Genomic DNA, 56481 nt, shown 5'->3' with positions numbered 1-56481 from the left:
ACGGGCTCGAGTCCTTTCCCGAAGCCTGCGAGGCGCTGCACACCTATCGCCAGCGCGGCGGCACCGTCATCCTGATCACCAATGCGCCGCGGCCGGCCGATTCCGTGCAGCGCCAGTTGCGCAAGTTCGGCGTCGCCGACGAAGCCTACGACGCCATCGTCTCTTCCGGCGACCTGACCCGGAATTTCGTTGCCGATCATCCCGGCAAGAAGATGTTCTGGATCGGTCCGGAGCGGGACTCTTCGATCCATCGCGGGCTCGATGCCGTGATGGCGCCGCTGGAGCAGGCCGACTACATCGTCTGCACCGGCCTGTTCGATGACGAAACCGAATCGGCGGAAGACTATCGCGCGATGATGCTGCAGGCGCGCGAGCATAAGCTGCCGCTGATTTGCGCCAACCCCGACATTGTCGTCGAACGCGGCGACCGGTTGATCTATTGCGCGGGCGCGATCGCCGAGCTCTATCGCGAACTCGGCGGCGAGGCGATCTTCTACGGCAAGCCGCACCGGCCGATCTATGAGCGCGCGATGGCACTCGCAGCTGAGCGCCGCGGCCAGCCGACCTCGCTCGACCGCGTGCTGGCGATCGGGGATTCGGTGCGGACCGATCTCACCGGCGCGCACGGCTTCGGAATCGATTGTCTTTTCCTCACCCGCGGCATCCATTCCGAGGAGTTCGAGGGCATCGAGCAGTTCGACCCGGCTTCGGTAAAGGAGCTGTTCGGCCACCCGCCCCGCGCGTTGATGCGCGAGCTGCGATGGTAGGTGCATCGCTGCACCGGACTCAAAATTGCGAAAACAACCCCATGCAAAGTAGCAATGGGCCTTACGTCATCCGAAAACGCAAGACCTGGTAGGGCGTGGACTCATGAGAACGCAGCAATGCCCGGGATTGGGCCGGGCATCACGAGATTTGGAGCGCAATTGGCAGCGCGGAAACTAAGCCAGTCCCAAGCCGCCATCGACGGCGAGAACCTGGCCCGTCAGCCATTGCGAGGCGGGGCCCGCAAGCTGGACAATCCATTCCGCGATGTCGTCGGGAACGCCGCGCCGCCCGAGCGGAATCCGTGCGCGCTCGTCTTCCTTGACGGCTTCTGCCTGTTCCGCAGATAGCCCCATCATCCCGGTCAAGGCGCCGGATTCCGTGGGCCCGGCCGCGACCGCATTCACCCTTATTCCGAGCGGCGCGAGTTCGAGCGCCCAGCAGCGGGTCAGGTGTTCCAGCGCCGCCTTGCTGGCGGCGTAGTGCGATAGTCCCGCCGCCGGCCGGTGACCGAAGGTCGAGGAGATGTTGATGATGGTGCCCTGCGTCGCCTTCAGGTGAGGAAGGGCGGCGCGGGCCAGCAGGCTCGGACCGAGCACATTGACGGAAAAGATGTCTGTGATCCGATCGGCTGTCGCATCCGATAACGGAAGGATGGCGCCCGCGCCGGCGTTGTTGACGAGCGCATCCACTCGGCCCCACTTGTCGACCGCCGTGGCGATGGTCCGCCTGGCGTCTTCAGCAGAGGCGGTATTCGCAACGATGCCCGCGATATTCTTATGCTCCGCCACCGTTTGCTCGACGGGGCCGGCGCGGCGGCCGGTGATGAGCACCTTGTCGCCCTGGTTGGCAAAACGGAGCGCGGCCGCCCGACCGATGCCAGAGCTGCCGCCCGTTATGATCATGACCTTTTCATTCTGCATGTTCGTTCGACTCATCTGTAAAGTTGGAAGTTGGTCAAAGCGGGCATTAAGCGACCGCTTCGGTTTCAGCGGCTCAGTGGTTGCGAGGTATTGAACCAGGGCGCGAACTCATACGCGCCCTGGTTCGGCCTTAACCCAACGAGCGGTCAGTAGTCCCAGAAGACCGGTACGAAACGGAAGGCGTCGCCGTCGGCCGCCACCCGTCCGATGGACGGGAACGGCAGGTGAGTGGCCACCAGCATCTCGCCGCTCTCAGCCAGCTCCCGCAAAAGACTGATACGAACGCGCGCCGCCTCTTCGGGGTCGTGTTCGAAACCGTTGTGCCAGTCGGGCTGCTCGAACCCGACAGTAAACACGGCGTCCCCGGCGAACGTCAGCCCGTCACCGCCGGACGCCACGCGGACCACGCTGTGCCCGGGGGTGTGACCGCCGGTGCGACGGGCGACCACGCCCGGCGCAATCTCGTGCTCCTCATCGAACGTCCGCAGGTTGCTCCCGTACTCGCTCACGAACCGCTTGGCGGCTGACCGAAGCGCGTCCGGGAAACCCTGCGGCATGGAGGTGTGGGAGAAATCGGGCGACTCCCAGAACTTGACCTCGGCGGCCGCCACGTGGATCCGCAGGTCTTTACGCAGTCGCTCCTTCACCCCCTCGACGAGCAGCCCGCCAATGTGGTCCATGTGCATGTGGGTCAGCACCAGGTCGGTCACGGACCCAAGATCGATGCCGGCGGCCTCCAGTCGCTTGATCAACTGGCCGGCCCGCGGCAAGTTCAAGTCCGGATCGGACCCTAGTCCAGCGTCAATGAGGATGGTCTTGCCGCCGCTACGCACCACGACCACGTTCAGCGCCCAGTCGAACGCGTCCTGTGGCAAGAACATGTCTTTCAGCCAGGCCGCGCGGTCGGCCGGGTCGGCGTTGTGTCCCAACATTTGGGTTGGGAGCGGCAGCACCCCATCGCTGACCACCAGCACGTCAATGTCGCCGACCTTCAGCGCGTAGCGCGACGGAACGAGCTCTTCGGGTCCCGATGTAACGGGGTATGAGGTGTTGTGCAGGTTCATGTTCGTCTCCTGTTTCATAGTAAAGGCGCCTGGTTGGTCTTGGTTCTGGCTGGTCTTGGTTGAGCAGGCCGCGCAGCCAGGGGAGCGCGGCCGCCATCGCTTGGGGCGTCTAGAGGTTGGTCACGCGCTCCGGATTGGCCGACGCGAGCGCCGCGGCGCGCTCGGCGCGGGGCGGGTAGATCCAGACAGTATTGATCTCCTGCTTGGTCTTCTTGGCGAGGTCGCCGACCATCTCGACCTTGCGCTCCCAGCCGCGCGTGAACAGAGCGCCGGCTTCGCCGAGGTCGAGGCAGGTGACGTAGGCCTTCTGGTGATACGGCCTGGTCGGAACGCCCAGGAGTTCGGCGACGGCATTGTTGCCGGCAAAGGCGCCCATCCGCGTGGCGTGCTGGCACGACATCAGCGCGTAGTTGCCTTGGTCGTCGCATGCGGCCCGCGCAGCATCGCCGGTGGCGAAGACGCCGGCGACACCCGGCACGCGCAGATCGCGATCCACCAGCAGCCGGCCGAAATTGTCACGCTCGGCAGGAATCTGCTGGGTCAACGGGGCGGCGCGAATGCCGGCCGCCCAGATCACGGTTTCGGCTTCGATGCGTTTGCCGTCGGCAAGCGTGATGCCGGATCCATCGAGCGCCGCAACGCCGGCGCCGAGACGGGTCTCCACACCGAGCTTGCGCAGGGCGTCTTCGATGACAGGACGGGGGCCTTCGCCCATGTCGGGAGCGATCGCACTGTTGCGGTCGACGATGATCACGCGCGTCTTGGCGTCCTTGCCAAGGATTTCGCGCAAGCGCGCGGGCAGCTCGGTTGCTGCCTCGATGCCGGTGAAGCCGCCGCCGGCGACGACGACCGTATCGCGCCCGTTAATGGCCGGCCGGTCGGCCAGGCTGTGTAGATGCTTATCGAGCGCGATTGCGTCATCGAGCGAGTCAACACTGAAGCCGTGCTCGGCAAGGCCCGGAATGTTGGGGCGGAACAGGCGGCTGCCGGTGGCCACCACGAGACGGTCGTAGGACAGAGTCTTTCGCGGGCCCTTTGGAGTCGTGATCTGCACCGTTCGAGCATCGGTGTTGATCGTCTCGGCGCTGCCCTGGATGTAGTCGACGTCGATCGCCTTGAGGACGTCAAGCAGCGGCGCGGTCAGGGTTTCCGGCCTCGGCTCATAGAGCCGCGGGCGGACCACCAGCGTCGGCTCCGGTGCGATCAGTGCGATTTCGAGATCGTCAGGCGAAACGCCGTGAATGTCGCGCAGGCGGGCGGAGGAAAGGGCGGCGTACATGCCGGCGAAGCCGGCGCCGATAATGGCTAGTCGCATGGGTTTGCTCCTTGGTTTGCACTTGTCGAAAGTCTGTGCGCTACCGCCGCTGCTCCGTTGAGGGCAGCGTTCGGCGGCGCTACGAGAGGTGAGGTGAATGCTGGTCTTAAGGCGCGATGCAGCGTGACAGCGAGCTCAGCGGCCGGCCGTATTCAAAAGCAGCCGGCGCAGACCTCTTCGGACTCCAGTCCTGGTAGGGAAGACCGGACCCAGCCCTGGTCATCATCGAAACCAGCGGGTGCGGCGTTTGCATGAAGTGCGGCGCGACTTCCACCTCCTCGCCCGCCGCGGAAGTGAAGCGAACGGCCAGAGAGAGGCCGTAGAAGACGGCAGGGACAACGACCCTACGTCGCGATTTGATTGCAAGTGGGCTGGCGAGGCTCTTCCAGGTCATATTTGTCTCCCGCTGTTCCTGATCGGCGCCGACTAGGCCGAGATGAAGGAGAGAATGTCGGCGTTGATGAAGTCGGCATGTGTCGTGCACAGGCCGTGCGGCAGAAGATCGTAGATTTTTAGTGTGCTGTGCTTCAGTAGCTTCGCTGACAGGGGCGCGGAGTCGTCGACGGGTACGATCTGGTCGTCACCGCCATGCAGGACGAGCGTGGGCTGGGTGATGCTTTTCAGGTCCTCGCTGAAGTCCGTTTCCGAGAAAGCCTTGATGCCATCATAGTGGGCCTTGGCGCTGCCCATCATGCTTTGGCGCCACCAATTCCAGATGACGGCCTGCGATGCTTCTGCGCCCGGGCGGTTATAGCCATAGAATGGACCGCTCGCGAAGTCTCTGTAGAACTGCGCCCTGTTGGCAGAGAGCTGCTGGCGTAGGCCGTCGAACACTTCGATGGGCAAGCCACCCGGATTGGCCTCCGTCTTCAACATCAGCGGTGGCACCGCACCGATCAGGACCAGCTTCGCCACGCGATTTCTGCCATGGCGTGCAACGTAGCGCGTGGCCTCGCCGCCGCCCGTGGAATGACCGATGTGAATGGCATTCCGAAGATCAAGGTGCTCTACGACGGCCGCGACATCGGCTGCGTAGTGATCCATATCGTGGCCATCACTCACCTGCATCGACCGGCCATGACCCCGGCGATCATGGGCGATGACACGGTAACCCCTGCTGACGAAGAACAGCATCTGGTTATCCCAGTCGTCGGCGGTCAGTGGCCAGCCGTGGTGAAAAACGATCGGCTGGGCGGATTTCGGCCCCCAGTCCTTATAGAAAATCTGGACGCCATCGTTGGTGGTGACGGAGGTCATAGGATCGGTCCCTTGAGTTCGTGTGTCGCTCTCTCGCTCTCTCAGCGCGGGCACGACGATCTCTAGCGAACCTGGCGTGCCGCTGCCCCAGAGCGATTGTCGTCGCTATAGAGCGATTGCTGCTAACGCCTGCGCCTCCGCCAATCGCTCGGGTTTCGCAGGTTCTGCGAATAGCTCGGCCAATTATGTGTTCTTCCGCTACGCCGTAGCGGATAGATCACACTATCCGTCAGATAGTTTACGTGAGGAGTGTGCTGAGGTAAGTTCCGCGCCAGCAGGTCAGCGACCGCCCCACCTACTGCTCGCGCCATCGCGGCGAGGGCTCCATCGCCACCGCAACTTTGGTATTGGATCATGAATAAGCCGATCCGGCGCGATCCGTTGCAGGAGCACCCGCCCGTCGTATCTGAAGCCCGTCAGAGCAACTCGCCGATTGCCGATGGGCGTTCTGCCGATGTGGAGATGGCCCGTGTGCTGAAGATCGCACCGGTGCGCATGGCGTCCGATCCCTCAAGCGGCGCGATCGCTCACTGGAAGCATGGCGCCCTGCATGACGTCGTTGAGCCCATGACAGATCACGTCATTATGACTTACCCCACCGGGGTTCAGCGGCTGGAGCGGCGCAGCGGGAAATCAGTCGCGATTGGAACGGCGCGTTCCGGGGTGGTGACGATCATTCCGGCCGGATCGAGCGCGCGTTGGGATATTCCGGGACCTGTCAACGTCGTTCAGCTCTACCTTCCGCACAGAACGCTCGAGCGTGTTGCCATGGGAGCCGGCGCGTCGGCACCGGGCGACCTGCTGGAGCGAACGGGGCATCCCGACCCCGTTACATCCCGCCTGCTCATCAGTGCGGCGGACGTGTTGGAGGGCAACGCAACGCTTGATGCCCTGTTCAGGCAGCAGCTGACAGACCTCCTGGCCACGCGCCTCCTGGCTGCGCACACTGGCTTATCAACGCCGTCCCAGCCGACCATGGGTGGGCTGTCGCCGAAGGTCCTGCTCCGCGCCATCGAACGCCTACGTTCGAACAGCGAAGCGGACGTCTCGCTCGCGGCTCTCGCTTCAGAGGCCGGCCTGTCGCGCTTCCACTTCTGTCGTGCCTTCAAGGAGAGCACCGGGCTTTCGCCGCATGCCTGGCTGCGCCAGCACCGTCTCGAGCAGGCCATGAACATGCTGCGCGACACCGACGAGTCGGTCGTCTCGGTCGCCGCGGCGCTTGGCTATGCCTCCCAGACGGCCTTCGCCGCGGCGTTCAGGAAGCTGACCGGAGAAACACCGAGCGATTGGCGACGGCGCATGCGTTAACAGCAATGCTCCGCGCAGGACGTCATGCTGAACCGACGTACCACTTGGCATATGCCCTATTGCGCGACCTCCGTTTGTGCGATCGCTTCGCAATAAGTCGGCTATCGGGGCATAGCGGACCTCGCAAGCCGCCCGTCCGGCAGATTTATGGGTTCACGGCCTAGCTGGAGACCAGGCGCCTTACGCCGTCGCCATGTCCGGGAAGACAGCCTCGATCTTGGTCTTCAGCGTGGCCGCGTTGAACGGCTTGACGATGTAGTTGTTCACGCCGGCCTTCTTGGCGGCGATCACGTTCTCGGTCTTGGATTCCGCCGTGATCATGATGAAGGGCGTGGTGGCCAAATTGGGGTCGGCACGGACTTCCTTGAGCAGGTCGTAGCCGGTCATCGGCTCCATGTTCCAGTCGGAGATCACGAGCCCGTATTTCTTGCCGCGCATCTTGTTCAGCGCCGCCGAGCCGTCGCTGGCATCGTCGATGTTGTCGAAGCCGAGTTGCTTCAAAAGATTTCGGATGATGCGGATCATGGTGCTGTAGTCATCAACCACCAGAACCGGCATGGACAAATCAACCGCCATCTTTTCCCCCACTCAACGCTCACGCCACAAATATTCGACAGGCCTGCGCGACCCGCAGTCCTCCCCCAACCTCTAGCATCAGCCGTTAAACAGCCCGTTAACCGGGCGGCACCGGATTGCATCCGTTTTGGCCCAACCCGCCCGCTTGACTTCGACGGGGCCACCGCGTCACGGTCCGGCCGCGTTCACCGAGACCCAAAGAATCCGTACAGAATCCGTACAGAATCCGTGCAGAATCCCTGAAATGACAACTGGTTTTACCGTTATCCGAGACACCACCCCTGCCGCCGATATCCCCCGCGGGGCCGTCGTCGCCATGGGCAATTTCGACGGTGTTCACCTGGGCCACCGGGCCGTGATCGACGCCGCCCTGCGGATGGGCCGCGCCCATGGCAAGCCGGCTTTCGCGGTCACTTTCGAGCCGCATCCGCGCACCTTTTTCAGCCCGAACAGCCCCCAGTTCCGCCTCTCGGATGAAACCAACAAGCTGCGGCTGCTGGCTGCGACCGGCCTTGCCGGCGCCGTGGTGATGACGTTCGACAAGGCCCGCGCCGGAACCTCGGCGCAAGATTTCATTCACCATGACCTGATCGAACGCCTCGGGGTCAGCGGGATTGCCGTCGGCTACGACTTTCATTTCGGCAAGGGCCGTGCCGGCTCGCCGAGCCTTCTGGTCAGCGAGGGGCCGCGGCTCGGCATCGAGGTCGACGTCCAGGCCCATGTCGATATCGAGGAACGGCCGGTGTCTTCCAGCGCGATCCGCATGGCGCTGGCGGAGGGCCAGATCGACGATGCCACCGCCATGCTCGGCGGGCCCTGGTTCGTGAGCGGCGAGGTGATCCACGGCGAAAAGCGCGGCCGCGATCTCGGCTATCCGACCGCCAATATCCGCCTCGACAAGAATTGCAGCCTCAAGCACGGCATCTATGCGGTGCGGGTCGGCCTCGGGCAGGGAAAGGATCAGGTGCGGCTGGAGGGGGTCGCAAGCTTCGGCCGCCGGCCGACCTTCGACAACGGCGCGCCGCTATTGGAAGTGTTCCTGTTCGACTTCAAGGACGACCTCTATGGCGCCGTGCTCGATGTTGCCTTCATCGGCTTCATCCGCGATGAACTTAAATTCGACTCGATCGACGCGTTGATCCGGCAGATGGACGACGACAGCGCCCGGGCTCGCGAGCGGCTGGCCGCCGCGCCGGATGCTTTTCCCAAGCTAGGAGCGATCGGTTGAGCAAAACCGAAAAGCAAAAAATGCTGGCGGGCGAACTCTATCGCCCCGGCGACCCCGAACTGCAGGCGGATGCCGCCGCCAACAAAGCCTGGCTCGCGCGCTACAATGCGGCGCTCGCAGCACCCGTGGCCGAGCGTCACGCGCTGCTATCGGCCCATTTCGGCCGCGTCGGCACCGGCGCCGTGATCCGTCCGCCATTCTTTTGCGATTACGGCTACAATATCCGGCTCGGCGACGAGGTGTTCCTCAACTTCAACTGCGTCATCCTCGACGTGGTCGAGATCGTCATCGGCGACCGCACCCAGATCGGACCAGCGACGCAAATCTACGCCGCCGACCACCCGCGCGACGCTGAGACGCGGCGGACCGGCCTTGAATTCGGCCGTCGGGTGCGAATCGGCAGCGATGTCTGGATCGGCGGCGGCGCGATCATCCTCCCCGGCGTCACGATCGGCGACGGCGCGGTGATCGGCGCCGGCAGCGTGGTCACGCGGGATGTCGGCCCGGGCGTCATAGTTGCCGGAAACCCGGCCCGGCCGCGGCAGGCCTGACGGTCCCCGCCCCCCAGCAGGCTTTGCGATTTTCCCGGCTGGCTGCTATGGAAAAGCCCCATGTTTGCGCGGCGCACCATCAGCATTAGCGGCCCGGCTTCCGCCTGAGCGTTCTGCTCGGCGCAAGACCGGGTTTTTCCTGCTCAGCCGCTTTCCCCCCGCGTTTCAGCGCCGTCTTCGAGCCAAACCAGAGCATTCATGTCCCAAAAGTTGCAAAAATCCGAAACTACCGACTATTCCAAGACCCTGTTCCTGCCGCAGACGGAATTCCCGATGCGCGCCGGCCTGCCGCAGCGCGAGCCGGAGATCCTGAAATACTGGAACGAAATCGACCTCTACGGAAAGCTGCGCGAGGACGCCCGCGGCCGCGCCAAATTCGTGCTGCATGACGGGCCGCCCTACGCCAACGGCAACATCCATATCGGCCACGCCCTGAACAAGATCCTCAAGGACGTGGTGACCAAGAGCCAGCAGATGCTGGGCTTCGATTCCAACTACGTGCCGGGCTGGGACTGTCACGGCCTGCCGATCGAATGGAAGATCGAGGAAGAGAATTACCGCTCCAAGGGCAAGCCGAAGCCGGACTTCCGCGACTCCACCGCGATGGTGGCGTTCCGAAAAGAATGCCGCGCCTATGCGACGCACTGGCTGAACGTCCAGCGTGAGGAGTTCAAGCGGCTCGGCATCATCGGCGACTGGGACCACCCCTACGCCACCATGAGCTATCCGGCCGAAGCCCAGATCGCGCGCGAATTGATGAAGTTCGCCGCCAACGGCACGCTCTATCGCGGCTCCAAGCCCGTGATGTGGAGCGTGGTCGAGAAGACCGCGCTGGCCGAAGCCGAGGTCGAATACGAGGACTACACCTCTGACATGGTGTGGGTGAAATTTCCGGTCACCTCGCCGGCGCTTGGCGCGCTGGCCGAGGCGTCGGTGGTGATCTGGACCACGACGCCGTGGACGTTGCCGGGCAACCGCGCCATCTCGTTCTCGCCGAAGATCGCCTACGGTCTTTACAAGGTCACCGATGCGCCCGCCGACAATTGGGCAAAGACCGGCGACCTTCTGATCCTTGCGGACGCGCTCGCAGCAGAAGTGTTCAAGCAGGCGCGCGTCACCGCCTATGAGAAGGTGCGCGAACTGCCGGGCGACACGCTCGACGCGGTGGAATGCGCCCATCCGTTGAAGGGTTTTAGCGGCGGATACGAATTCACGGTGCCGCTGTTGCCCGGCGACCATGTCACCGACGACACCGGTACGGGCTTCGTCCATACCGCACCGGGCCATGGCCGCGAGGACTTCGACGTCTGGACGGCAAATGCGCGTGAGCTCGATCAACGCGGCATCAACATCACCATCCCTTACACCGTCGACGAGAATGGTGCTTTCACCGATCACGCTCCCGGCTTCACCGGCAGGCGCGTCATCAACGACAAGGGCGAGAAGGGCGACGCCAACGACGCCGTGATCAAGGCGCTGGTCGAGGCCGGCAAGCTCCTGGCGCGCGGCCGGCTCAAGCATCAGTATCCGCATTCCTGGCGCTCGAAGAAGCCGGTGATCTTCCGCAATACGCCGCAATGGTTCATCGCGATGGACAAAGCAATCACTCCAAACAAGTTGGTTTGGGGCAGTGGTGTGAATACCCCCTTGACGCTGGCCGGCGATGACACTTTGCGGAACCGAGCTCTGAAAGCGATCTCGGTGACGCAGTGGGTGCCGCCTGCCGGCCAGAACCGCATCAACGGCATGATCGCGGGCCGCCCCGACTGGGTGATCTCGCGCCAGCGCGCCTGGGGCGTGCCGATCGCCGTGTTCGTGCGCGAGAAGGGCGACGGCTCCGCTGAAATCCTGCAGGACGACATCGTCAACCAGCGCATCGTCGAAGCCTTCATGGAGGAAGGCGCCGACGCCTGGTACATGGACGGCGCACGTGAACGATTCCTGGGCGAACGCGCCGGCGAAGACTGGAAGAAGATCGACGACATCCTGGACGTCTGGTTCGACTCCGGCTCGACGCATGCCTTCGTGCTGGAGGACCGCCAGAATTTTCCAAGCCTTGGCAACATCGTCCGCAAGGTCGATGGCGGCGACGATACCGTGATGTATCTCGAAGGCAGCGACCAGCATCGCGGCTGGTTTCATTCCTCGCTGCTGGAGAGCGCCGGCACCCGCGGCCGCGCGCCCTATGACGTCGTGCTCACCCACGGCTTCACGCTGGACGAGAACGGCCGCAAGATGTCGAAATCGCTCGGCAACACCGTCGAGCCGCAGAAGGTGATGAAGGATTCGGGCGCAGATATCCTCCGACTGTGGGTCTCTGCCACCGACTATGCCGACGACCAGCGCATCGGACCGGAGATCCTCAAGAACACCATCGAGACCTACCGCAAGCTGCGCAACTCGATCCGCTGGATGCTCGGCACGCTGCATCATTTCAACCCGGCCGACGCGGTCGCCCATGGCGACATGCCCGAGCTGGAACGCCTGACGCTGCACGAACTGGCGAAACGCGCGACAATCGTGCGCCAGGCCTATGCCGAGTTCGACTACAAGACGGTGGTCGCGACGCTGGCAGCGTTTATGAACAGCGAATTGTCGGCGTTCTACTTCGACATCCGCAAGGACACGCTCTATTGCGATCCGCCGTCGTCAGTGGCGCGCAAGGCGGCGCTGACCGCGATCGACATCATCTGCGATGCGATCCTGCGCTGGCTTGCGCCTGTGCTCAGCTTCACCTGCGAAGAGGCGTGGCGGATGTACAAGCCGGACGCGGAAGCCTCGGTGCACCTGACCCTGTTCCCGGAAGGTTTTGACAAATTCCGCGACGATGCGCTGGCCGCGAAGTGGGAAACCGTTCGCAACGTCCGCCGTGTCGTCACCGGTGCGCTCGAACTCGAGCGCGCGGCCAAGAACATCGGCTCATCGCTGGAGGCCTCGCCGCTGGTCTATGTATCGGACAAGAGCATCTTCGATACGCTGTTCGATATTGACCTGGCTGAAGTCTGCATCACTTCGAACGCGATGGTGACCAACGACGGCGCGCCGGCCAGCGCGTTCACCCTCCCCGACGTTCCTGATGTCGCCGTTGTGGTCGAGAAGGCAGTGGGCACCAAATGCGCCCGGTCATGGAAGATCCTGCCCACGGTCGGCGAAGACGCCGAGTATCCCGACGTCTCCCCGCGCGATGCGCAGGCGCTGCGCGAATGGAAGGCGCTTGCCGAAGGCCATAAGCCGGCCGATGCAGCCGTAGCGGCTGCCAAGCCTGTCGCGTTGGTCGAACAGCAACCTGTAGAACAACCGCAACAAGCGGAGAAAGCGCCGGAGCAGGCCGGTTCAGGAAAGGCAACGGCGGACACGACTGCGAAGAAGGTCAGAGCAAGGAAAACTTTGGCAACCGCGGAGGCCGAGCAAGCCAAGGGCGAGGCGAAAGCCAAGAGCGCCCCCGAACCCAAGGCCGAAGTCAAGAAAGCAGAACCCAAGAAGGCTGCAGCCAAGAAGGCCCCAACGAAGAAAGCCAAGGCCAACGAGACCAAGGCCAACAAAGCCAAAACCAAGAAAGCCAAGGTCAGGAAAGCCGCCAAATCCAAAAAAGCTGCTTCGGCAACGAAGGCGGGCAAGAAGGGAGCTAAGAAGAAAGCGGTAAAGAAGGCGGACAAGAAAAGGACTGCCAAGAAGGCGGCAAGAAAGTTGCCTGCGACCGCGTCGAAAAAGAAGAAAAAGAAGAAGGCCAGATAAGTGTCCGGCAAGGAGCGCTTCGTGACCCCTCACCTCCGCGCCGGTGCGATTGCCGCGGTCGTCACATTCGTGATCGATCAGGCCTCAAAGCTCTGGCTGCTCTATGTGTTCGACCTCGCCCATCGCGGCGCGGTCAGGGTCACGCCGTTCTTCGACCTGGTGCTGGCCTGGAACATCGGGATCAGCTTTGGCTGGTTCCAGAGCGATAATCAGTTCGCCCAGCTCGCGCTGATGGCGATCAAGGCGATCGCCGTGATCGTGCTGGGGATCTGGATGGCGCGCTCCAGCACGCGTCTCGCGACGCTGGCGCTCGGCCTGATCATCGGCGGCGCGGCCGGCAACGGCATCGACCGATTCGTGCACGGCGCGGTGGTCGATTTCGCCCTGTTCCACCTTGAGATCGGGGGAAAAACCTTCAATTGGTACGTGTTTAACCTGGCGGATGTGGCCATTGTTGCCGGGGTAGCGGGCCTATTGTATGACTCGTTCCTGGGGGTACCCGCCGCAAAAGCGCCCTGATCCCGGCCGATACGAACCCCTGCGGTATGGAGCCATTACGCCCCTCAAGCCGGCCCCCAAGGGTTGCAAGACGTGTTGCAAAAATTGTGAATGGGAACAGCGCGATGCGCGAGACCGAAGCCCGCTACTGGATGCTGCAGACCAGCTCGCTGAACCGGGCGTTGCGGTTCGCCGCCATTGCCCTCGGCATCGGCCTCGTGATGGCCGCCGGACCGGTGCGCGCGGCTGACGAAGAGGAAGAAGACGACAAGACCTTCGAGGAAAAGATCATCGAAGGCATCATGCGCGGCATCGGCGGCACCAACATGGAAAACCGCGGCATCGATTACCGCGAGCGTTCCCCGCTGGTGGTTCCGCCCAAGCTCGATTTGCCGCCGCCGGCCGGAACCGCGGCCGAAGTGAAGGCGCCGAACTGGCCAAAGGACCCTGACGAGCAGCGCCGCAAGGCTGCTGCCGTGGCGCGCAAGAAAGCGAACAAGGATCCACACGAAGCGGCGCGCATCCTGACGCCGGCCGAACTCGCGGTGGGCAAGACCGCGGCGCCCTCGCGCAAGGACAACGATCCGGTGCAGCCCGGCACCACCAACTACAATCCGATGCTGAGCCCGTCGCAGCTCGGCTATACCGGTGGCTTCAGCGGCCTGTTCGGCGGCAGCAAGAGCGAGACGGCCCCGTTCAAGGGCGAGCCGACGCGGGATTCGCTGACGCAGCCTCCGCCTGGCTACCAGACGCCGTCGTCGAACTTTGCCTACGGCACCGGACCGAAGGAATCGCTCAACAAGGAATACAATCCGGCCGCCGGCAAGTATGGCGAATAGTTAAGCTCATCTCTCGCCTTCGTGACGATTGCTGGTACCGGCGCGGTGTACGATGCCGCGGCTTGATCCCGAACGGTTTCGTCGGGTTACTTCTAACATTTGCGCGAATTCCCGTCGCAAGACCGGTAGCCAGTTTTGCGGGATGAGCGCGCCAGATAATAGGTCATGATGTCCTCACACCGCTTTGCCGCTTCTCTCGTCGCAGCCCTCATCTCGACATTTGCTTTCTCCACCGGCAGTGCATTCGCCCAGACCACGGTCACGTCGGAACGTCCCGCCAGCTTCACCCTGGACAACGGCCTGCAAGTGGTCGTGATCCCGGATCACCGCACGCCCGTGGTCACGCAGATGATCTGGTACAAGGTCGGCTCCGCCGACGAGACACCGGGCAAATCCGGACTGGCGCACTTCCTCGAGCATCTGATGTTCAAGGGGACCGCCAAACATCCCGCCGGTGAATTTTCCCAGACCGTGCTGCGGATCGGCGGCAACGAGAACGCCTTCACCTCGCTCGACTACACCGGCTATTTCCAGCGCGTGCCGCGCGAACAACTGGCGAAAATGATGGAGTTCGAGGCCGACCGCATGACCGGCCTCATCCTCAAGGATGAGAACGTACTGCCCGAGCGCGATGTCGTGCTCGAGGAATTCAACATGCGGGTCGCCAACAATCCGGATGCGCGGCTGACCGAGCAGATCATGGCGGCGCTGTATCTCAATCACCCCTATGGCCGGCCGGTGATCGGCTGGCGCCAGGAAATCGAGAAGCTCGACCGGGAGGATGCGCTGGCGTTCTACAAGCGCTTCTACGCGCCGAACAACGCGATCCTGGTGATTGCAGGCGATGTCGACGCCAAGGAAGTCCGCCCGATGGTGGAAAAGGCCTATGGCGGCATTCCGGCGCAGCCCTCCATTGCCGCGCAGCGCATCCGTCCGCAGGAGCCGGTGCCCGCTGCTCCCCGCGCGGTGACGCTGTCCGATCCGCGCGTCGAGCAGACCAGCCTGCGGCGTTATTATCTCGTCCCCTCCTCCGCGACCGCTGCGGCCGGCGAAGGCCCGGCGCTCGACGTGCTCGCGCAATTGATGGGCGGCGGCTCCAACTCCTATCTTTATCGCGCGCTGGTGGTCGACCGCCCGCTCGCTATCAGCGCCGGCGCCGGTTACCAGGGCACCGCGCTGGATCCCTCGCAATTCTCGATCTCGGTTTCGCCGAAACCCGGCGTGGAGTTTTTGCAGATCGAGCAGGTAATCGACGGGGTGATTGCAGACGTCATCCAGAATCCCGTCCGCGCCGAGGATCTCGAGCGGGTCAAGACCCAGTTGATTGCAGAGGCGATCTACGCCCAGGACAACCAGGCCACGCTGGCGCGCTGGTATGGCGGGGCGCTGACCACGGGACTTTCCATCGACGACATCAGGAGCTGGCCGGACCGGATTCGCGCCGTCACCTCCGAACAAATCCGCGATGCCGCGCAGAAATGGCTCGACAAGAAACGCTCGGTGACCGGCTATCTCATCAAGGATACGACGGCGAAACGCGAGGAGAAGCGCTCGTGATCCGTTTTTCGATTGGCGCACACCGCCTCGCATCCGGCCTGATTGCCGGCGCCGTGCTGCTGTTCCTGGCGGCGAGCCCGTCGCACGCCGCGGCAAAGATCCAGCGACTGGTCTCGCCTGGCGGCATCGAGGCCTGGTTCGTTCAGGACGCCACCGTGCCCCTGATTGCGATGGAGTACGCGTTCAGCGGCGGCGCCGGCCAGGATCCATCAGGCAAGTCCGGCGTCGGTAACATGGTCGCCAGCCTGCTCGATGAAGGCTCCGGCGATCTCGATTCAAAGACCTTTCACGAGCGCCTCGAGCGCCGCGCCATCGAGCTGAGCTTCTCGTCGACCCGGGATTATTTCCGCGGCTCGCTCCGCATGCTCAAGGACAACAAGGACGAGGCCTTCGATCTCCTGCAGATGGCGCTGACCTCGCCGCATTTCGACACTGCCGACGTCGAGCGTATTCGCGCACAGGTGCTCTCCGGATTGCGCCGCGACTCCACCAACCCGACCTCGCTGGCGAGCCGCAAATTCCTCGAAGTCGCGTTCGGCGATCATCCCTATGGCAGGCCGGGCAACGGCACGCTCGACAGCGTGCCGAAGATCGACGTCGCCGATATGAAGGACTACGTTCGCCGCGTGATCGCCAAGGATAGCTTGCGGATTGCCGTGGTCGGCGATGTCGATGCCGACACGCTCGGCAAGCTGCTGGACAAGACTTTCGGCGGACTGCCAGCCAAGGCCAGCCTGACGCCGGTGGCCGAGGTCGAGGCCACCCGCCCGCCGCAGCGCGCGTTCGTGCCGCTCGACGTGCCGCAGACCGTGGTGACGTTCGGCGGACCCGGCATTCGCCGCTACGATCCGAATTTCATGGCGGCCTATGTCGTGAACCACATCCTCGGCGGTGGATCGTCGTCGCGGCTCTACAAGGAGGTACGCGAGAAGCGCGGCCTGGCCTATTCGGTCTATGAATCCCTGCTCTGGATGGATCGCTCCGCCCTGTTCATCGGCAACACCGGCACCCGGGCCGACCGTGCCGGCGAGACTGTCGACGCGATCGAGAAGGAAATCCGCCGCATGGCCGAGGAAGGCCCGAACCAGAAGGAACTGGACGAAGCCAAGTCGTATCTCAAGGGCTCGCAGATGCTGGCGCTCGATACCTCCTCGAAGCTCGCGCAGGCGCTGCTGCAATACCAGCTCGACAAGCTGCCGATCGATTACATCGAAAAGCGCAATGCCCTTGTCGACGCCGTAACGCTCGATGACGCCAGAAAGGTCGCCAAGCAGCTCTGGGACCAGGGCCTGCTCACCGTCATCGTCGGCCGCGCCCCGCAGGCCGCCGCCCAGCCCGCCGCGGCGCCGCTAAAGACGAATTAGGCCTCTTCTACGGTCAGGCACTCCCTCCCGACACAGCACACTGCGCTCCCTCCCCCCTTGCGGGGGAGGGTTGGGGAGAGGGGTAAGCCACACGCACCGCCGATGCCGCCACCCCTCTCCCTAACCCTCCCCCGCAAGGCCCCGCAAGGGGGGAGGGAACGACCGAGCGCGCGGCGAGCGGCTTCTCCTCAAAACCGCTATGGTGCTCGGCGATTCTTTTTCCCTGGTGAACGCCATGCTGCGGGTTTCCCGCGACCTCACGATCGACGAGAACGACATCGAGATCGGCTTCGTCCGCGCGTCCGGCCCGGGCGGGCAGAACGTCAACAAGCTCGCGACCGCGGCCCAGCTCCGTTTCGACACGCGCAAGATCACGCTGCCGGAGGACGCAGCCCTGCGGCTGAACCGGATTGCCGGCCAGCGCATGACCAAGGAGGGCGTGATCGTGATCCACGCCCAGCGCTTCCGTACCCAGGAACGCAACCGGGCTGACGCCATCGACCGCCTGCTCGAAATGCTGCGCGAAGCCATGGTAAGGCCGATACCGCGGCGAGCAACCAAGCCGACCTTCGGCTCGAAGCAGCGAAGGCTGGAAGGCAAGAAGCGCCGCAGCGACATCAAGTCGAAGCGTACCACCGCGCGCTTCGACGACTGATGCCGCAGGCGCGGCATCAGTCCCGGATCAGATACTCCCGGATCATGATTCGCGCGCGGTGAATGCGGGCCTTGACGCTTTCGCGCGTCAAAGCGAGAACATCAGCGATTTCGTCGATCGACAATTCCTCGATATCGCGCAGCAGGATCACCTCGCGGTAGTGATCGGGCAGCGACTGGATGGCGCGCGAAAGATCGATGCGAATGTCTTCGGGCGCGAGATGCGTCAGGCGCGCCTCCGCATTGTCTGCTGGCGCTTCCGATGTTCCCGTCGCCCGGCGCAGCAGGCGAAGGCAGGCGCGGCGCGCGACCGCAAACAGCCACGCCGAAAACGACGTCACTGCGCGCAGCGTGCCCACCCGCCGGTACAGCAGCAACAGCGTTTCCTGAACCGCGTCGTCGATATCGGCCGCGCGGCAAGTGCGCGCGGCATAACGGCGGATATCAGGCTGGGCCGCTGCGATCAGCGCGACCAACGCCGCAGTGTCCCCGCCGCGCGCGGCTTCGACCAGCGAAGGATCGCAGCGGCTTGTTCCAGCCAACGCATTCATGGCGACGGCAGCCTGCGGCCGACCATGGCGCACATCGGACAAAATCCGAAAAATCCGGTTGCGATTGCGATCACGCCGGCGCCCGCGATCAGATAGCCGGCGGGCATGCCGAGCAGCCCATATGCGATCATGCCAACACCCGCGACCGACCGCATGGCCCGCTCCCATCCCGGCAAATTCTTGCGATAAAACATACCAGCTCCTTTCGATTCAGCGAGAGAACATCAGCGTTCTCCCCCGATAGAGCCGCCCGGCCGGGCTTTCGGTTCGCGCGTCATTTGCCAAAACGTAAAAAAAACTCCGGCCGCCGCGCGGCCGGAGCTTCTGGTTTCGGAAGAGAAACCCGACGAAGGGACGGGTTTACCGGCCCGTCGCTGCACCGCCAGCGCCGCCAGGGGCCTTGGGCGCTGTGCTGCCGGCGCCGACCGTACCCTTGGCGCCAGCACCGGTTTTGGCGGTCGCGCCGCCAGCCTTCTGGCCGGGCGCCGCCCGCGCATCCATGTCCTCATCGACGCTGCCTGACGCTCCGCCGCCTTGCATTTGGGTCGTGCCCTTTGCACCGCCGCGGATCTGCGGGTCGGATGAGACGCCTTGCGCCAGTACCGGACCAGCAAGCAGCGCCGAGATTGCAACAGCGATCGCCGAGGTTTTCGCTAACTTCATCCATTTCTCCAAGGTTTTGTTGACGACGAACAGTTCGGCTTCTTCAGGCGCCGTTCACAACCCGAACATGTTCATCGCCGGATCAGTCGTTATCCGCGAACGACGCGCGCGCCATGCAAGCCGCGCGATGTGGTGATCTTGCAGGGATTTCGGGGTAATTTTGCGAATCCTTGGCCACACACCAACCGCATATGCGATGCTTCGGCAGCTTCGGAAAAGTTCCGTAAAAATATTTTGATACATGCATTTGATCCGGTAGCCCTCTAAAATCGCCCACCAGCCTCGAATCGATCCGAGACCGCATGCCCGTCCGCCAACTCCCCGAACAGGTCGTCAACCGCATCGCCGCCGGCGAGGTGGTCGAGCGTCCTGCGAGCGTGGTCAAGGAACTCGTCGAAAACGCCATCGATGCCGGCGCCAGCCGCGTCGACATCTTCACCGACGGCGGCGGCCGGCGACGGATCGGCATCACCGACGACGGCAGCGGCATGATCTATGGCGATCTTGCGCTCGCTGTCGATCGCCACGCTACCTCCAAGCTCGATGACGAGGATCTCTTACGCATTCGCACACTCGGATTTCGCGGCGAAGCCCTGCCTTCGATCGGCGCGGTCGCGCGCCTCGGCATCACCACGCGCCACGCGGGCGAGCCGCACGCCTGGTCGTTGTCGGTCGAAGGCGGCGTGAAATCGGAGATCATGCCGGCGGCCCTGTCGCAAGGCACCCGCGTCGAGGTCAGCGATCTGTTTTACGCGACGCCCGCGCGGCTGAAATTCCTCAAGACCGACCGCACCGAGGCCGAAGCAATCCGCGAAGTGGTGCGGCGGCTCGCAATGGCGCGGCCCGATATCGCCTTCACGCTCGCCGGCGAAGAACGCGCGCCAGTGACCTGGGCCGCAGCGCTGCCCGGCGCGGCGGGTCGGCTGACGCGGCTCGGCGATATCCTGGGAAGCGATTTTCGCTCTTCCGCCATCGAGGTGCGCGCGGAGCGGGAAAGCGTTGTGGTCGAGGGTTTTGCCGCAGCCCCCTCGCTGACCCGGGCCAATGCGCTCGGACAATATCTCTTCGTCAACGGCCGCCCGGTGCGCGACAAGCTCATCCTCGGCGCGGTGCGCGCGGCCTATTCGGATTACCTGCCGCGCGACCGCCATCCTGTCGTGGCGCTGTTCGTGACGCTCGAGCCGCAGGAGGTGGATGCCAACGTGCATCCGGCCAAGACCGAGGTGCGGTTTCGCAACGCCGGCCTCGTCCGCGCGCTGATCGTGCATGCGCTGAAAGAGGGTCTTGCCCGCGAAGGCAGGCGCACGGCTGCCAATACCGACGGCGCGGCGCTGTCGGCGTTCCGCCCGTCCTTTGCACCGCGCCCGACCAACTGGGACTGGCGCAGTTCGCCGGCCTATCCGGTCAGGCCCGCGCCCTCGTTCGAAGGCGCAGCGGCAATGGCGCTCGCCGAAGCGGGGCAAGCCGCCTTCGATGTCGGCGCGCCGACCGCCGACGTGCGCTTCGACGCGCAACCATCCGCCGATCTGCTCGACCGGCCGCTGGGCGCCGCGCGGACGCAGATCCACGAGACCTATATCGTGTCGCAGACCCGCGATGGCCTGATCGTCGTGGACCAGCATGCCGCGCATGAGCGCATCGTCTATGAGAAGCTGAAGGCGTCGCTGGCGAAGAACGGCGTGCAGCGGCAGATATTGCTGATCCCCGAGATCGTCGAACTTGACGAAGCCACTGTCGAAAAACTGCTCGCGCGCGCCGACGAACTTGCCTCGTTTGGCCTCGCGATCGAATCCTTCGGCCCCGGTGCGGTGGCGGTGCGCGAGACGCCGTCGCTGCTCGGCAAAGCCAATGCTGCGGGATTGCTGCGCGATCTCGCCGAGCACATGGCCGAATGGGACGAGGCGCTGCCGCTGGAGCGCCGGCTGATGCACGTCGCCGCCACCATGGCCTGCCACGGCTCGGTCCGCGCCGGCCGCCGCCTCAAGCCGGAAGAGATGAACGCACTGCTCCGCGAAATGGAAGACACGCCGAACTCCGGCCAGTGCAACCACGGCCGGCCAACCTATGTGGAGTTGAAGCTGTCGGATATCGAGAAGCTGTTCGGGAGAAGGTGAGAAATCGTAGGGTGGGCAAAGCGAAGCGTGCCCACCATCACGAGCACGCTGCTTGATGGTGGGCACGGCGCAAGTGCGCCTTTGCCCACCCTACCGACCTCTCAAAAACACGAACTCCGTATCATCATACGCGCGCCGCTCGAGCTCCTCAAAGCCTTCGGGCGCCGCAAGTGCCGCAGCCTTCGCCTCCTCCACCACCAGCAGCGCGCCCGGCGTCAGCCAGCGGCCATCGCGCAGCGAGACCAGCGCCTTCTCTGCAAGTCCCTTGCCGTAGGGCGGATCGAGAAAGGCCAGCGAGAACGGCTCGACCGGATGCGCCGGGCCGAGATTGGTGGCGTCGCGGCGATAGACCTTTGTCACGCCGCCAAGGCCAAGCGCCTCGACATTGTTGCGCAACAGCGCGCGGGCTTCGGCGCCGTTGTCGACGAACAGCGTGAAAGCCGCACCGCGCGACACCGCCTCGATGCCGAGCGCGCCGGTGCCGGCGAACAGGTCGAGCACCCGCGCACCCTCGATCGGGTCGTCATAGGCGTGGATCAGGATGTTGAACACGGACTCGCGCAAGCGGTCCGCCGTCGGGCGGATCGCCTGCGAGGAAGGCGAGGCGATATTACGGCCCTTCAATCGTCCACCGACGACACGCATCGCCCAACTACTCGTCCCGCGGCGTCAGGTCGCGCTTGCCGTGATAGCCGCGCCGGGGGCGGCGCGGCGGGCCGTAGCCGTTGGCTTCTTCCTCGTTGCGCGCACGGGCTTCCTCGCTGCCGGTACGCTGCACCAGCACGCGGCGGCCCTTGCGGTCGGCGATCAGTGCACTCTTGCCCGCCGGCTTGAACGGCTTCTTGCCGCGCGGCGCGTCGTCTTCGTCCTCGGATTTCTCACCGGGCATCGGCCGGTTGAAGTCGGCACCGGCCAGCGTTGCGATCTTCTCGCCGAGCTGCTCGCGCAGCACCCGCGTCTTGACCTCCTCGACCTCGCCTTCCGCGAGTTCGCCAAGCTGGAACGGGCCGTAGGAGACGCGGATCAGCCGGTTCACCTCGAGACCGAGATGCGACATGACGTTGCGCACCTCTCGGTTCTTGCCTTCGCGGATCGCAAACACCAGCCACACATTGGCGCCCTGGTCGCGCTCCAGCGTCGCATCGATCGAGCCGTATTTGACACCATCGACCTCGACGCCCTTCTTCAGCTCATCGAGCTGCGCCTGGGTGACCTCGCCATGGGCACGGACACGGTAGCGCCGCAGCCAGCCGGTATCGGGCAGTTCGAGCGCGCGCGCGAGCCCGCCGTCGTTGGTGAGCAGCAGCAGGCCCTCGGTGTTGAAATCGAGCCGGCCGATCGAGATCAGCCGCGGCAATCCCTCCGGCAGATTGTCGAACACCGTCGGCCGCCCCTCGGGGTCGGCATGCGTCGTCATCAACCCGCGCGGCTTGTGATACATGAACAGCCGCGTGCGCTCGCGCGGCGGCAAGACCTTGCCGTCGACGGCGATGGAGTCGTTGGCGGTGACGTCGAGCGCCGGCGAATTGATCACCCGGCCGTTGACGGTGACGCGGCCCTGCGTGATCCATTCCTCGGCATCGCGGCGCGAGGCCAGCCCCGCACGGGCCACGACCTTGGCGATGCGCTCGCCGGCTTTTTTCGGCTTCGGCTCCGCGCGCGGCGCGCGCTTGTCGAAATCGGTCGGGCGCTCGCGATACGCGCCACGGCCCCCGAAGGCAGGACGCTTTGCAAAAATCCTGCTGTCGTCTTCATTGTCGCGGCGCGGCCGGTCGCCTTCGCTGCGCGGATGCTCCTGCCAATCGGTGCGGCCTTCCGGTCTTTGTCGGGGACGGTCGAACTTCGGCCGGTCCTCACGCGAACGCGAAAAGCGAGGACGCTCTTCGCCGCCGCGATCGTCGCGCGACCGGTCAAAGCGTGGTTTATCGAAATTGCGCGCACCGTCACGGGCGGGACGGGAGTCACGCTCGCCGCGGTCCTCGCGCTTCTGCCACGGCTTTGAATCACCGCGATCGGCGCCAAAATTCTTGCGCGGACCGCGATCAGGCGCACCGCGCGAGAACTTCTTGTCGCCGCCAAACTTTCGCTCCGGACGATCGCGATCGCGGGACGGCCGGGCGCTAAAGGGCCGATCGCCGCGCGGACGGTCGCCGTCTTTGCGAAAACCTTCGCCGCGCGGCGTATAGGGCCGCTTCTCGCCACCACCCTCTCGCGGGGTATAGGGTTTCTTGTCGCCAAATTTCCGTTCGGAAAAACGTCCCGCCGGGCGAGCATCGTCGCGATCACGGCGCGGGGCACGGTCGTCGCGATTGAAATTCGGCCGATCGCCGCGCGGCTTGAACGAGCGCTTCTCGCCGCCGCGGTCATCGCGCGGGCGAAAATCCTTACGCGCTCCACGGTCCGGACGATCACCGGTGTCGCTGTTGCGATCCCCGGAGTCGCGATTGCGATCCCGCGTAAACGGCCGATCGCTGCGCGGGCGCGGCGCATCGCCAAAATCCCGACGCGGCGGACGATCGTCGCCGTCGCGCTTGCCGGCGTAAGGTTTTCCGCCGGAATAAGGCTTCTTGCCAAACGACTTCGCGCCGTCGGGCTTGCCGGCATAGGGACGCCGCTCCCCGTCACCGTCGCCCTTGCCGGCAAACCCGCGCTTGGCGAATTTCTTCTCCGGCCCCCTCGCCGCCCCGGAGCGGCCCTTACCACCGCCGGCGCGGCCCTTGCTGCCGCCGGGACGGTCACGCCGGCCGCGGGAATCGTTGTTTTTGTCGCTATCGCGGGGCATGAATGGTCTCTCGAATATGGATGAATTGCCAATCAGGGTGCGGATGGGCTGTCATAGCGATAACGCGCGCGCACTTTGCTCAAGGCGCATTCTCACGCAACACCGGTATCCGCGTTTGCTGAAGGCGGTTCTCATAGCAGGTTTCTTTCGATGATACGAGGCATGACGGCCCCTTCTTTCATGGATTTAGCGCTGAAAACGGCCGAAAACGCCGGAAAAGCCGGCGAAGTTCCGATCGGGTGCGTAATCGTCAGGGATTACGAGGTAATCGCCACGGCCGGCAACCGGACGCTGACCGATCGCGACCCGACGGCTCATGCCGAAATACTGGCGATCCGGCAGGCTGCTGAGGCGATCGGGACCGAGCGACTGGTCGATTGCGACCTCTACGTCACGCTGGAGCCCTGCACGATGTGCGCCGGCGCGATCTCGTTTGCGCGGATCCGGCGGCTCTATTACGGCGCAGCCGATCCCAAGGGCGGCGCGGTGGATTCCGGCGTACGGTTCTTTGCACAGCCGACCTGCCATCACGCGCCGGAGGTTTATTCGGCGGTGGGGGAGACCGAGGCGGCGACGTTGCTCAAGGAGTTTTTCAAGGTGAGGCGGTAGGCCCGCGCGCTCCACACGCCATTGTCATCATCCGCGAAAGCGGATGATCCAGTATTCCAGAGACGGTAGTGATCAACCGAGAGACCGCGGCGTACTGGATACCCGCCTTCGCGGGTATGACGACGGTGCGTGCGGCGACAGGCGCGGGCCGTCATTGCGAGCCAACGGGTCGGCGCAAGGCGCCGCCCGATGACAGGCTCCGCGAAGCAATCCATCGCGCGGCATAACGGATAGATGGATTGCTTCGTCGCGGAGCCTGTCATCGGGCGCGCATTCGCGCGACCCGTTGGCTCCTCGCAATGACGTGGAGAGGTTCGCGTCAACTCAAGGCGCCAGGAAAAATTCCCTGAGCAGCTTCGCCGTCACGTCCGGATTCTCCTCCGTGAGAAAATGCCCGGAATCCACCGGCGCGCCGCTAACGTTCGTCGCCCATCTCTTCCAAGCATCGAGCGGAGTTGCCGCTGCAGGCGCGACGCCGGCATCACCCCACAGCGCCAGCATCGGAATCGTAATCTTCTTTCCCGCATCGACATCCGCCTTGTCGATCTCGTAATCGGCATAGGCGCCGGCGCGGTAGTCTTCGCACATCGCGTGTACGCGGGCGGGATCGCGGAACGGCGCGAGATAATGCTCCAGCGCGCGCGGATCGATGGCGTCGAGCGTCTTCGATTTGGTCTGGCTCGCCATCTTATGCTTAAGGAAAAATTCTCCATTGCTGGCGACCAGCGTTTCCGGCAGCGGGTACGGCTGCGCCAGAAACGCCCAATGATAGATCTTCAGCGCCGAGAGCCGGTTCAACTTCTCCCAGTAATCATAGGTCGGCGCGATATCGAGCACGGCTAGCTTCGACAGCCGGCCCGGATGATCGAGCGCCAGCCGGTACGATACCCGCCCGCCGCGGTCGTGGCCGGCGAGCGCGAAATGGACATGGCCGAGCTGCTCCATCGCCTCCACCATCGCTTTCGCCATCGCGCGCTTGGTATAGGGCGTGTAGTTTTCGTCGCTGCGGGGCATGTCCGACCAGCCATAGCCCGGCAGGTCGGCGATGATCAGCGTGAACCTGTCGGCCAGCTGCGGCGCGACCTGGTGCCACATCACATGCGTCGACGAAAAACCATGCAGCAGCAATAGCGGTGGGCCGTTGCCGCCGACGCGGGCAAAGATGCGGCCCGACGAGGTGTTGATCCATTCGGAGGCGTATCCGGGAAACAGATCGGCAAGATCGGGCATGGGCGGGCGCTCCTTGCTGCTTCAAACTTTGTTTGTCGTTGCCGGTTGGCAGACCGCAGGTTTAAGCCATCCCTCAAGCCCGACCAACAGGAACAAGGCGCGAGGAAACCACCGATGTCGATCGATTTCGAAATCCCGGCCGAGGCCAAGGCAATCCGCGAGAAGGTCCGCCAATGGGTGCATGAGGAATGTATCCCCGCGGAGAAGGAACTCGACACCAGGCCGCTCGCCGAAGTGCTCGGCCCGCTGCGGGCCAAGGCCCGCGCGCGCGGCCTGTGGTGCCCGTGGGTGCCGAAGGAATATGGCGGCATGGGTCTCGGGCCGCTGGCCAATGCGCTGGTGCAGATGGAGCTCGGCGAGAGCATGCTGGGCGCGCTGTCGATGAACACGCAGGGGCCCGACGACGCCTCAATGATGACGATCCTCGCCCACGGCACGGAATATCAGAAGGAGAAGTTCCTTAAACCCCTGCTCAATGGCGACAAGCGGATCTGCTTCTCGATGACGGAAAAGGCCGCCGGTGCCGACGCCACGGGCATGCAGACCACGGCGGTGAAGGACGGCAACGAGAACTACATCCTGAACGGCGAAAAATGGTTCTCCTCCTCCGCCAGCGTCGCCGACATGGCGCTGGTGATGGCCAAGACCGATCCGAACGCGCCGCGGCACAAGCAATATTCCACCTTCATCGTCGAGTTGCCGAACCCCGGCTACAAGATCAAGCGCAATGTCGCGAACATGGCGATCGAGGGACCGCATGACGATGTCATCCACGGCGGCCATTCCGAAATCGAGATCAGGGATCTGAAGGTGCCGGCCGACAATCTGCTCGGCGGCGAAGGCAACGGCTTTGCGATGGGCCAGCACCGTCTCGCCTACGGCCGCCTGCGCCATGGCATGCACAACGTCGCCAAGGCGCAGCGCGCGCTCGACATGGCCGTTGCCCATGTCACCAAGCGCTCGACCTTCGGCACCCTATTGGCGGACCGACAGGCCGTGCAGTTCATGCTCGCCGATTGCGCCAGCGAACTCTACATCGGCCGCCTGATGCTGCTGCACATCGCCTACAAGGCGGAAAAGGGCCTCGATATCCGGCAGGAGAATTCGATCGCAAAAATCTTCCATGCGCACATGGTGCACAAGGTGATCGATACCGCGATCCAGCTCCACGGCGCACTCGGCTTCAGCCAGGATACGCCGCTCGCCAAATGGTACACCCAGGTCCGCGCGCAGCGTCTGGTCGACGGTCCGGACGAAGTGCACAAGTGGCGGATCGGCAAGAACGTCATCAAGGCGTTCCGCGAGCACGGCACGACGGCAAGCGCCGCGGGCGGAGATTTGCTGTGACGTCGCCAGTATCTGAGAAGTGTCATTGCCGGGCTTAACCCGGCAATCCATCCCTCTCGAAGATTCTTGCGAAGATGATGGATGCCCGGGTCAAGCCCGGGCATGACGAGTTGAGTCAGTTGCGCGCAACGCGCGCGTCAGCCCCGCGCCCTCTCCTGCTCCACCGCCTGCCAGGCAATGTCGCGGCGGCAAAAACCATCGGGCCAATTAATGCGATCCACAGCCTGATAGGCGCGCTCTCTCGCCTCCGTCACGGTCTTGCCCATCGCACACACGTTCAGCACACGCCCGCCATTGGCAATGATAGCGCCGTCCTTCTCCGCCGTGCCGGCATGGAAGATTTCGACGCCCTCGATTTTCGCGGCGTCATCGAGGCCCTCGATGCGCGTGCCCTTCTTGTAGTCGCCGGGATAACCCTTCGCCGCCATCACCACGGTCAGCGCCGGCTCGGGAAACCAGCGCAGGTCGAAATGCTTCAGTTCTCCGTCGCAGGAGGCGAGAAACGCCGGCACAATGTCGGACATCATTCGCAGCATCAGCACCTGACATTCGGGATCGCCGAAGCGAACGTTGTACTCGAACAGTTTTGGACCCTGCTCCGTCAGCATCACGCCGGCATAGAGCACGCCGCGAAACGGCGTGCCGCGTTTCTTCATGCCGGCGACGGTCGGCAGGATGATCCGCGCCATGATCTGATCGTGAATTTCCGGCGTCACGAACGGCGTCGGTGAGTAGGCGCCCATGCCGCCAGTGTTCGGCCCTTCGTCGTGATCGAAAACACGCTTGTGATCTTGCGCTGAGGCCAGCGGGATCGCGGTCTCGCCGTCGCACAGCGCGAAGAAGCTGATCTCGCGGCCAGAGAGAAATTCCTCGATCACGACTTCGGTGCCGGCCGCACCGAACGCACCGTCGAACATCATGGCGATGGCCGCTTCGGCCTCATCAAGCGTTTTGGCGACGACAACGCCCTTGCCGGCCGCCAGCCCGTCAGCCTTGACCACGATCGGCGGGCCCTGCGCGCGCACATAAGCCATCGCATCGTCAGCCGTCGTGAAGCGGCCGTAAGCCCCGGTCGGAATGTTGAATTCAGTGCAGAGCGCCTTCGTAAACCCCTTGGAGCCCTCGAGCTGCGCCGCCTGCTTGCCCGGACCAAACGCCTTGATGCCGGCCTTGGCGAGATCATCGACGATTCCCGCCGCCAGCGGCGTCTCCGGGCCGACCACGACGAGATCGACCGCATTGCTCTTGCAAAACTCGATCACGGCCAGATGGTCAGCGACATCCAGCGCCACGCACTCCGCTTCTCGCGCGATGCCGGCATTGCCCGGCGCGCACCACAATTTGGTCAGCAGCGGGGAAGCGGCAATCTTCCACGCTAGAGCGTGTTCGCGGCCGCCGGAACCGAGCAGGAGAATGTTCATGAATCTGGCCAGATACGGGAGTTCAAGGCCAAGTCGGTCGCATAAAAGTCCCTCCCCCCGCAAGGGGAGCATCACGCTTGTGCAGAGGAGTTTGCTACACTTTCCCCCCTGACGCGGCGATGATCTCCTGCAGCGTGGCGACATGGCGGGCGAAGGCGCCGCGGCCGGCCGCGGTCGCGGTTACCGTGGTCTGCGGCTTCTTGCCGACAAAGGCCTTTTCCACCGCGACATAACCGGCCTTGGCCAACGTCTCGATATGGGCGCCGAGATTGCCGTCGGTAGCGCCGGTGAGTTGCTTCAGTTTTGAGAATTCCAGCCCGGTGCCCGATGGTAATGCGTTCAGCCCCGCCATGATCCGCAAGCGCAGCGGTTGATGGATGATATCGTCGATCTCGGCCATGGCGCTAGTTCCGGCGCATCCACCAGCCGCCGAGCATCAGCCCGCCGCCATCGACAAAGGCCATCCACAGGTCGAACCAGTCGCCGAGCAGGAAGTATCCGACCAGCGCCAGTGCGCTGATGCAAAGACCGATCACGACAAAGGCTTGTCCGAACCAGAGTCCGGCGATGACGTAGAGCAGCATGAAATAAATTGGCCAGAACGTGCCCATCTGGCGCGGCGTGAAGTGGCCGAGCACGCTCGTGCAGAGGAAACCAAAGGCGAAGAACAGCACGAACGCGATCAGCATCCTGAAGTCGAACGTGCGAATGCCTGTCTTGCGATATCCGAAGGCGCTGATCGCAAACGATCCGGCGACGCCCGCGATGTTCAGACCGGCCCAGAAATAGCCGGCCTGGCGCGGCAGCAGAAACGAGCCGAGATAGCCCGCAAATACCAGCGTGCCCCACATGATCAGCATCAGGCTGGCGAGATTGTAGATCCGCGATTGCCGGACGCGGCGCGTCATCTCGTTGATGTCGGCGAGCGCCTCGGAGGCCGCGCGGCTGTCGATCATGTTGCCCATCCCCACGTCACCGCTATGATCCTGCCATGGCGCGCGTGGCAACATCTTCGGCGATGATGGATACCGCCTTCGGCGCAGCGACGATACCCATGTGGTTGATGCCGTCGAGCACCCTGACGTCGACCGCGACCTTCGCGCCGCGCACGGCTTCGGCGTATTTGTCCGAAAACATCAGTTCGTCGTCGGCGCCGGAGATGATTGTAAGCGGCTTTGTCGCGGCGGCGAGATCGTGGCGGAAATCGCCCGCAACCGCAAAGTTGCGCATCAACCGGTCGGTATAAGTCGACACCAGCGTCTTCTCGGAGTTCGGTGGTACCGCGAGCGCCAGCACCGGCAGTGCCTCACAGCAGGTTATCCCGAACTTGCGCAGCGCCAGCAGGCCAATGATGCGCGGGATATCGGCGCGCGCCCAGCCGCCGGAACTCGGCCGGGTGGAGGGAGCATCGTAGCCGAGATAGGGAGCGAGCAGCACGAAGCGCTCGAACAGGTTCTGCATCGGCGAGCCGGCGGTGCGCAGCGCAAAGCCGCCGCCGGAGGAATGACCGATCAGGGTCAACGGCGCTGACGGCACGCTGCTGCGCAACACCGCGACGAAATCGGCGAGATCGTCCTCAAGCTGGCCGACATAACCTATATCGCCGCGCGTGCCTGACGTGCCGTGGCCCCGCATATCGACCGCAAAGGTCTCCACGCCGTGCGCAGCCAGCGCCTGCGACAGCGCATGGATGGTGCCGCCGCTGGAGCCGGAGGAGCCATGAATCACGATCGCCACGCGCCCCGTCGGCGCGCCACCCACGCCATAATGGCGGAAGCCGAGCCATGTGCCGTCGCGGGCCTGGAACCGCTCAATCGCAGGCAGGCTGGAAAGATCGACGGTGGCCCGCGCCCGCGAGATCGCTTGCAGTTCCGGTAACGGCTGCAGCGGCGTTGCCAGCAGGGCCAGCACCACCAGCGCCAGCACGCCGATGCCGCACAGGCCCCATTTCACGAGGCTCACGAAGCCGCGGATTAGCAATTTAAACATCGATCTCGCCTCGCCTGAACATAACACAGAGAACTCTGTACTACAGAGTACATGAGTTCCACAAGTCCTGGAATGGCGGGGATCGTTAAAAATCCCTACGTTGCGGGCAATGCCTCAAAGGTCCGAATCAGTTGCCGATGCCGCCAGATAACCTGATCAACGCGCCCGAATTCACCGTCTCGGAACTCTCCTCCGCCCTGAAGCGGACGGTGGAGGACGCCTACGGCCATGTCCGCGTGCGCGGGGAAATCTCCGGCTTCCGCGGGCCGCACTCCTCGGGCCACTGCTATTTCGCGCTGAAGGACGAGAGCGCCAAGATCGAGGCGGTGATCTGGAAATTCGCCCACGCCCGGATGCGGTTCAAGCCACAGGAAGGGCTCGAGGTCATCGCCACCGGCAAGCTCACGACCTATCCGGGCTCGTCGAAATACCAGATCGTCATCGAAGCGCTCGAGCCCGCCGGGATCGGCGCGCTGATGGCGCTGATGGAGGAACGCAAGCGGAAGCTCGCCGCCGAGGGCCTGTTCGACGAGGCGCGCAAGCAATTGCTGCCCTGGCTGCCGGAAGTGATCGGCGTTGTCACCTCGCCGACCGGGGCGGTGATCAGAGACATCCTGCACCGGCTGCAGGACCGCTTCCCCCGCCGCGTGCTGGTGTGGCCGGTGAAGGTCCAGGGCGATGGCTCGGCGGAGCAGGTGGCAGCGGCCATCCGCGGCTTCAATGCGCTGCCGGAAGCGGGGCGAATCCCGCGGCCGGATCTGTTGATCGTTGCGCGCGGCGGCGGCTCGCTGGAGGATTTGTGGTCGTTCAACGAGGAGATCGTGGTTCGCGCCGTCGCCGACAGCATGATCCCGCTGATCTCGGCCGTCGGCCATGAGACCGATATCACGCTGATTGATTTCGCCGCCGACAAGCGCGCGCCGACGCCGACGGCCGCCGCCGAAATGGCGGTTCCCGTCCGCAGCGAATTGTTCGCCGAGGTCGAAAGCCTGGCGCGGCGCACGATGGTGTGCTGGCAGCGCGGCCAGGAGAGCCGCCGCAACGAGTTGCGCGCCGCCGCCCGCGCGCTGCCCGGTTTAAGCGAACTGCTCGCGATCCCCAGGCAGCGGCTGGATCATTTCGGCGCCGCCCTGCCCCGCGGCCTGAAGGCCAATACGCACGCCCATCACCGCCGCTTTTCGCAGCTCAGCGCCGGCCTGACCCTGAAGGTTCTGCGCGGACAGGTCTCGCAGGCCAATCATCGCCTCACGGTGTCGGGCGAACGTATCAGGCTGTCCGCCCGCGCCCTGCTGCGCAACCGGCGTGAACGCTTTGCCGGGCTTGAGGTCAGGCTGAAGGCCTCAAAACTCTCCAACGCCCAGGCGCAGCGCAACGCTATCGCGCGCGACCGCGAGCGCACACAGCGGCTGGCCGATCGCGCCCGCCGCGCGCTGGTCACCGCCATGCAGCGTCTCGATGCGCGGGTCGCCCATAGCGGCCAATTGTTGTCGGCGCTGTCCTATCGCGGCGTGCTCGCCCGCGGCTTTGCCCTGGTGCGCGACGAACAGGGCCACGCCGTCCACGCCGCTGCCGCGATCGGACCGAGCGCGCATCTGTCGATCGAATTTGCTGATGGCCGCGTCGGCGCCACGGCGGATGCGGATCGGCCGGCCGCGACGACCGCCGCCGCTGGCCCGGCCAAGCCGGCCCCGCGCGAGACCAAGCCGGCCGCGCCCAAGCGCGTGGCAAAGCCGGTTGATCAGGGAAGCCTGTTCTAGAGCCTTTTCGGTTCTGATTGCATCAGAACCGGGCTCTAGATTCTTGTTTTGACGCGTTTTCTTGACGCGAACCGGTGTCCACCCCGGATCAAGTCCGGGGCAGGCCTTCGCTCGAAAACGCTTTAGCGCGCCAGCCACTCCGTGACGCGCTGCTGCGAGTCTTTGCGCGCGTCCGCATCGGTGCCGATGTGACCGCGTTCGGGCAACGCGGCGTCGGTCCCTGCGATCGCCAGCAGCGGAAGGTTGGCACGATCGAAATCGTGAGATGCGCCGGGATAGACCACGATCCGCGCCAGTGCGCTGCGGCCACGGGCGCCATCCACCATCTGGCGGCAGGCCTGTGGCGAACTGATGTCGTCCTTTGCACCAATCAACAGCAGCGTCGGCACACGCGCGCTCCAGCCGAGGCCGGACGAGATCCGGCAGTCCGGATAGAATGCGATGGCCGAGCGGAAATCCGGTTCAGCTCTGCGCGACGATAGTTGCGGACGCACTGCCCACAGCACGGCGCTGCCGCCGCTCGCCCATCCCATCAGGCTGATCCGGTCACGCGCGACCCAGGGTTGCTGCAGCAGCCATTGCCGCGATGCGTTGACATCGGCCACCCGCTCGCGGCGGGCGAGCACACGGCGCTCATTGACGCGGCATTGCGGGCCGAGTTCGCGCGAACCGTAACTGTCCGGCAACAGCACCGCATGGCCGGTCTTCAATAGCTGCTCCGCCCAGTCGCGGTAGCGCGGCTGCACCGGCTCCGACTGTCCACCCAATCCGCCGCAGCCATGCAGCGCGATCACGGTGGGAAACGGGCCGTCGCCATCAGGCTTGTAGAGCTGCGCGTGCAGGGTCAGACCGGTCGCCGGGATATCGACCTGGCGCGGGGCCGGCAACGGCGCGGCGCCGGCTGTGCAGGTCGCAGCAAGGAGCGTCAGGAATAGCGTTGCTGACAACAGGCGCATCGGTCTCTGTCGGATCGGTATGACGCTGCAGGCACGATAAAATTCACGCTATCATGCAGGACGGCACAAAATCATCACAAGTCGGTGGGTTTCCGGGGCGGACAGTGCGACCTATTTATGATAGATCAAATTTTGGAAAATATACTTAAGGCCAGCCCTCGGGACCGGCCTATCGGAGAGTTTGACGGTGCTCAATAAATTCGGCCCCTCGGGCCATGGCGAAGCGCAGGTGCAGTATCTGGATGGCGATTTCCGCGTGATCTCTCCCGGAACCTATGTGCGCTGCGCCATCACCGACGTGCGGATCCCGCTTGACGAATTGAAATACTGGAGCGTCGATCTGCAGGAGGCCTACTCGGTTCCGACCGCCGTGCTGCAGCGGCACTTTCCCGGCACGCTGAAGTCGCAGGGTTAGGTCCGGATTTGTAGGGTGGGCAAAGGCGCATCGCGCCGTGCCCACCATCCTTGCGCGGCTGGTGTTAGTGGTGGGCACGCTTCGCTTTGCCCACCCTACGGTCTCTCCCGAGCTTTGAATAACCGGTCGGCGACGAACTTTCGCAGCAGTCCCTTGTCGTCGAATTCGAGCGCCACGCCGAACGGTACGATCTGCTTTGCGCATTCCGGCAAGCTCCCGCCGCGCCGCAGCCGCGCCAGATCCTTTTCCGTCGTCACCAATGTCAGCCCGTCGCGCCGAGCCTCGGTAATCAGTCCTTCGATCTCGGCTTGCGAATACGGGTGATGATCGGCGAAGGCACGCTGCATGACGACATCGATGCCGCTGGCGCGCAGCGTGTTGAAGAATCGCGTTGGATCGCCGATGCCGGCAAATGCCAGCACGCGCTTTCCTCGAAGCTGCGCCACCACGGCCTCATCCGGCTTCAGATGCGCTGATAACACCGGCTTGCCTTGCGCTGCAATCTCCGCCGCCACTGCTGCAGCGGCAGTGCCGTCGCCGACAACGATCAGCGCGTCGGTGCGCGCCAGTTGCGGCCGCAGCGGCGCGCGCAGCGGGCCGGCGGGAAATACCTGCCCGTTGCCGACCCCACGCTCGCTGTCGATCACAATCAGCGAAGCGTCCTTGACGATCGCCGGGCTCTGGAAGCCGTCGTCCATCAGGATCACGGTCGCGCCTTGCGACCGCGCCAGCGGCACGCCGTCCGCGCGCTTGCGCGACACCACGACCGGCAAGTGGCCCGCCAGCATCAGCGGCTCGTCGCCGACATCGGAAGCTGCGTGCCTGACAGGATCGACCCTGACCGGCCCGCGCAATTCGCCGCCATAGCCGCGGCTGAGCACGACCGGCGTCTCGCCGAGCTCGCCCAGCAGCTTCGCCAGCGCCAGCACGGTCGGCGTCTTGCCGGCGCCGCCGACGCTATAATTGCCGATGCAGAGCACCGGAATGCCGGCGTTCAATCCCTTGCGGTGCAGGCGCTTTGCGGCAACGGCGCCATAGAGTGCGGCAAGCGGTTTCAATAGATGCGAGTTGAGCGAAGACGGGCCGTGCCAGAAGCCCGGCTCACGCATTGGCGGCTCCCATCTCGATCCGCAATTGCAGCAAGTACGGCTCGAGCGAGTTGAGCGTTCGCTCCAGCGCACCGCCGAGTTGCCCGACCACGCGCTCGGAGGCAGTGAGCACGGCTTCGCGCGCCTTGGGATCGGCGAGCATCTGCCCGAAGTGCTTGACCAGCATTTCCTGCGTATCCGCCCGCCTGGCGCCGCCGGCAGAATCGAGGGCTTCGTAGACGTCGGTGAAATTGAAAACGTGGGGGCCGTGGACCACCGACGCACCGAGCTTGATCGCCTCGATCGGATTCTGCCCGCCATGCTCGACCAGCGATCCGCCCATGAACACGATCGGCGCCAGGCGGTAGAACAATCCCAGTTCACCCATGGTGTCGGCGACATAGATGTCGGTCGTAGCGGTGGGCAAGTCCTCGTGCGAGCGCAGGGTCGGATTGAGACCCGCGGCAGAGATCATGCGCGCGATGGCCTCGCCGCGATCGGGATGCCGCGGCACGATCACGGTGAGCAGCTTTGGAAAATAGCGGGCGAGCTTCCGGTGGGTTTCCGTGAGGATTTCTTCTTCGCCGGGATGCGTGGAGGCCGCGACCACCACCGGGCGGCCGCGCGTCATCGACATCAACATATCCAGTTTGTTGCCGTCGGCCGGCGGCGCAGGAACGTCGAGCTTGAGATTTCCCGTGACGATGACGTTGCGGCTGCCCAGAGCGGCAAAGCGATCGGCATCGGTCTGTGACTGCGCCAGGCAGATGTCGAACTTGCCCAGCAGCGCCGAGATGGTCCCTGCGACCCGGCGCCAGCGCGGAAACGAGCGATGCGACATCCGCCCGTTGATCAGCACCATCGGCAGCCGGCGCGCGGCGCTCGACAGGATCAGGTTCGGCCACAGATCGGATTCGATGAACAGCGCCAGCGAGGGCCGCCAGTGATCGAGAAACCGCGCCACATAGCGCGGCGAGTCGTAGGGCACATATTGATGGATGACGTCAGGAGGGAACCGCTTGGCGACGATCGCCGCCGAGGTCACCGTGCCTGAGGTCACGAGGATGCGCAGGTCGAGCGCCCGCAGCCGCTCGATCAGCGCAGCCGCCGCCAGCACCTCGCCGACGCTGGCGCCGTGGATCCACACCAGGGGGCCTGGGGGGCGGACGTCGGCGCTCATGCCGCGGCGCTCGCCGACCCGCGCCGGATCTTCCTTGCCGAGCTTCAATCGCCGGCTGATCAACGCAGGCGACAGCGGCACCATCGCGAACGACAGTTTCCGGTAGACGCGCAACGTCATCGGCAGCGAATTAGCCAAGAGCGGCCTCCGGACGCCCGACGGCCTTATAGGCGCGACGAGTCGCTTCGTTCAGATAAGCTTCTACCTGAAGACGCAGCTTTTCCATAGTCTCGGCATCAGCATCCGGCGGCACGTATACATGTCCAACGCCGACCACCGCACCGCGCCCGAACGGCAAATTGATGGTGGTAGAGTCCCAGTTCTTCAACCGGATGAATCGGCTGCTCACCATCGCAAAGGGCATGATCGGCCGGCCCGACTCCCGCGCCAACATGATGATTCCGAGCCCCACCACCCGCGCGCGCTTCGGCACGTCGGCGGTGGTAGCGACGTTCCACTTTTCTTCGAGCGCCTGCAGCATTTCCCTGAAGGCGCCGACGCCGCCCTTGCGCTGGAAGGCGCCGCCGTGATCGCCGGAGCCGCGGATGGTTCCAATGCCGAGCCGCTCGGCGGCGATGGCGTTGAACTCGCCGTCGCGATGCCGCGAAATCAGGACCTTGGCGCGATGCACCTCCTTGGTCTTGATGAACGGCGTCATGAAATGCTGGCCGTGCCAGAACGCGAAGATGGCCGGCATCTCCGGCTCGACGATGTCATAGACGTTGGCCGGCTCATAGCTGAAGCGATTGGTCAGCCAGACCAGCCGCAGATATTCGGCCGCGAGCACCCCCAGCGCGCGCTGAACCCAGGTGCTGCGCAGCAAGTCGCGAAGGAATCGTTTCAACTGCAGGACTTCTTAACTGGAGGACTTCGTGTCTTGACCTGGATCGAGCAGCCGGTGGAGGTGAACCACGAAGTAGCGCATGTGGGCGTTGTCCACGGTCTGCTGCGCCTTCGCCTTCCAGGCCGCGTGAGCGGATGCGTAATTGGGATACACGCCGACGATGTCGACCTGGTCGAGGTCCTTGAACGTGGTGTGTTCGAGATCGGTCAACTCGCCGCCGATGACGAGATGAAGCAATTGCTGCGGGGCGCTATCTGGCATGTTGGTCTTTCCTAATGAGATGCCCGGCAAGCAGGAGCGACAGCGTGTGTCGCGGCGTGGACGGGATGATTTGTGGCACGGATTTCGACCGATTCAGGGCAACGGACGCTTTCGGAAATGCTCGACAATGCGCGCATGCCGATCCTGTCCCGCCGCCACCAGCACCCCGTGCACCACCTCCCGGCGATTATACTCAATCGCATCCCCCGAGAGCGCGGTCATTCTACCATTCGCTTCCTGCACGATCAAATTCGCCGCGGCAAGATCCCAGTCGCGGCTCTGACCGCCTGCAAAAGCGGCATCGAGGCTGCCGTCCGCAACCCGGCACAACCGAAGCGCCAGCGATCCGATTCGCGGATGCAGCGTGATCTCGTCCGGTGACGAGCTTAGCCGCTGCACCAGCGGCTTCGGACCGGCCATGCGGGAAAAGTCGAGCTCCGTTCCTGCGGCCGCGGATACCGGCACTTCGTTGCACGTGGTGCCTTTCCCGCGGACCGCGAAGAAGAACTCGTCGCTGGCGGGAGCGAACACCGCGGCCAGCACCGGCGCCGAACCCGCAACCAGCGCCACGCTGACGCACCAGTCTTCGCGGCCGGCGAGATAGCCGCGGGTGCCGTCGATCGGATCGACGATCCAGACCAGCCTCTTGCCGAGACGCGCGTCGTCGTCGACGCTCTCTTCCGAGAGCCAGCCATAATCCGGCGTCGCCGCGCGCAGCCGCCGCTCCACGAGGTCGTTGACCGCGATGTCGGCTTCGGAGACCGGCGACGAGGCGCCCTTGGTCCAGTTCCTCAGCTCGGTGCGAAACAGCGACAACGCCAGCGCACCGGCTTCGCGCACGGTGTCCCTCAACAGCGCGGCATCGCGCGCCGAAATGCGGTCGGCGGTATCAGCGTCCGCCAAGCGTCAGGCCCTCGATGCGCAGCGTCGGCGCGTTGACGCCGTAGCGGAATTCCAGATCGTTGGCGGGAACCAGCGATTTGAACATCGCCAGCAGATGGCCCGCGATCGTCACCTCGCTGACGGGGTAAGTGATCTCGCCGTTCTCGATCCAGAAGCCGGAGGCGCCGCGGCTGTAATCGCCGGTCACGCCGTTGACGCCGGAGCCGATCAGGTCGGTGACGTAAAAGCCCTGCTTGATGTCGGAGATCAGTTCCTTCGGCGTCATCTCGCCGGGCTCGAGATGCAGATTATACGATCCCGGCGACGGCGAGGACGAGACGCCGCGATGGGCATGCCCGGTCGTGACCAGCCCGAGTTCGCGCGCGGTCGCGCAATCGAGCAGCCACGTGGTCAACACCCCCTCATCGATGAGCGCGAGCTTCTTCACTTTCACGCCCTCGGCGTCGAAGGTCTGCGAGCGCAGGCCGCGCACCCGCAAGGGATCATCGATGATGCGGATATTCTTCGCGAACAGTTGCTCGCCCATCCGGTCCTTCAGGAAGCTCGTCTTGCGCGCGATCGAGGCGCCGTTGATGGCGCCGACGAGATGGCCGACCAGCGATGCCGACACCCGGGGGTCGTACACGACCGGCACCTTGCAGGTCTCGACCTTGCGCGGATTGGCGCGCGCCACGGTACGCTCCCCTGCCCTGCGGCCGACGCTTTCGGGCGAATCGAGGTCGGAGGCATGCGGGGCCGAGGTGAAATCGTAATCGCGCTCCATCGTCGTGCCTTCGCCCGAGATCGCGGTCACGGAGATGCCGTGGCTGGAGCGCAGGTAAGAGCCGTGGAAGCCGGTCGAGGTCACCAGCACCATGCCGCCGATGCCGCTCGAGGCGGACGCGCCGCTCGACTTGGTCACGCCCTTGACCGCCAGAGCTGCGGCCTCCGCTTCGCAGGCGCGGCGCTCCAGCTCGCTTGTGGTCGGAATATTGCGGTCGAGCAGATCGAGATCCGCGAACTCGCGCGCCAGCAGCGAGGGGTCGGCGAGGCCGACATATTTGTCATCGGGCGCAACGCGGGCCATCGCGACCGCCCGCTCGGCGAGCTTGGCGACGCCGTCGCCGGAGATGTCGTTGGTGGAGACCACCGCCTGGCGCTGTCCGACCAGCACCCGCAGGCCGACGTCATCTCCTTCCGAACGCTCGGATTCCTCGACCCGTCCGTCGCGCACCTCGACCCCTTGCGAGACGCCGCGCACCGCGACCGCGTCCGCGGCATCCGCACCGGCGCGCTTGGCTGCCTCGACCAGTTGCTGCGCCAGCGTCGAGAGCGCCGATTGGTCGAACAGGTCGGAGGCCGCGTCAGAGGTCTTCTGGGACTTCGAAAGCTGTGACGTGCTGGATGGTGAAGAGTTCACAAACAAAATCCCTGACATTGAAGGGGTTTCAGGCGCAAATCGCAAGGCCCTCAGATGTGCCTGATTCACAGGGATTTCAAGCATTTTGCGACGCCAAATACCAAACAATTTCGGCATTTGCGCAAGGTCTCGTCAATCATGCGTGCCAAGGTCTTGTCAATCATGCGGGGAGATCCAGGGCGGGTGACGTCTCCTTAACCAGGCTTTTTAAGACGAAACGGAAATCGCTCGGCTAAGGTCTCGCGTATCGACCGGGAACATAATCCCGGCGGGGAGATGAGAGCCGTGAGGCGTCAAACAGCAATAAGCGGGATCAATCCCGCCGGGTCGAGCCGTGCACTGCGGCTCGACCCTCTTTCTCTGCCGCTTAGCTTCCATGCGCACGACACCCGCGCAGACGGCGGCGTGCGAAAAATCGAACTCCATCGCGAACGCGTTGTGCTGCACCGTGCCGTCAAGGGCATGCGGATGGCGATCAACGTCCGCGTCAGCGACTTTCTTGGCGTCGCGTTGCGTGGTCTCGACGACGACGCACAGATGCTGGTGCTCGCGCATCGCGACCCCTCGCTGAACATTCCCTTATGCGTGAGCTCCGACCACGACGAGATCGCCATCGCCTGGCAGATGTGGAGCGACATCTTCGCGCTGCCGCTATTGGCGGAAGATGACCACAGCGAACCGGCCGCCCGGCGCCGCCGCCACAACTCGATCCGCGCCCGCCGCCCGAAATTTCTGGTCCGCCGCCGGCTCGGCAATCTCGGCAACACCGAGACCGTTCATCACGACGAGCGCGAGATCATCGCGCGGGATTAACCTCGTCATCGCTCCTGCAGGATGAGTGAGGCGCTCCTCATCGCTGTCGTCCCTGCGTTCGCAGGGACGACGGAGGAGCTTCCGGATTCAATTTCCAAACGCCGGCACACCTTCGCGATCTCGCGACGCGTTGCGCCCGAGGTTTGCATCAGTTCGCGGATCCGTAGGGTGGGCAAAGCGAAAGCGTGCCCACCATCGCGAAGCGTGCTCGATGATAGATGGTGGGCACGTCGCTAACGCTCCTTTGCCCACCCTACGAGATTTGCGAATTACGCGCGCATCACCGCGTCCACGAGCAATCCGGCGAACAGCAACAGCCCTGCATCGCGGTTGGACCAGAATACTCGCAGGCACAGCGCGGGATCGCTGATGTCCAGTCGCTTGATCTGCCAGGCGAGATGCGCCGCGAACGCGATCAGCCCGGCCCATGCCGGCCAGCGTGCGCCGCCCAGCACCAACGCCACGCCGATCAAGATCACTGCGAGCGAGTAAAACACCGCGAGCGCCCGATGCGTGCGCGCGCCGAACAGGCGGGCGGTGGACTTGATGCCGATCAGCGCGTCGTCCTCGGCGTCCTGGTGGGCGTAGATCGTGTCGTAGCCGATCACCCAGGCGATCGAGCCGGCGTAGAGCACGAGCGCGGTGAGATCGATGCGGCCAAGCGTGACCGCAAATCCCATCAGCGAGCCCCAGGAGAACGCCAGCCCCAGCACCACCTGCGGCCACCAGGTGATGCGCTTCATGAAGGGATAGACCGCGACGATGACGAGTGAGGCGATGCCGGTCATGATCGCGAAGCGGTTGAACTGCAGCAGCACGGCAAGTCCGATCAGCGCCTGCAGGACCAGGAAGGCAAACGCCTGCGCCACGCTGACCTGCCCGGCCGGCAATGGCCGCGACCGCGTCCGCTCGACCCGCGCGTCGAGATCGCGGTCGGTGATGTCGTTCCAGGTGCAGCCCGCCCCGCGCATGACAAAGGCGCCGACGAAGAACAGCACGATCACGAGCGGCAATTGCGAGACGTCGCGCGCGATGCCGGCGGCCAGCGCCGCCGACCACCAGCACGGCATCAGCAACAGCCACGATCCGATCGGACGGTCGAAACGGGAAAGCCGCAAATAGGGCCGCGACCATGACGGCGCGCGCGTATCGACCCAGTTGCCGGTGGCGTCGGCAACGCGGGTGGTCGCGTCGCTCATCGGGCCGGGATCATCGCGCGAGAACGTTGCCGTTCAGCGTATCGAAGGTGCTGCCGCCCTTCTTGACGGCCTGCGCCTCAGGCAGCGCCGCCGAAGAGCCGAGCACTTCGCTGAGGCTCGGACCGGCCGGTCCGCGTGTCCGCGCCTGCTCCGCGACGGAACAGACCTGATTCTGCATCTTCTCGGTGTTCTTGTGGCCGTTCTTGAGCTGGTCGGCGATCTGCGGCGGAATTCCGCACTTGGCGGAATTGGTCTGGACATATGAGATCATCTTCAATTCGGCCTGGCCGAAATTTTTGATCAGCTTACAGGCCTCGTCCGGCGGCGCCTTGCGGTCGCTCGCGGCCTTGATCATCTTGCCGCGCCGCTCGGCCTCCTCGCGCAAGGGAACGAACCCTTTCATGCAGTCGTCCGCCGAACCACTGGCCTGGGGCGGCGGCCCACTGAATCCGCGGGAGACCGGGGCGGCACCTTGCGACGGGAACGGCGACGGCGCGCCGACCGAGGCCGACGGCGCCGCGCCATTCACCGGCGGAAACGGCGAGGCATTCGCGGGTGCCGCGCTCTGGTTGGGCAATGGCGCCGGAAACGCACCTTGCGCAAGCACTTGCCCGGCGTGAACAATCACGACGGCAGCGGTCAGCGGCACAATCAGGCGGCGGATCATCAAGGGTTGTTCTCCGGCAAGGTCAGGCAGCCCCGGCGTCTTCCGAACGACGCAGATTTGCAATGGGCATTTTTACGATTCCTGCCGACGCTTAACAACCCGTTGATTGGGGCAGCAGCGCGGCGCATGGCGGCCGCAAAGCCAAAAATAGCCTCCGGATTCTAGCGCTTTAGGCTAAAAGCGCCCGGAAACGGAACAATACCGATGCCCGAACTCGATTTTCGCGCCCCCCGCCTGTTCGTCGATGCTCCCTTGCGCGAGGGCGACAGAATCGCGCTGGAGCGCAACCAGAGCAACTATCTCGGCAACGTGCTCAGGCTTTCGGCCGGCGAATCGATCGCGGTGTTCAACGGCCGCGACGGCGAATGGCGGGCGGAGATCGAGGGCCGCAAGCGGCCCGACGGCCTGACGATCGTCGCGCGCACGCGGCCGCAGGATCGCCTGCCCGACATCGCCTATGTCTTCGCGCCGCTGAAACATGCCCGCCTCGACTACATGGTGCAGAAGGCGGTCGAGATGGGGGCCGCAAAGCTGCAGCCGGTGTTGACGCGGCACACCCAGGTCTCGCGGGTCAACGTTGAGCGGATGCGCGCCAATGTCATCGAGGCCGCCGAACAATGCGGGATCCTGAGCCTTGCTGAGGTCGCCGAGCCTATCGCGCTCGACCGCTTTCTCGAAAAGCGCGAAACCAGGCGGCTATTGGTGTTCTGTGACGAGGCAGCCGACATCGGCAATCCCATCGAGGCGTTGCAACAGGGGTTGACCGCCGCCGACGGGATCGACGTGCTGATCGGCCCGGAGGGCGGATTTGCCGAGGAAGAGCGGGCGCTGTTGCTGCGACAGCCCAGGACGCTGCCGCTGTCTCTGGGCCCCCGCATCCTGCGCGCAGATACCGCCGGCGTCGCCGCGCTGGCCCTGGTGCAGGCGGCGCTGGGGGACTGGCGGGTGGCTGCTCCTTAGAGGGTTGGTCAGGGACGCACCGGCAGACGGGTTCCCTCCCCCTTGCGGGGTCCGAGACGAGCGAAGCTCGCTCGTGGGTTAGGGAGAGGGGTGCCGCTTGCTCCGTTGCCAGACGATGGCGCGACACGTGGCTCCCAGCTTGAGCGCGGCGCGCGCAACGGTTTGAGGTCGGCGTAATCTCTTCGTTCCGAGTGCGCGGCTACCCCTCTCCCCAACCCTCCCCCGCAGGGAGCCTGACGAGCGTACTCACCTCACATTGGGTTGCAGGCTCCCAAGTCCGCCTGTTAACCCAGCACCGCCCATTAATTCAGTTGGCCAATCCCTGTCGAAACGCCGCCCCGGCCATGCTATGGCCTGCGCCAACGAGGCCCCCCGGAACCCCCGGGGGCCCCAAACGAACCCTGGAACCCGGTTTTTCCGGATATTTGGACCTGAAATGACTGCGACCGCTGCCGTCAGAGGTGCTGCCGGATCCGCCGCCTGGGCGGATGCGCTGCTATTGTCGTTTGCACAAGGCGGCTACGTCCAGGCCCACCCCGGCATCCTGCAGCCGGCTGAGCCGTTCCTGGACCTCTCCGGCGAGGATATCCGCAAGAGCCTTTACCTGACGACCGACGCCTCCGGCGAGGAACTCTGCCTGCGCCCCGACCTCACCATTCCGGTGGCGCGCGACTATCTTGCCTCTGCGAGCGCCGGAAAGCCCGCGGGCTTTTCCTATCTCGGGCCGGTGTTCCGCTATCGCGGCGGCCAGCCGAGCGAATTCCTGCAGGCCGGCATCGAATCCTTCGGCCGGCAGGACCGCGCCGCGGCGGATGCGGAAATGCTGGCGCTGGCGCTGGAAGCCACGGCCGCATTCGGACTGGAGGACGTCGAAATTCGCACCGGTGACGTCGCTTTGTTCACCGCGCTGATCGACGCGCTTAACCTCTACCCGGTCTGGCGGCGGCGACTGATCAAGGATTTCAACCGCAAGATCAGCCTCGCCGAGGACATCGAGCGCCTGACGCTCGCGACCGCGCCCGGCCGCAACGAATATGAGGGCGTGCTGGCCGCACTTGCCGGCTCCGACCGCAAGGCGGCGCTGGCGCTGGTCACCGACCTGATGTCGATCGCCGGCACCACCAATGTCGGGGGACGCACGGTTGCCGAGATCGCCGACCGCTTCCTCGAACAATCGACGCTGAAGGGCGGCGCGCTGCCGCGCGACGCGCTCGACACCATCAAGCGCTTCCTCGCGATCGCGGGCGACCCCGATGAAGCGGTGGCGCAACTGCGCGCGCTGGCCGCCGATGCCAGGCTCGATCTGGCGGCAGCGATCGATGAGCTCGAAAGTCGCATCGGCTTCATGGCCGCGCGCGGCATCGACACGAAGCTTACGCGGTTTTCCACCTCGTTCGGCCGCGGGCTCGATTATTACACCGGCTTCGAATTCGAACTGCACGCCAAGGGAAGCACCAAGGGTAACAGCAAGGGCAACGGCGTCGAGCCGCTAGTGGCCGGCGGCCGCTATGATGGCTTGATGACGCAGCTCGGTTCGCCCACGCCGATCCCGGCGGTCGGTTTCTCGGTATGGATCGAAGCCCTGACGCAGTCAGGCACTGTCTCGCAAGGGGGCGCCGCATGACCGCCCCCTTCGTTCTCGCCGTTCCCTCCAAGGGCCGCCTGCAGGAAAACACCGAGGCGTTTTTCACGCGCGCAGGGCTCTCGCTGGCGAAACCGCGCGGCGCGCGCGACTATCGCGGCACCATCGCAGGCCTCGACAATGTCGAGATCGCCTATCTCTCGGCGAGCGAAATCGCCTCCCAGCTCGCGCGCGGCATGGTGCATCTCGGCGTCACCGGCGAGGATCTGCTGCGCGAAAGCATTGCGGACGCCGACAAGCGCATATTGCTGATCGACAATCTCGGCTTCGGCAGTGCCAATGTCGTGGTCGCGGTGCCGCACGCCTGGATCGACGTCCGCACCATGGCCGATCTCGACGACGTCACCACCGGCTTCCGCGCTCAGCATAACCGGCGGATGCGGGTCGCCACCAAATACATCAACCTGACGCGCAATTTCTTCGCCGCGCACGGCGTGGTCGATTACCGAATCGTCGAAAGCGCTGGCGCCACCGAAGGCGCGCCGGCCGTCGGCACCGCCGAGATGATCGTCGACATCACGACGACGGGCGCAACGCTGGCCGCCAACGGGCTGAAGGTGCTCGACGACGGCGTGATCCTGCGCAGCCAGGCCAATCTCGTGGCTTCCCGCGATGCCGACTGGTCGGCTGAAGCCCGCGAGACCGCGCGCGTCATCCTCGACCATATCGCCGCGCGCGCCCGCGCCAGCAAATATCGCGAGGTGCGAACGCGTTTCGCCGGCTGCAACGATGCGTTGCTGACGGAAGCCCATAATCGTTTTGGCGTGGTCGCGCCGTTCGGCGGGCCGACATCCTCGGGCATGATCACGCTGCACTGCCCGCCTATGCACCTCTATGCGCTCGGCAGCTTCCTGCGCGAACACGGCGCCGACACGGTTTCGATCGCCTCACTCGACTATGTGCTCGACCGGGAAAACCCGCTATTTGCCAGGCTCGAGGCGTTCTTGCGGCAATAAGGCTGCCGTTTCGTTCATCGTTGCGACAGCTAGCGGCAGGTAACATATGCGGTTGGACAATCTGGAACCTGATCGATGATGCTCGGCTCTGACGTTTCCCGCCTGTCGACGACCGCAGCCAGCGCCGCGGCGCAAGGCCTGTCGATTGTCGTGCCGCTGTACAACGAGGCGGCGGGGCTCGCGCTGTTGCACGAGCGGCTGGTCGGCCTCGCCCGCACGCTGAAGGAACGTTACGGACTCGCCAGCGAAGTGGTCTATGTCGACGACGGCAGCGCCGACAATACGCTGGAGATCGCGCGCACACTTAGCGCTGATGCGCTCGACGTCCAGGTGGTGTCGCTGTCGCGCAATTTCGGCAAGGAAGCCGCGCTGATGGCGGGGCTGGATCATGCCCGCCTTGGCGCTGTTCTGTTCATGGACGGCGACGGCCAGCATCCGCCGAGCCTGGTCGTAAAGCTCGTCGCGCACTGGATCGATGACGGCTACGATGTCGTCTATACGGCGAAAGCGCATCGCGACAATGAATCGTTCCTGCGCCGCCAGGCGGTGCACGGCTTCTACGCGCTGATCAATTGGGGCGCGCGGCAGAAGATCCCCGAGGATGCCGGCGATTTCCGCCTGCTGTCGCCACGCGCGGCCGCGGCGCTGCGGCAACTTCCCGAGCGCAACCGCTTCTTCAAGGGACTGTCGAACTGGATCGGCTTCCGCCAGATCCGCGTCGACTACGAGCCGGCGCCGCGCGCGCATGGCGTCACCACGTTCAGCCCGGGCCGGCTGATCGGGTTGTCGATCGAGGGACTGACGTCGTTCTCGGTGGCGCCGCTGCGCTTTGCGAGTCTGCTCGGCGTGCTGCTGGCGATCAGCGCCTTCGTGTTCGGCCTGACCATTCTCTGGGAGGTCTGGACCACCGGCAAGCAGGTCCCCGGCTATCCCTCGCTGATGATCGGCCTGATGACGATCGGCGGCGTGCAGCTCATCATGATCGGCATCGTCGGCGAATATATCGGCAAGATCCTCTCCGAATTGAAGGCGCGTCCGATCTACTTCGTCGCCGAGCATTCCGAAAAGCGCGCCGATGGCGAGACGGCGGCGAGCGCCACTGAGCGGACCGCCGCCGAATGAACGACGCCGCGCTGCGCCGGATCTGGCTGTGCGCCGACGATTACGGGCTGGCCGAGGGCGTCAACCGCGCCATTCGCGATCTGATCTCCCGCGGCCGTCTCAACGCCACCTCGGTGATGGTGGTCGGCCCGGCGATCGGGCGCGCCGAAGTCACCGCGTTGCAGGACACAGCAGCGACCAGCCCGCGCTGCGCGATCGGGCTGCATGCGACGCTGACTGCGCCGTTTCGTCCGCTGACGATGCACTTCAGGCCGCTCGATGGCGGCCTGTTCCTGCCGTTTCCGACCATGCTGCGGTCAGGGCTGTTGCGGCGGCTCGATCCTGAAATGATCGAGGACGAACTGCTCGCGCAGCTCGCGGCCTTCAAGGAGCTGTTCGGCCGCGCGCCCGATTTCGTCGACGGCCACCAGCATGCGCAACTCTTCCCGCAGGTGCGCGACGCCTTTCTGCGCGCGGTGAAGGAGGCTGCACCCGGCGCCTGGGTCCGTCAGGGCGGACGCCGGGGGCCGCTGGCCAAGCTGCTCGGCGAGCCCAAGGCGCTCGTGCTCGACGTGCTCAGCGCGCAATTCCGCAAGCGCGCCGCCGCTGCAAAAATCCCGTTCAATCCCGCCTTCGACGGCGCCTATGATTTTTCGAAACAGCCCGATTTCGACATGCTGATGGGTGGGTTCCTTCGGGAATTGCCGGAAGGCGGGCTCGTGATGTGCCACCCTGGATTCGTCGACGAAACGCTCGAAAGCCTCGATCCCCTGACCATCCAGCGCGAGGCGGAACACGCGTTTCTGGCCAGCGATCGATTTCCGGCATTGCTGGCGGCGAACAAAGTTACGTTGAATTGATAAGACGCGACAAACTCGCCCGGCGTTTTGTCGCATACGAAAATTTAATTCGCTGACCCACTACTGGCGACACAAAGCCCGCCTTACATCCTTCGGCGCGTCTCGATCGACGCGAGGGAGAAGGCCATGACACCGCAAGAACGCCAACTGATTGACGATCTTTTCGACCGGCTCGCCAAGCTGGAGAGCGCCAAGCGCGATCCCGAGGCGATGTCTGCGATCATGCAGGGCCTGCGCAACGCGCCCAATGCGGTCTATGCGCTGGTGCAAACTGCGCTGGTGCAGGATGAAGCGCTGAAGCGCGCCGACATGCGCATCCAGGAATTGGAAGCGGCGACAGGCCAGCAAAATCAATCCGAAAATCAATCCGGCAGCTTCCTCGATTCGATGCGCGATGCGATCTTCGGGCAGAACCAGCCGCAAGGTTCGGTACCCAACGTGCGCGCGCCCGAGATGGCCGGCGGCGGACGTCCGGCCTGGAACACCGGCGAGGTTTTGCAGCAGACTCAGGCGCCCGGGCAACATAATCAGCCGGCCTACGGCCAGCCTTATGGTGGCGCACAGCAGCAGCAGCCGTCTGCGTTCGGCGGCGGCGGCTCGTTCCTCGGAACGGCGGCGGCGGCCGCAGCCGGCGTGGTCGGCGGATCGCTGCTGGCCGGCAGCATCCGTTCGATGATGGGCGGCGGCGGCAACCACCAGGCATTCGGCGACACCGCGGGCCATGGCGGCGGCGTCGAAGACCGCAGGCCGTGGGGCGATCAGTCCGGCGGCGACTTGGCGCGCGACGCAGGCATCAACGACATCGGTTCATCGAGCCGGCGCGCCGACAACAACGACAACGATTCCGGTTCGCGGCAGGGATTCTTCGACCAGGCCTCGCACGACGATGATAACGGCATGGACCACGATTCCGACGGCTTCGATGGCGACGATGGCGGCGACAGCGATTTCGCCTGAGCGGCGCCGGACCTGAAAAAGAAAAACGGCCGCCCCTCAGGCGGCCGTTTTATTTTGCCGTAGCCCGGATGGAGCGAAGCGCAATCCGGGACAGGTCGCTCCGCGGGCGATACCGCCCCCGGATTGCGCTTCGCTCCATCCGGGCTACGCGAATCATCAGATCACCACGACCCTGGCGCCGACATTGACGCGGCCGTAGAGATCGATCACGTCCTCATTGCGCATCCGGATGCAGCCGGACGACACATTGGTGCCGATGGTCCAGGGCTCGTTGGAGCCGTGGATGCGGTAGAGCGAAGAGCCCAGATACATCGCGCGCGCGCCGAGCGGATTTTGCGCGCCGCCCTCCATGTACCGCGGCAGGTCGGGACGACGCGCCAGCATTTCCGGCGGCGGCGTCCAGGCCGGCCATTCCTTCTTCGCGGAGACCGTTTTGACACCCGACCAGGTGAAGCCAGGACGGCCGACGCCGACGCCGTAGCGCAGCGCCTTGCCGTCGCCCTGCACCAAGAACAGGAATTTGTTCGGGGTGTCGATCACGATGGTGCCCGGGCTTTCCTTGCCGTGATACTCGACCACCTGCTTTTCGTATCTCGGATCGAGCCGGTGCTGCGCGGGATCGAACGCCTCCTCCTCCTCGTGGCGCATCGACTGCTGCGGATCCATCGGCGGCAGCAGCGCGCGCCGCCCGCCATATCCGTAATCGGGCTGCGGCTGATAGGCCGGCTCTCGCTGATAGCGCCCGCCCTGCGGCAGGTCGCCGAACAGGAATTCGATGAAGCCGCCGCCCATCCGCGAACGCTCGGCAGAGGCGGTCCGCAGCGGCGCAGGCTGGCGGGCGTAGATCACGGTGGGTTCGGTTGTTGGCGAGGCGTCGATCGCCAAGGCCTCACCGGCGAAGCAAAGGCAAGACGCGCTCGCGAGGAGCGCAAGGGAGATTTTTCCGGACATCGACGTACTCTGTACTGTTCGTCATTGCGGGGTTGGCGGCGGCTCGACGAACGCCGCTGCACGCGATCAATACAAATCAAAACCTAATCGGTTTGGTAAACAGATCAGGCGTTTCGATTCACCACGTCGGCAATCGCACGCGGATTTGTCCGGTAGCGTTTATTTTGCATGAACGGGCCTCCCTCATGGTTAATCGTTGGTGTGCGGCCGCGGGCAAACCGCCGACACGCGATGTTCCGGCGTGAACCTCACGTTAAATGGCACTGGTCTAAAACACACGTGAAGTGAAGGGGTGGGAAAAACTCATGTCGGTGAATCGCAAACGTTTTCGTATCGAACAAGCCATACTGGGCGATTCGCCCATCACCATGCCCGCGATCGAAGGCGGCGAGATCGGCCCGATGCATCGCGAGATCATGGCCGAGTTGCGCGCGATCCGCGCACAGATGGCCGGCTTCGGCCACGCCCGCGACGGCTCGACCGTCACCACGGATATCGCGCGTGAGACCGCCGACGCCCACGCGTTGCTGGAAACCTATCGCGCCCAGATCGAGCAGTGCGCGAAGCTGAAAGTCGAGCTCGATCTCATTCACGACGCCATCAACCGTACCAAGCGCGAGATCGCTACGCTGCACGGCAAGAGTTTCGACGGCCAGGAAATGGCCAAGGTCAACGGCGAACTCGGCGCCGTCGTCGGCGGCACCGAACAGGCCACGCAGCAGATTCTGGAAGCCACCGAAGCGATCGACCAGGCGGCGACCGCGCTGTCCAAGAACATCTCGCCCGACCAGCAGAAGCTGCTCAGCGAGGAGATCCAGGAGCGCGTCGTCTCGATTTTCGAAGCCTGCAACTTCCAGGACCTCACCGGCCAGCGCATCAGCAAGGTGATGACCACGATGAAGTTCATCGAGCAGCACATCTACACGATGATGGACATCTGGGGCGGCGTCGATGCGATCAAGGCTCATGCCGCGCCGATCGTCGACACCCGCGAAGGCGACGCCAAGCTGCTCAACGGCCCGAAGCTCGACGGCGACGTCGGCCACGCCTCGCAGGACGACATCGACGCCCTGTTCGATTGATCGGCTGATTAACGCCGACTAAGCAAAACGCCGGCGAGACGCCGGCGTTTTTTTGTTGGGCTCGTCCCCCCCCCCCGCCGTCCTCTACCGTCATCATCCGCGAAAGCGGATGATCCAGTATCCCAGAGACGTCAGCGATTCAGCGGAGAGGCCGCGGCGTACTGGATGCTCGCCTTCGCGGGCATGACGAGCGAGGGTGTCGCAACCTCACGCCCGCGGCGCGCAGCGGACATAGACCATGTTGCCGTAACGGACCGCGGCGTCCTTTTCGATGAAGCGGGTCACGAGCACGCGGCCGTCGAACGAGACGATCTCGCGGTCCTGTTCGCCGCCGGCGGGACCGGCCGGACCGATATAGTTCTTGCCGCTCGGGCTGCCCTTGAGGCGCAGTTCCTGCGGGGTGGCCTGGTCGGCCAGATGCATGACGACGCCGCCGGAAGCGCCGGCGCCGATCACATAAGGCTGCTTGCACTGCCCGCGTGCCGCCGCTTCGGTGCGGGCGCGGTCGTTGGGATTCTGGAACGAGGCGAGACCCCAGCGGCCGACGATCTCGTCGGAGCGGATGGTTGCCGGCATTTCGGGCGCAACGCCGGGCTCGGCGTCGGGGGGCGGACTGGACGACAGCGACGGCAGGCTCATGCTGCTGCACGCCGCCAGCAAGATCGTCAGCGCCGACGCGATCGCCAGATTGGCAACCGTACGCGCATTACGTGAGCTGATCATCGCATTCCCCCGAGCAAATTCCCTGGCCGCTCCCGTCAAGCAGCCAACCGTAAAAAGCCTGCCGGAGCAATGACGTCGGTTAAAATTACGTCACTGCGCCGATTTGGTTTCTGTGGGACCATCCTATATTGGCCTCAAGAAGGCCTTAACCCCCTTGTTTGCTTGACAGCATCAGCGCCAAGCCATATTTCCCGGCCCCACGTTTAGCACTCAAATACAACGATTGCTAAGGTCGTGCTGTCCCGCCCGGGGCGGCGTCGAATACGCGGCATTATCAGCCATTTTCGTGGCACAGACCTGAAACCACGCCTTCCACGGAACTTCAAGAGGAGACGTCATGGCCAAATCCAAATTCCGCCCGCTGCACGACCGCGTCGTGGTCAAGCGCATCGATGCCGAAGAGAAGACCAAGGGCGGCATCATCATTCCCGACAGCGCCAAGGAAAAGCCGTCACAGGGTGAAGTCACCGCCGTGGGCCCGGGCGGCCGCGACGAGGCCGGCAAGCTGATTCCGATCGACCTCAAGGTCGGCGACCGCGTGCTGTTCGGCAAATGGTCGGGCACCGAGGTCAAGCTCGACGGCGAGGAACTCCTGATCATGAAGGAGTCCGACATCATGGGCGTGCTGAGCTGAGGCCAACCAATAGCCGCCGCGCAGGGTCGTCGGCGCAATCACTTCTTCCCTTCTCCCATCGAAGTCGGATTTATCCGACTTCGACAAAGTTAAGATGCCCAACTCGGGTAAACCCGAGTTGGGGGTGGGAGAAGGTGGCGCGCAAAGCGCGCCGGATGAGGGGTCTCCATCCGCGGAGACAGACCCCTCACCCGTCTCGAATGAGCTATCGCTCATTCGATCCACCCTCTCCCACAAGGGGAGAGGGGAAGAAGACCCGGCGATGACAGGCGGCAAGCAACCGTATCCATTCATTCAGGAGTCCAAACAATGGCTGCCAAAGACGTTAAATTTTCCGGCGACGCCCGCGACCGCATGCTGCGCGGCGTCGACGTTCTCGCCAATGCGGTGAAGGTGACGCTCGGTCCGAAGGGCCGCAACGTCGTGATCGAAAAGAGCTTCGGCGCTCCCCGCATCACCAAGGACGGCGTCACCGTCGCCAAGGAAATCGAGCTCGAGGACAAGTTCGAGAACATGGGCGCGCAGATGCTGCGCGAAGTCGCCTCCAAGACCAACGACACCGCCGGCGACGGCACGACGACTGCAACCGTGCTGGCGCAGGCGATCGTGCGCGAAGGCGGCAAGGCGGTCGCCGCCGGCATGAACCCGATGGACCTCAAGCGCGGCATCGACATCGCGGTCCACGCCGTTGTCAAGGACATCGAGAAGCGCGCCAAGCCGGTCGCCTCCTCGTCCGAAGTCGCCCAGATCGGCACCATCTCGGCCAACGGCGACACCGCCATCGGCAAGATGATCGCGCAGGCGATGCAGAAGGTCGGCAATGAAGGCGTCATCACGGTCGAGGAAAACAAGTCGCTCGAGACCGAGGTCGACATCGTCGAGGGCATGAAGTTCGACCGCGGTTACCTGTCGCCCTATTTCATCACCAACGCCGAAAAGATGACCGCTGAGCTGGAAGACGTCTACGTGCTCTTGCACGAGAAGAAGCTGTCCGGCCTGCAGTCGATGCTGCCGGTGCTGGAAGCCGTGGTGCAGTCCGGCCGCCCGCTCCTGATCATCGCCGAGGACGTCGAGGGTGAGGCGCTGGCAACCCTCGTGGTCAACCGCCTGCGCGGCGGCCTGAAGGTTGCCGCCGTCAAGGCGCCGGGCTTCGGCGACCGCCGCAAGGCGATGCTGGAAGACATCGCGATCCTGACCGGCGGTCAGCTGATCTCCGATGAGCTCGGCATGAAGCTCGAAAGCGTCACCATCAACATGCTCGGCCGCGCCGGCAAGGTGGTCATCGACAAGGAAAACACCACCATCGTCAAGGGCGCGGGCAAGAAGAAGGACATCGAATCCCGCGTCACGCAGATCAAGTCGCAGATCGAGGAAACCACCTCGGACTACGACCGCGAGAAGCTGCAGGAACGTCTGGCCAAGCTCGCCGGCGGCGTCGCGGTGATCCGCGTCGGCGGCGCGACCGAGGTCGAGGTCAAGGAGAAGAAGGACCGCGTCGAGGACGCCCTCAACGCGACGCGCGCGGCCGTCCAGGAAGGCATCGTGCCGGGCGGCGGCGTGGCGCTGCTGCGCGCCAAGAAGGCCGTCGGCCGCATCAACAACGACAATTCCGACGTCCAGGCCGGTATCAATATCGTGCTGAAGGCGCTGGAAGCCCCGTTGCGCCAGATCTCGGAAAACGCCGGTGTCGAAGGCTCGATCGTGGTCGGCAAGATCCTCGAGAACAAGTCGGAGACCTACGGCTTCGACGCCCAGACCGAGGAATATGTCGACATGGTCGACAAGGGCATCATCGATCCGGCCAAGGTGGTGCGCACTGCGCTGCAGGACGCCTCCTCGGTCGCCGGCCTCCTGGTGACCACCGAGGCCATGGTCGCCGAACTGCCGAAGGAGTCCGCGCCGGCGATGCCCGGCGGTGGCGGCGGCATGGGTGGAATGGGCGGCATGGGCTTCTAAGGCCCGGTGTTCCCGATCAATTAGTCGAAGGCCGCCTCCGGGCGGCCTTCTTTTTTGGCTTTTTTGGGATGATGCGGGCCCAATCGGTCAGGACGTGCTTGGCTCGAAAATGCTGGCGGGGTTTGCTACTTACGACCCTGCCGAATCCATCGTTTCAGGGAATTTCATATGCGCGTGCGCTTCCTTCTCCTGCTCGGTCTGGCGACGGTCTCCCCGAGCCTCGCTTTCGCCCAGATGAAACTCCCCTCCAAGACGGCGCCGGGCGCGACCGAGACGCGCTATTTCACCGCGCTCGACGGCCTGATGGACGGCAATGCCGACGTCGTGCTGAAGGAGACGCGCCAGGGCAAGAACGTCATCGCAGCTACCCTCGACGTCTGCTACCCCGTCGCGAAGGGCTCCGACCGCAAGGACCGCTTCGTCGCCAATCTCGCTGTCCTCAACGGGCAGAACCTGACCGGCACCACGCAAAGCCTCGGTGACAAGCAGCCGGTCATCGTCAAGCTGTCGCGTAAGCCTGTCGGCGACACCTTCGAATTCCGCGGCCAGATCACGATTGGCCAGACCGTGACTGAAGTGACCTCGACGGATAATTCCGATCTCAGCGAGAAGGAATATCTGGACAACCAGACCAGCGACGACGGCATCACGCCGGCGCCGAAGGATTTTACCGACGTTTCGCCTGAGGCGTTCGGCGTGCGGGTCAAGCTCGACGCCGCGCTCGATTTCCTCAAAAGCCTGAAGGGCGAGGCCGTCGAGGTCGGACTATCGAGCCTTTCGATCTCCTGCGATGCGCTGCGCGCCGGCGAGCAGACCATCAACCTCACGGCCGATCCGGAGCGCACGGCTGCGCTGATTGCGAAAGCCAAATCGATGCCGGGCGTGGTCGCGGCGGGATGGACCAGCGGCTCTGTCGAGATGGATCGCACCATCCGCTTTGCTGCGGCCGAATGGCGCGACGGCGACAAGATCAACAGGGACAAGATCGCGACAGCAATATCAGCCGTGCTCTCTAGAACACTCGCCGCCAAGCCAGCGGGCGCCGACTGGGACGCCAATACCGGAAAACTGACGTTGACCTTCAAGCGGCCAAGCCCGATCTATCCACCGCTCGCGCTCACCGAAAGCGTCGAGGTCACCGCGCTGGTCTCGCCGGACAAACCGGGCGCAACCGACCGGCTGATGCTGTGGATCTCGAGCCCGGTGATCACGACATCAGATGAAGGCACCGGCCCCAAGCTGAACCTGTCCGAAGAATCCACCGGCGACGAGGAAGGCGGCGAGCCAAAGGACGACAATGGCTCGGTCGAGGCGCTGGCCAAGGAGTTCAAGGGCCAGCGCTGGGACGCGGACAAGTCGGTGTGGAAGTGATCCGGGTGCCAACCCGATAGGGCGAGCGGCAGGCTGCGCGTATCCATGCTTCCCGCCGCAGGACAGTGCGCAATGATCTGGCCGCGGGCTTTGATTGTTAAGATTCGATTCAGCTTAGAGGGACATCATTGGTTCACCAAAACGTGGGCCACGCCATGCAAAACCGCGAGCCGAGTACCTTTGAGATCTGGTCGGGGAATGTGGTTGGCGGCCTGCGGCCGGAGCAACCCGCGAGCTTGTGGAATTTCCTTAAACCCGATCGCGACGACGTCTTGGTGGTGCGGGAGCCATTTGGCGATCGGGCACGCACCGCTTTGCTGGTCGCCGTAGCATTGGTGGCAAGCTTTGGACTGGGATGGGCCGGCGGGTTGAATTGGCCCCAGTTCGCAAGCGAATTCGGACTTGTAGAAGTTGCGCTGAAAGAAGCGCCCTCGCCGCGAATTCCTGAAGCACGATCAAGCGGCAGGATTGAAGGCGCTCGAAGGGCGGCATCCGCATCCGATTCGCCCGCCATTGTCGGAAGCATTCCCAAGCCATCCGCCCTGTTGCCGGGCGGTGCACGTCCGTCTGCGAGCCCGGCCTCCCAGGCCAATGCGAGCCCTTCCGCCGCTGCGATCGCGATGCGGCAGCCCTTGGTGGCGGCGCCGGAAACCAAGCCGGCGACGATTCCCGGCTGGACGGTTGTCGATGTCCGGGACGGCACCGCCGTTCTCGAAGGTCCTGACGGTATCCGGATGGCCGCACGCGGCGACACAATTCCCGGAATCGGACGCGTGGAGTCCATCGTGCGCTGGGGCAACCGCTGGGTCATTGCCACCGCCAGCGGCTTGATTGCGACGCAGTAACTCCCAGACCTAGTTCGTGTTGATACGAAACCGCAGCGTCTTTGCGCCGATGAACGACACGAAATCGCCTTGCCGCTTCCAGGTGCCCGCTTCCGTCAGGGCCGCGATCAACTCGTCATCGGCCTGCGCCCGGTCCGGCGGACAGGGCCGGTTCTCCATCGCGCCGGGAACGAAGATCACGGTATTTCCCGCCACCGAGAACTGGCCCTTGCCGCCCTTGCACCAGAGTTCGAGGATCACCTCGCCCTTGTCGCCAATCTCCAGGTTGGGAATCCGTTTCGACCCGCGTTGACGGTCCACGTCGAGTGTCATTTCCGCGCCGAACGGGAATCCGTTATCGGCCCGTGCAGCGCCGAACGGCAAGGCCGCCCCGATCAGCAAGAGCGAAGCGGCGCCTGCGCGGGCCATACGTGCGAATGAAATCATACAACCTCTCGAAAAATGCCAGACCAACCGCGCCGCGCGCCGTTCTATTGGACAACGACATGATTGGCTAGGTGGTGTGGACTCTAAGGATTCCCTTTTAGGAGCAAATCAGATTCAAGGCTGCTTTTTGGGAGGCGGCCTTGGGTGTGATGGATCGTTTGGTTTTGAGCGACGCGGCTTGGGAGCGGATGGCTC

At 64.3% G+C, this 56481-nt stretch carries 54 protein-coding genes and 1 pseudogene (1 of these 55 only partly in view); 27 read left to right on the top strand and 28 right to left on the bottom strand.

What is annotated here, in order from left to right:
- Positions 1-767, top strand: partial view of a TIGR01459 family HAD-type hydrolase gene (locus tag GWE18_RS32105; RefSeq protein ID WP_275189705.1) — the 3' portion only. Its footprint begins 88 nt before the window's first position; only the last 767 of its 855 coding nucleotides appear in the window; the start codon falls outside the window, past its left edge; it ends in the stop codon at positions 765-767.
- 174 nt (positions 768-941) lie between these two features.
- On the opposite strand, the gene GWE18_RS32100 is transcribed toward GWE18_RS32105, so the two are convergent.
- The 5 genes from GWE18_RS32100 to GWE18_RS32080 form a co-directional block, all read right to left on the bottom strand.
- Positions 942-1688 carry an SDR family oxidoreductase gene (locus tag GWE18_RS32100; RefSeq protein ID WP_275189704.1) on the bottom strand — a complete coding sequence of 249 codons (747 nt, stop codon included), beginning with the start codon at positions 1686-1688 and terminating at the stop codon, positions 942-944.
- A 146-nt stretch (positions 1689-1834) separates the two neighbouring features.
- Positions 1835-2752, bottom strand: coding sequence for an MBL fold metallo-hydrolase (locus tag GWE18_RS32095; protein ID WP_275189703.1), 918 nt, complete (start codon positions 2750-2752; stop codon positions 1835-1837).
- A gap of 109 nt (positions 2753-2861) precedes the next feature.
- Positions 2862-4067, bottom strand: a complete 1206-nt coding sequence (locus GWE18_RS32090) for an NAD(P)/FAD-dependent oxidoreductase (protein ID WP_275189702.1) — start codon at positions 4065-4067, stop codon at positions 2862-2864.
- A 106-nt stretch (positions 4068-4173) separates the two neighbouring features.
- Positions 4174-4461: a hypothetical protein gene (locus tag GWE18_RS32085; protein WP_275189701.1), complete on the bottom strand. Its 288-nt coding sequence runs from the start codon at positions 4459-4461 to the stop codon at positions 4174-4176.
- A gap of 32 nt (positions 4462-4493) precedes the next feature.
- The gene (locus tag GWE18_RS32080; protein WP_275189700.1) at positions 4494-5324 is read right to left on the bottom strand and encodes an alpha/beta hydrolase; all 831 of its coding nucleotides are present in this window, start codon (positions 5322-5324) and stop codon (positions 4494-4496) included.
- A gap of 354 nt (positions 5325-5678) precedes the next feature.
- Here GWE18_RS32080 and GWE18_RS32075 point away from each other — a divergent pair, with 354 nt between their 5' ends.
- Positions 5679-6632, top strand: a complete 954-nt coding sequence (locus GWE18_RS32075) for an AraC family transcriptional regulator (protein ID WP_275189699.1) — start codon at positions 5679-5681, stop codon at positions 6630-6632.
- 180 nt (positions 6633-6812) lie between these two features.
- Here GWE18_RS32075 and GWE18_RS32070 read toward each other — a convergent pair whose 3' ends face one another.
- Complete coding sequence (locus tag GWE18_RS32070; protein WP_057835874.1) at positions 6813-7208, bottom strand: response regulator; 396 nt, start codon at positions 7206-7208, stop codon at positions 6813-6815.
- A 244-nt stretch (positions 7209-7452) separates the two neighbouring features.
- On the opposite strand from GWE18_RS32070, the gene GWE18_RS32065 reads away from it, so the two are divergent.
- The 8 genes and pseudogenes from GWE18_RS32065 to arfB all read left to right on the top strand — a co-directional run bounded on the left by GWE18_RS32065 (position 7453) and on the right by arfB (position 17635).
- Complete coding sequence (locus tag GWE18_RS32065; RefSeq protein ID WP_275189698.1) at positions 7453-8436, top strand: bifunctional riboflavin kinase/FAD synthetase; 984 nt, start codon at positions 7453-7455, stop codon at positions 8434-8436.
- The gene (locus GWE18_RS32060; RefSeq protein WP_275189697.1) at positions 8433-8987 is read left to right on the top strand and encodes a sugar O-acetyltransferase; all 555 of its coding nucleotides are present in this window, start codon (positions 8433-8435) and stop codon (positions 8985-8987) included. Before GWE18_RS32065 ends, GWE18_RS32060 begins: the two co-directional genes overlap by 4 nt.
- Before the next feature lie 198 nt (positions 8988-9185).
- Positions 9186-12203, top strand: a pseudogene (ileS, locus tag GWE18_RS32055) (isoleucine--tRNA ligase); the annotation flags it as partial.
- A 540-nt stretch (positions 12204-12743) separates the two neighbouring features.
- Entirely contained in the window at positions 12744-13241 is a 498-nt protein-coding gene (lspA, locus tag GWE18_RS32050; protein ID WP_275189746.1) for a signal peptidase II, read from the top strand.
- A 104-nt stretch (positions 13242-13345) separates the two neighbouring features.
- Positions 13346-14059 (top strand): hypothetical protein, encoded by a 714-nt coding sequence (locus tag GWE18_RS32045; protein ID WP_275189696.1) that lies wholly within the window; start codon positions 13346-13348, stop codon positions 14057-14059.
- 168 nt (positions 14060-14227) lie between these two features.
- Positions 14228-15616, top strand: a complete 1389-nt coding sequence (locus GWE18_RS32040; RefSeq protein WP_275189745.1) for a pitrilysin family protein — start codon at positions 14228-14230, stop codon at positions 15614-15616.
- Positions 15538-16980, top strand: a complete 1443-nt coding sequence (locus tag GWE18_RS32035; RefSeq protein ID WP_275189695.1) for a pitrilysin family protein — start codon at positions 15538-15540, stop codon at positions 16978-16980. Before GWE18_RS32040 ends, GWE18_RS32035 begins: the two co-directional genes overlap by 79 nt.
- Positions 16981-17215: 235 nt before the next feature.
- Positions 17216-17635 carry an alternative ribosome rescue aminoacyl-tRNA hydrolase ArfB gene (gene arfB / locus GWE18_RS32030; protein ID WP_275189694.1) on the top strand — a complete coding sequence of 140 codons (420 nt, stop codon included), beginning with the start codon at positions 17216-17218 and terminating at the stop codon, positions 17633-17635.
- Positions 17636-17651: 16 nt separating this feature from the next.
- Here arfB and GWE18_RS32025 read toward each other — a convergent pair whose 3' ends face one another.
- The 3 genes from GWE18_RS32025 to GWE18_RS32015 all read right to left on the bottom strand — a co-directional run bounded on the left by GWE18_RS32025 (position 17652) and on the right by GWE18_RS32015 (position 18848).
- Positions 17652-18185 (bottom strand): RNA polymerase sigma factor, encoded by a 534-nt coding sequence (locus tag GWE18_RS32025; RefSeq protein WP_275189693.1) that lies wholly within the window; start codon positions 18183-18185, stop codon positions 17652-17654.
- Positions 18182-18379: a DUF2892 domain-containing protein gene (locus tag GWE18_RS32020; RefSeq protein WP_275189692.1), complete on the bottom strand. Its 198-nt coding sequence runs from the start codon at positions 18377-18379 to the stop codon at positions 18182-18184. Before GWE18_RS32020 ends, GWE18_RS32025 begins: the two co-directional genes overlap by 4 nt.
- 166 nt (positions 18380-18545) lie before the next feature.
- Positions 18546-18848 (bottom strand): hypothetical protein, encoded by a 303-nt coding sequence (locus tag GWE18_RS32015; RefSeq protein ID WP_275189691.1) that lies wholly within the window; start codon positions 18846-18848, stop codon positions 18546-18548.
- A gap of 302 nt (positions 18849-19150) precedes the next feature.
- On the opposite strand from GWE18_RS32015, the gene mutL reads away from it, so the two are divergent.
- Positions 19151-20962 carry a DNA mismatch repair endonuclease MutL gene (gene mutL / locus GWE18_RS32010; RefSeq protein WP_275189690.1) on the top strand — a complete coding sequence of 604 codons (1812 nt, stop codon included), beginning with the start codon at positions 19151-19153 and terminating at the stop codon, positions 20960-20962.
- Positions 20963-21052: 90 nt separating this feature from the next.
- On the opposite strand, the gene rsmD is transcribed toward mutL, so the two are convergent.
- A complete protein-coding gene (gene rsmD, locus GWE18_RS32005; protein ID WP_275189689.1) occupies positions 21053-21607 on the bottom strand; it encodes a 16S rRNA (guanine(966)-N(2))-methyltransferase RsmD in 555 nt (184 codons plus the stop codon).
- A gap of 7 nt (positions 21608-21614) precedes the next feature.
- Positions 21615-23744 carry a pseudouridine synthase gene (locus GWE18_RS32000; RefSeq protein ID WP_275189688.1) on the bottom strand — a complete coding sequence of 710 codons (2130 nt, stop codon included), beginning with the start codon at positions 23742-23744 and terminating at the stop codon, positions 21615-21617.
- 162 nt (positions 23745-23906) lie between these two features.
- Here GWE18_RS32000 and GWE18_RS31995 point away from each other — a divergent pair, with 162 nt between their 5' ends.
- Positions 23907-24353: a nucleoside deaminase gene (locus tag GWE18_RS31995; RefSeq protein WP_275189687.1), complete on the top strand. Its 447-nt coding sequence runs from the start codon at positions 23907-23909 to the stop codon at positions 24351-24353.
- Between the two features lie 324 nt (positions 24354-24677).
- Here GWE18_RS31995 and GWE18_RS31990 read toward each other — a convergent pair whose 3' ends face one another.
- Positions 24678-25583, bottom strand: coding sequence for an alpha/beta hydrolase (locus GWE18_RS31990; RefSeq protein ID WP_275189686.1), 906 nt, complete (start codon positions 25581-25583; stop codon positions 24678-24680).
- A gap of 114 nt (positions 25584-25697) precedes the next feature.
- Between GWE18_RS31990 and GWE18_RS31985 the strand changes: the two genes are divergently transcribed.
- Positions 25698-26930, top strand: a complete 1233-nt coding sequence (locus GWE18_RS31985; RefSeq protein ID WP_275189685.1) for an acyl-CoA dehydrogenase family protein — start codon at positions 25698-25700, stop codon at positions 26928-26930.
- A 137-nt stretch (positions 26931-27067) separates the two neighbouring features.
- On the opposite strand, the gene purD is transcribed toward GWE18_RS31985, so the two are convergent.
- The 4 genes from purD to GWE18_RS31965 all read right to left on the bottom strand — a co-directional run bounded on the left by purD (position 27068) and on the right by GWE18_RS31965 (position 30340).
- Positions 27068-28351: a phosphoribosylamine--glycine ligase gene (purD, locus tag GWE18_RS31980; RefSeq protein ID WP_275189684.1), complete on the bottom strand. Its 1284-nt coding sequence runs from the start codon at positions 28349-28351 to the stop codon at positions 27068-27070.
- A gap of 94 nt (positions 28352-28445) precedes the next feature.
- Positions 28446-28751: a transcriptional regulator gene (locus GWE18_RS31975; RefSeq protein ID WP_275189683.1), complete on the bottom strand. Its 306-nt coding sequence runs from the start codon at positions 28749-28751 to the stop codon at positions 28446-28448.
- A gap of 4 nt (positions 28752-28755) precedes the next feature.
- Positions 28756-29307: a hypothetical protein gene (locus GWE18_RS31970; RefSeq protein ID WP_275189682.1), complete on the bottom strand. Its 552-nt coding sequence runs from the start codon at positions 29305-29307 to the stop codon at positions 28756-28758.
- 22 nt (positions 29308-29329) lie between these two features.
- The gene (locus GWE18_RS31965; protein WP_275189681.1) at positions 29330-30340 is read right to left on the bottom strand and encodes an alpha/beta fold hydrolase; all 1011 of its coding nucleotides are present in this window, start codon (positions 30338-30340) and stop codon (positions 29330-29332) included.
- A gap of 137 nt (positions 30341-30477) precedes the next feature.
- On the opposite strand from GWE18_RS31965, the gene xseA reads away from it, so the two are divergent.
- Positions 30478-32097 carry an exodeoxyribonuclease VII large subunit gene (gene xseA, locus GWE18_RS31960; protein WP_275189680.1) on the top strand — a complete coding sequence of 540 codons (1620 nt, stop codon included), beginning with the start codon at positions 30478-30480 and terminating at the stop codon, positions 32095-32097.
- 122 nt (positions 32098-32219) lie between these two features.
- On the opposite strand, the gene GWE18_RS31955 is transcribed toward xseA, so the two are convergent.
- Complete coding sequence (locus GWE18_RS31955; protein ID WP_275189679.1) at positions 32220-33053, bottom strand: dienelactone hydrolase family protein; 834 nt, start codon at positions 33051-33053, stop codon at positions 32220-32222.
- 187 nt (positions 33054-33240) lie between these two features.
- On the opposite strand from GWE18_RS31955, the gene GWE18_RS31950 reads away from it, so the two are divergent.
- On the top strand, positions 33241-33468 hold the full coding sequence (locus tag GWE18_RS31950) for a DUF2093 domain-containing protein (RefSeq protein WP_275189678.1): 228 nt from the start codon (positions 33241-33243) through the stop codon (positions 33466-33468).
- Positions 33469-33563: 95 nt separating this feature from the next.
- Here GWE18_RS31950 and lpxK read toward each other — a convergent pair whose 3' ends face one another.
- From lpxK to GWE18_RS31920, 6 genes are all read right to left on the bottom strand, one after another.
- Complete coding sequence (gene lpxK, locus GWE18_RS31945; protein ID WP_275189677.1) at positions 33564-34577, bottom strand: tetraacyldisaccharide 4'-kinase; 1014 nt, start codon at positions 34575-34577, stop codon at positions 33564-33566.
- On the bottom strand, positions 34570-35874 hold the full coding sequence (locus GWE18_RS31940; RefSeq protein ID WP_275189676.1) for a 3-deoxy-D-manno-octulosonic acid transferase: 1305 nt from the start codon (positions 35872-35874) through the stop codon (positions 34570-34572). Before GWE18_RS31940 ends, lpxK begins: the two co-directional genes overlap by 8 nt.
- Positions 35867-36580: a lysophospholipid acyltransferase family protein gene (locus GWE18_RS31935; RefSeq protein WP_275189675.1), complete on the bottom strand. Its 714-nt coding sequence runs from the start codon at positions 36578-36580 to the stop codon at positions 35867-35869. The genes GWE18_RS31940 and GWE18_RS31935 overlap by 8 nt, the downstream gene beginning before the upstream one ends.
- Positions 36581-36592: 12 nt before the next feature.
- The gene (locus GWE18_RS31930) at positions 36593-36841 is read right to left on the bottom strand and encodes a DUF4170 domain-containing protein (RefSeq protein WP_057853034.1); all 249 of its coding nucleotides are present in this window, start codon (positions 36839-36841) and stop codon (positions 36593-36595) included.
- 93 nt (positions 36842-36934) lie between these two features.
- Positions 36935-37744 carry a 3'(2'),5'-bisphosphate nucleotidase CysQ gene (locus GWE18_RS31925; protein ID WP_275189674.1) on the bottom strand — a complete coding sequence of 270 codons (810 nt, stop codon included), beginning with the start codon at positions 37742-37744 and terminating at the stop codon, positions 36935-36937.
- The gene (locus GWE18_RS31920; protein WP_275189673.1) at positions 37731-39143 is read right to left on the bottom strand and encodes a TldD/PmbA family protein; all 1413 of its coding nucleotides are present in this window, start codon (positions 39141-39143) and stop codon (positions 37731-37733) included. The genes GWE18_RS31925 and GWE18_RS31920 overlap by 14 nt, the downstream gene beginning before the upstream one ends.
- A 285-nt stretch (positions 39144-39428) precedes the next feature.
- On the opposite strand from GWE18_RS31920, the gene GWE18_RS31915 reads away from it, so the two are divergent.
- On the top strand, positions 39429-39956 hold the full coding sequence (locus GWE18_RS31915; protein WP_275189672.1) for a DUF6101 family protein: 528 nt from the start codon (positions 39429-39431) through the stop codon (positions 39954-39956).
- A gap of 269 nt (positions 39957-40225) precedes the next feature.
- Here the strand turns inward: GWE18_RS31915 and ubiA are convergent, their stop codons facing one another.
- Positions 40226-41155 (bottom strand): 4-hydroxybenzoate octaprenyltransferase, encoded by a 930-nt coding sequence (ubiA, locus tag GWE18_RS31910; protein ID WP_275189671.1) that lies wholly within the window; start codon positions 41153-41155, stop codon positions 40226-40228.
- Between the two features lie 10 nt (positions 41156-41165).
- Positions 41166-41822 carry a hypothetical protein gene (locus GWE18_RS31905; protein WP_275189744.1) on the bottom strand — a complete coding sequence of 219 codons (657 nt, stop codon included), beginning with the start codon at positions 41820-41822 and terminating at the stop codon, positions 41166-41168.
- A 204-nt stretch (positions 41823-42026) separates the two neighbouring features.
- On the opposite strand from GWE18_RS31905, the gene GWE18_RS31900 reads away from it, so the two are divergent.
- The 6 genes from GWE18_RS31900 to GWE18_RS31875 all read left to right on the top strand — a co-directional run bounded on the left by GWE18_RS31900 (position 42027) and on the right by GWE18_RS31875 (position 48298).
- The gene (locus tag GWE18_RS31900; RefSeq protein ID WP_275189670.1) at positions 42027-42782 is read left to right on the top strand and encodes a 16S rRNA (uracil(1498)-N(3))-methyltransferase; all 756 of its coding nucleotides are present in this window, start codon (positions 42027-42029) and stop codon (positions 42780-42782) included.
- 436 nt (positions 42783-43218) lie between these two features.
- Positions 43219-44406, top strand: coding sequence for an ATP phosphoribosyltransferase regulatory subunit (locus GWE18_RS31895; protein WP_275189669.1), 1188 nt, complete (start codon positions 43219-43221; stop codon positions 44404-44406).
- Complete coding sequence (gene hisG / locus GWE18_RS31890) at positions 44403-45380, top strand: ATP phosphoribosyltransferase (RefSeq protein WP_275189668.1); 978 nt, start codon at positions 44403-44405, stop codon at positions 45378-45380. Before GWE18_RS31895 ends, hisG begins: the two co-directional genes overlap by 4 nt.
- A gap of 75 nt (positions 45381-45455) precedes the next feature.
- On the top strand, positions 45456-46502 hold the full coding sequence (locus tag GWE18_RS31885; protein WP_275189667.1) for a glycosyltransferase family 2 protein: 1047 nt from the start codon (positions 45456-45458) through the stop codon (positions 46500-46502).
- Positions 46499-47341: a ChbG/HpnK family deacetylase gene (locus GWE18_RS31880; protein ID WP_275189666.1), complete on the top strand. Its 843-nt coding sequence runs from the start codon at positions 46499-46501 to the stop codon at positions 47339-47341. Before GWE18_RS31885 ends, GWE18_RS31880 begins: the two co-directional genes overlap by 4 nt.
- Positions 47342-47467: 126 nt before the next feature.
- Positions 47468-48298, top strand: a complete 831-nt coding sequence (locus GWE18_RS31875; RefSeq protein ID WP_275189665.1) for a DUF2076 domain-containing protein — start codon at positions 47468-47470, stop codon at positions 48296-48298.
- 156 nt (positions 48299-48454) lie between these two features.
- On the opposite strand, the gene GWE18_RS31870 is transcribed toward GWE18_RS31875, so the two are convergent.
- On the bottom strand, positions 48455-49249 hold the full coding sequence (locus tag GWE18_RS31870) for a L,D-transpeptidase (protein WP_275189664.1): 795 nt from the start codon (positions 49247-49249) through the stop codon (positions 48455-48457).
- A gap of 305 nt (positions 49250-49554) precedes the next feature.
- On the opposite strand from GWE18_RS31870, the gene GWE18_RS31865 reads away from it, so the two are divergent.
- The gene (locus GWE18_RS31865) at positions 49555-50331 is read left to right on the top strand and encodes a protein phosphatase CheZ (RefSeq protein WP_275189663.1); all 777 of its coding nucleotides are present in this window, start codon (positions 49555-49557) and stop codon (positions 50329-50331) included.
- Positions 50332-50538: 207 nt separating this feature from the next.
- Here GWE18_RS31865 and GWE18_RS31860 read toward each other — a convergent pair whose 3' ends face one another.
- Positions 50539-51054, bottom strand: a complete 516-nt coding sequence (locus GWE18_RS31860; RefSeq protein ID WP_275189662.1) for a hypothetical protein — start codon at positions 51052-51054, stop codon at positions 50539-50541.
- A gap of 337 nt (positions 51055-51391) precedes the next feature.
- Between GWE18_RS31860 and GWE18_RS31855 the strand changes: the two genes are divergently transcribed.
- The 4 genes from GWE18_RS31855 (at position 51392) to GWE18_RS31840 (ending at position 55860) form a co-directional block, all read left to right on the top strand.
- Positions 51392-51688 (top strand): co-chaperone GroES, encoded by a 297-nt coding sequence (locus tag GWE18_RS31855; RefSeq protein ID WP_057853021.1) that lies wholly within the window; start codon positions 51392-51394, stop codon positions 51686-51688.
- Positions 51689-51997: 309 nt separating this feature from the next.
- Positions 51998-53644 carry a chaperonin GroEL gene (groL, locus tag GWE18_RS31850; RefSeq protein ID WP_057853020.1) on the top strand — a complete coding sequence of 549 codons (1647 nt, stop codon included), beginning with the start codon at positions 51998-52000 and terminating at the stop codon, positions 53642-53644.
- Positions 53645-53812: 168 nt separating this feature from the next.
- A complete protein-coding gene (locus tag GWE18_RS31845; protein WP_275189661.1) occupies positions 53813-55015 on the top strand; it encodes a hypothetical protein in 1203 nt (400 codons plus the stop codon).
- 620 nt (positions 55016-55635) lie between these two features.
- Entirely contained in the window at positions 55636-55860 is a 225-nt protein-coding gene (locus GWE18_RS31840; RefSeq protein WP_275189660.1) for a hypothetical protein, read from the top strand.
- Positions 55861-55869: 9 nt separating this feature from the next.
- Here the strand turns inward: GWE18_RS31840 and GWE18_RS31835 are convergent, their stop codons facing one another.
- On the bottom strand, positions 55870-56268 hold the full coding sequence (locus GWE18_RS31835; protein ID WP_275189743.1) for an META domain-containing protein: 399 nt from the start codon (positions 56266-56268) through the stop codon (positions 55870-55872).
- Positions 56269-56481 lie beyond the last annotated feature (213 nt).

The sequence above is a fragment of the Bradyrhizobium sp. CSA112 genome (assembly GCF_029051645.1).
In the GTDB taxonomy this organism is placed as follows: Bacteria; Pseudomonadota; Alphaproteobacteria; order Rhizobiales; family Xanthobacteraceae; genus Bradyrhizobium.
This window is presented reverse-complemented; position numbering and strand designations above follow the sequence as displayed.

Bases quoted from the DNA above. Each gene is read 5' to 3' on its own strand.
- GWE18_RS32100 (WP_275189704.1), bottom strand. From the start codon at position 1,688: ATGCAGAATGAAAAGGTCATGATCATAACGGGCGGCAGCTCTGGCATC.
- GWE18_RS32095 (WP_275189703.1), bottom strand. From the start codon at position 2,752: ATGAACCTGCACAACACCTCATACCCCGTTACATCGGGACCCGAAGAG.
- GWE18_RS32090 (WP_275189702.1), bottom strand. From the start codon at position 4,067: ATGCGACTAGCCATTATCGGCGCCGGCTTCGCCGGCATGTACGCCGCC.
- GWE18_RS32085 (WP_275189701.1), bottom strand. From the start codon at position 4,461: ATGACCTGGAAGAGCCTCGCCAGCCCACTTGCAATCAAATCGCGACGT.
- GWE18_RS32080 (WP_275189700.1), bottom strand. From the start codon at position 5,324: ATGACCTCCGTCACCACCAACGATGGCGTCCAGATTTTCTATAAGGAC.
- GWE18_RS32075 (WP_275189699.1), top strand. From the start codon at position 5,679: ATGAATAAGCCGATCCGGCGCGATCCGTTGCAGGAGCACCCGCCCGTC.
- GWE18_RS32070 (WP_057835874.1), bottom strand. From the start codon at position 7,208: ATGGCGGTTGATTTGTCCATGCCGGTTCTGGTGGTTGATGACTACAGC.
- GWE18_RS32065 (WP_275189698.1), top strand. From the start codon at position 7,453: ATGACAACTGGTTTTACCGTTATCCGAGACACCACCCCTGCCGCCGAT.
- GWE18_RS32045 (WP_275189696.1), top strand. From the start codon at position 13,346: ATGCGCGAGACCGAAGCCCGCTACTGGATGCTGCAGACCAGCTCGCTG.
- GWE18_RS32040 (WP_275189745.1), top strand. From the start codon at position 14,228: ATGTCCTCACACCGCTTTGCCGCTTCTCTCGTCGCAGCCCTCATCTCG.
- GWE18_RS32035 (WP_275189695.1), top strand. From the start codon at position 15,538: ATGGCTCGACAAGAAACGCTCGGTGACCGGCTATCTCATCAAGGATAC.
- arfB (WP_275189694.1), top strand. From the start codon at position 17,216: ATGCTGCGGGTTTCCCGCGACCTCACGATCGACGAGAACGACATCGAG.
- GWE18_RS32025 (WP_275189693.1), bottom strand. From the start codon at position 18,185: ATGAATGCGTTGGCTGGAACAAGCCGCTGCGATCCTTCGCTGGTCGAA.
- GWE18_RS32020 (WP_275189692.1), bottom strand. From the start codon at position 18,379: ATGTTTTATCGCAAGAATTTGCCGGGATGGGAGCGGGCCATGCGGTCG.
- GWE18_RS32015 (WP_275189691.1), bottom strand. From the start codon at position 18,848: ATGAAGTTAGCGAAAACCTCGGCGATCGCTGTTGCAATCTCGGCGCTG.
- mutL (WP_275189690.1), top strand. From the start codon at position 19,151: ATGCCCGTCCGCCAACTCCCCGAACAGGTCGTCAACCGCATCGCCGCC.
- rsmD (WP_275189689.1), bottom strand. From the start codon at position 21,607: ATGCGTGTCGTCGGTGGACGATTGAAGGGCCGTAATATCGCCTCGCCT.
- GWE18_RS32000 (WP_275189688.1), bottom strand. From the start codon at position 23,744: ATGCCCCGCGATAGCGACAAAAACAACGATTCCCGCGGCCGGCGTGAC.
- GWE18_RS31995 (WP_275189687.1), top strand. From the start codon at position 23,907: ATGACGGCCCCTTCTTTCATGGATTTAGCGCTGAAAACGGCCGAAAAC.
- GWE18_RS31990 (WP_275189686.1), bottom strand. From the start codon at position 25,583: ATGCCCGATCTTGCCGATCTGTTTCCCGGATACGCCTCCGAATGGATC.
- GWE18_RS31985 (WP_275189685.1), top strand. From the start codon at position 25,698: ATGTCGATCGATTTCGAAATCCCGGCCGAGGCCAAGGCAATCCGCGAG.
- purD (WP_275189684.1), bottom strand. From the start codon at position 28,351: ATGAACATTCTCCTGCTCGGTTCCGGCGGCCGCGAACACGCTCTAGCG.
- GWE18_RS31975 (WP_275189683.1), bottom strand. From the start codon at position 28,751: ATGGCCGAGATCGACGATATCATCCATCAACCGCTGCGCTTGCGGATC.
- GWE18_RS31970 (WP_275189682.1), bottom strand. From the start codon at position 29,307: ATGATCGACAGCCGCGCGGCCTCCGAGGCGCTCGCCGACATCAACGAG.
- GWE18_RS31965 (WP_275189681.1), bottom strand. From the start codon at position 30,340: ATGTTTAAATTGCTAATCCGCGGCTTCGTGAGCCTCGTGAAATGGGGC.
- xseA (WP_275189680.1), top strand. From the start codon at position 30,478: ATGCCGCCAGATAACCTGATCAACGCGCCCGAATTCACCGTCTCGGAA.
- GWE18_RS31955 (WP_275189679.1), bottom strand. From the start codon at position 33,053: ATGCGCCTGTTGTCAGCAACGCTATTCCTGACGCTCCTTGCTGCGACC.
- lpxK (WP_275189677.1), bottom strand. From the start codon at position 34,577: ATGCGTGAGCCGGGCTTCTGGCACGGCCCGTCTTCGCTCAACTCGCAT.
- GWE18_RS31930 (WP_057853034.1), bottom strand. From the start codon at position 36,841: ATGCCAGATAGCGCCCCGCAGCAATTGCTTCATCTCGTCATCGGCGGC.
- ubiA (WP_275189671.1), bottom strand. From the start codon at position 41,155: ATGAGCGACGCGACCACCCGCGTTGCCGACGCCACCGGCAACTGGGTC.
- GWE18_RS31905 (WP_275189744.1), bottom strand. From the start codon at position 41,822: ATGATCCGCCGCCTGATTGTGCCGCTGACCGCTGCCGTCGTGATTGTT.
- GWE18_RS31900 (WP_275189670.1), top strand. From the start codon at position 42,027: ATGCCCGAACTCGATTTTCGCGCCCCCCGCCTGTTCGTCGATGCTCCC.
- GWE18_RS31895 (WP_275189669.1), top strand. From the start codon at position 43,219: ATGACTGCGACCGCTGCCGTCAGAGGTGCTGCCGGATCCGCCGCCTGG.
- hisG (WP_275189668.1), top strand. From the start codon at position 44,403: ATGACCGCCCCCTTCGTTCTCGCCGTTCCCTCCAAGGGCCGCCTGCAG.
- GWE18_RS31885 (WP_275189667.1), top strand. From the start codon at position 45,456: ATGATGCTCGGCTCTGACGTTTCCCGCCTGTCGACGACCGCAGCCAGC.
- GWE18_RS31880 (WP_275189666.1), top strand. From the start codon at position 46,499: ATGAACGACGCCGCGCTGCGCCGGATCTGGCTGTGCGCCGACGATTAC.
- GWE18_RS31875 (WP_275189665.1), top strand. From the start codon at position 47,468: ATGACACCGCAAGAACGCCAACTGATTGACGATCTTTTCGACCGGCTC.
- GWE18_RS31870 (WP_275189664.1), bottom strand. From the start codon at position 49,249: ATGTCCGGAAAAATCTCCCTTGCGCTCCTCGCGAGCGCGTCTTGCCTT.
- GWE18_RS31865 (WP_275189663.1), top strand. From the start codon at position 49,555: ATGTCGGTGAATCGCAAACGTTTTCGTATCGAACAAGCCATACTGGGC.
- GWE18_RS31860 (WP_275189662.1), bottom strand. From the start codon at position 51,054: ATGATCAGCTCACGTAATGCGCGTACGGTTGCCAATCTGGCGATCGCG.
- GWE18_RS31855 (WP_057853021.1), top strand. From the start codon at position 51,392: ATGGCCAAATCCAAATTCCGCCCGCTGCACGACCGCGTCGTGGTCAAG.
- groL (WP_057853020.1), top strand. From the start codon at position 51,998: ATGGCTGCCAAAGACGTTAAATTTTCCGGCGACGCCCGCGACCGCATG.
- GWE18_RS31845 (WP_275189661.1), top strand. From the start codon at position 53,813: ATGCGCGTGCGCTTCCTTCTCCTGCTCGGTCTGGCGACGGTCTCCCCG.
- GWE18_RS31840 (WP_275189660.1), top strand. From the start codon at position 55,636: ATGCGGCAGCCCTTGGTGGCGGCGCCGGAAACCAAGCCGGCGACGATT.
- GWE18_RS31835 (WP_275189743.1), bottom strand. From the start codon at position 56,268: ATGGCCCGCGCAGGCGCCGCTTCGCTCTTGCTGATCGGGGCGGCCTTG.